At 69.7% G+C, this 53694-nt stretch carries 60 protein-coding genes (1 of these 60 cut by a window edge); 33 read left to right on the top strand and 27 right to left on the bottom strand.

From position 1 onward, the window contains the following. On the bottom strand, positions 1–232 hold the 5' end (the start) of the coding sequence (locus ASG48_RS02525) for an NAD-dependent epimerase (protein ID WP_055844658.1). Its footprint begins 791 nt before the window's first position; only the first 232 of its 1023 coding nucleotides appear in the window; the start codon lies at positions 230–232; its stop codon lies beyond the left edge, outside the window. A gap of 30 nt (positions 233–262) precedes the next feature. After that, positions 263–1543: a nucleotide sugar dehydrogenase gene (locus tag ASG48_RS02520; RefSeq protein ID WP_055844655.1), complete on the bottom strand. Its 1281-nt coding sequence runs from the start codon at positions 1541–1543 to the stop codon at positions 263–265. A 154-nt stretch (positions 1544–1697) separates the two neighbouring features. On the opposite strand from ASG48_RS02520, the gene ASG48_RS02515 reads away from it, so the two are divergent. The 3 genes from ASG48_RS02515 to ASG48_RS02505 all read left to right on the top strand — a co-directional run bounded on the left by ASG48_RS02515 (position 1698) and on the right by ASG48_RS02505 (position 4588). Next, entirely contained in the window at positions 1698–2822 is a 1125-nt protein-coding gene (locus tag ASG48_RS02515; protein ID WP_055844653.1) for an FAD-dependent oxidoreductase, read from the top strand. Between the two features lie 118 nt (positions 2823–2940). Further along, complete coding sequence (locus ASG48_RS02510) at positions 2941–3801, top strand: phosphatase PAP2 family protein (RefSeq protein ID WP_082529177.1); 861 nt, start codon at positions 2941–2943, stop codon at positions 3799–3801. 133 nt (positions 3802–3934) lie between these two features. After that, entirely contained in the window at positions 3935–4588 is a 654-nt protein-coding gene (locus tag ASG48_RS02505; RefSeq protein WP_055844650.1) for a response regulator transcription factor, read from the top strand. A gap of 21 nt (positions 4589–4609) precedes the next feature. Here the strand turns inward: ASG48_RS02505 and ASG48_RS02500 are convergent, their stop codons facing one another. Beyond that, positions 4610–6010, bottom strand: coding sequence for a hybrid sensor histidine kinase/response regulator (locus ASG48_RS02500; protein ID WP_055844648.1), 1401 nt, complete (start codon positions 6008–6010; stop codon positions 4610–4612). Then, on the bottom strand, positions 6007–7203 hold the full coding sequence (locus tag ASG48_RS02495; protein WP_162243891.1) for an FIST N-terminal domain-containing protein: 1197 nt from the start codon (positions 7201–7203) through the stop codon (positions 6007–6009). The genes ASG48_RS02500 and ASG48_RS02495 overlap by 4 nt, the downstream gene beginning before the upstream one ends. A 285-nt stretch (positions 7204–7488) precedes the next feature. Between ASG48_RS02495 and ASG48_RS02490 the strand changes: the two genes are divergently transcribed. The 6 genes from ASG48_RS02490 (at position 7489) to ASG48_RS02465 (ending at position 13200) form a co-directional block, all read left to right on the top strand. Next, positions 7489–8409 carry a branched-chain amino acid ABC transporter permease gene (locus tag ASG48_RS02490; protein WP_055844645.1) on the top strand — a complete coding sequence of 307 codons (921 nt, stop codon included), beginning with the start codon at positions 7489–7491 and terminating at the stop codon, positions 8407–8409. Positions 8410–8411: 2 nt separating this feature from the next. Further along, entirely contained in the window at positions 8412–9866 is a 1455-nt protein-coding gene (gene livM / locus ASG48_RS02485) for a high-affinity branched-chain amino acid ABC transporter permease LivM (protein ID WP_055844642.1), read from the top strand. After that, the gene (locus ASG48_RS02480; RefSeq protein WP_055844639.1) at positions 9866–10849 is read left to right on the top strand and encodes an ABC transporter ATP-binding protein; all 984 of its coding nucleotides are present in this window, start codon (positions 9866–9868) and stop codon (positions 10847–10849) included. Before livM ends, ASG48_RS02480 begins: the two co-directional genes overlap by 1 nt. Further along, complete coding sequence (locus ASG48_RS02475; protein WP_055844636.1) at positions 10846–11598, top strand: ABC transporter ATP-binding protein; 753 nt, start codon at positions 10846–10848, stop codon at positions 11596–11598. The genes ASG48_RS02480 and ASG48_RS02475 overlap by 4 nt, the downstream gene beginning before the upstream one ends. Further along, complete coding sequence (locus ASG48_RS02470; RefSeq protein WP_055844631.1) at positions 11598–11948, top strand: DUF6867 family protein; 351 nt, start codon at positions 11598–11600, stop codon at positions 11946–11948. Before ASG48_RS02475 ends, ASG48_RS02470 begins: the two co-directional genes overlap by 1 nt. A 148-nt stretch (positions 11949–12096) precedes the next feature. Continuing rightward, positions 12097–13200, top strand: coding sequence for a branched-chain amino acid ABC transporter substrate-binding protein (locus tag ASG48_RS02465; protein ID WP_055844628.1), 1104 nt, complete (start codon positions 12097–12099; stop codon positions 13198–13200). A 183-nt stretch (positions 13201–13383) separates the two neighbouring features. Here ASG48_RS02465 and ASG48_RS02460 read toward each other — a convergent pair whose 3' ends face one another. Continuing rightward, a complete protein-coding gene (locus ASG48_RS02460) occupies positions 13384–14160 on the bottom strand; it encodes an enoyl-CoA hydratase (RefSeq protein ID WP_055844625.1) in 777 nt (258 codons plus the stop codon). A 93-nt stretch (positions 14161–14253) separates the two neighbouring features. Between ASG48_RS02460 and ASG48_RS02455 the strand changes: the two genes are divergently transcribed. The 9 genes from ASG48_RS02455 (at position 14254) to ASG48_RS02410 (ending at position 21350) form a co-directional block, all read left to right on the top strand. Next, positions 14254–15111, top strand: coding sequence for a D-amino-acid transaminase (locus tag ASG48_RS02455; protein ID WP_055844622.1), 858 nt, complete (start codon positions 14254–14256; stop codon positions 15109–15111). Between the two features lie 113 nt (positions 15112–15224). Then, the gene (locus ASG48_RS02450) at positions 15225–15782 is read left to right on the top strand and encodes a biotin transporter BioY (RefSeq protein ID WP_055844620.1); all 558 of its coding nucleotides are present in this window, start codon (positions 15225–15227) and stop codon (positions 15780–15782) included. Next, positions 15779–16456: an ABC transporter ATP-binding protein gene (locus ASG48_RS02445; RefSeq protein WP_055844617.1), complete on the top strand. Its 678-nt coding sequence runs from the start codon at positions 15779–15781 to the stop codon at positions 16454–16456. The genes ASG48_RS02450 and ASG48_RS02445 overlap by 4 nt, the downstream gene beginning before the upstream one ends. Next, on the top strand, positions 16453–17043 hold the full coding sequence (locus ASG48_RS02440; protein ID WP_055844612.1) for an energy-coupling factor transporter transmembrane protein EcfT: 591 nt from the start codon (positions 16453–16455) through the stop codon (positions 17041–17043). Before ASG48_RS02445 ends, ASG48_RS02440 begins: the two co-directional genes overlap by 4 nt. A 104-nt stretch (positions 17044–17147) precedes the next feature. Beyond that, a complete protein-coding gene (locus ASG48_RS02435) occupies positions 17148–18128 on the top strand; it encodes a transporter substrate-binding domain-containing protein (RefSeq protein WP_055844610.1) in 981 nt (326 codons plus the stop codon). Further along, entirely contained in the window at positions 18118–18909 is a 792-nt protein-coding gene (locus ASG48_RS02430; RefSeq protein WP_082529175.1) for an ABC transporter permease, read from the top strand. Before ASG48_RS02435 ends, ASG48_RS02430 begins: the two co-directional genes overlap by 11 nt. Continuing rightward, on the top strand, positions 18857–19615 hold the full coding sequence (locus ASG48_RS02425) for an ATP-binding cassette domain-containing protein (protein ID WP_055844608.1): 759 nt from the start codon (positions 18857–18859) through the stop codon (positions 19613–19615). Before ASG48_RS02430 ends, ASG48_RS02425 begins: the two co-directional genes overlap by 53 nt. A 70-nt stretch (positions 19616–19685) precedes the next feature. Further along, positions 19686–20632, top strand: a protein-coding gene (locus ASG48_RS17785) for an IS630 family transposase (protein ID WP_244486702.1) whose coding sequence is annotated in 2 segments (ribosomal slippage) — positions 19686–20025 and positions 20025–20632 — 948 coding nt in all. Because the reading frame shifts where the segments join, the coding sequence is not laid out codon by codon here. 112 nt (positions 20633–20744) lie between these two features. Continuing rightward, the gene (locus ASG48_RS02410) at positions 20745–21350 is read left to right on the top strand and encodes a TIGR00730 family Rossman fold protein (RefSeq protein WP_055844599.1); all 606 of its coding nucleotides are present in this window, start codon (positions 20745–20747) and stop codon (positions 21348–21350) included. 22 nt (positions 21351–21372) lie between these two features. Here ASG48_RS02410 and rarD read toward each other — a convergent pair whose 3' ends face one another. Next, on the bottom strand, positions 21373–22296 hold the full coding sequence (gene rarD / locus ASG48_RS02405) for an EamA family transporter RarD (RefSeq protein ID WP_055844597.1): 924 nt from the start codon (positions 22294–22296) through the stop codon (positions 21373–21375). Positions 22297–22440: 144 nt separating this feature from the next. Here rarD and pip (ASG48_RS02400) point away from each other — a divergent pair, with 144 nt between their 5' ends. Continuing rightward, positions 22441–23388, top strand: coding sequence for a prolyl aminopeptidase (pip, locus tag ASG48_RS02400; RefSeq protein WP_055844594.1), 948 nt, complete (start codon positions 22441–22443; stop codon positions 23386–23388). Between the two features lie 28 nt (positions 23389–23416). On the opposite strand, the gene ASG48_RS02395 is transcribed toward pip (ASG48_RS02400), so the two are convergent. The 3 genes from ASG48_RS02395 to cysS are packed head-to-tail and all read right to left on the bottom strand — an operon-like array spanning position 23417 to position 26385. Continuing rightward, positions 23417–23875: a GFA family protein gene (locus ASG48_RS02395; protein WP_055844592.1), complete on the bottom strand. Its 459-nt coding sequence runs from the start codon at positions 23873–23875 to the stop codon at positions 23417–23419. Between the two features lie 55 nt (positions 23876–23930). Further along, positions 23931–24914, bottom strand: coding sequence for a prolyl aminopeptidase (pip, locus tag ASG48_RS02390; protein ID WP_055844588.1), 984 nt, complete (start codon positions 24912–24914; stop codon positions 23931–23933). A 43-nt stretch (positions 24915–24957) separates the two neighbouring features. Next, on the bottom strand, positions 24958–26385 hold the full coding sequence (gene cysS, locus ASG48_RS02385; RefSeq protein WP_055844583.1) for a cysteine--tRNA ligase: 1428 nt from the start codon (positions 26383–26385) through the stop codon (positions 24958–24960). 314 nt (positions 26386–26699) lie between these two features. On the opposite strand from cysS, the gene ASG48_RS18115 reads away from it, so the two are divergent. Then, complete coding sequence (locus ASG48_RS18115; protein WP_156381405.1) at positions 26700–26876, top strand: hypothetical protein; 177 nt, start codon at positions 26700–26702, stop codon at positions 26874–26876. 220 nt (positions 26877–27096) lie between these two features. Here the strand turns inward: ASG48_RS18115 and ASG48_RS02380 are convergent, their stop codons facing one another. Then, a complete protein-coding gene (locus tag ASG48_RS02380) occupies positions 27097–27873 on the bottom strand; it encodes an SOS response-associated peptidase (RefSeq protein ID WP_055844581.1) in 777 nt (258 codons plus the stop codon). A gap of 82 nt (positions 27874–27955) precedes the next feature. Here ASG48_RS02380 and ASG48_RS02375 point away from each other — a divergent pair, with 82 nt between their 5' ends. From ASG48_RS02375 to ASG48_RS02340, 8 genes are all read left to right on the top strand, one after another. Further along, on the top strand, positions 27956–28390 hold the full coding sequence (locus tag ASG48_RS02375) for an NUDIX domain-containing protein (protein ID WP_055844578.1): 435 nt from the start codon (positions 27956–27958) through the stop codon (positions 28388–28390). A gap of 140 nt (positions 28391–28530) precedes the next feature. Further along, positions 28531–28974 carry a TIGR02301 family protein gene (locus tag ASG48_RS02370; protein WP_082529174.1) on the top strand — a complete coding sequence of 148 codons (444 nt, stop codon included), beginning with the start codon at positions 28531–28533 and terminating at the stop codon, positions 28972–28974. 105 nt (positions 28975–29079) lie between these two features. Continuing rightward, positions 29080–29340, top strand: a complete 261-nt coding sequence (locus tag ASG48_RS02365) for a hypothetical protein (protein WP_055844575.1) — start codon at positions 29080–29082, stop codon at positions 29338–29340. A gap of 92 nt (positions 29341–29432) precedes the next feature. Next, positions 29433–30275, top strand: a complete 843-nt coding sequence (locus ASG48_RS02360; protein ID WP_055844572.1) for a hypothetical protein — start codon at positions 29433–29435, stop codon at positions 30273–30275. 48 nt (positions 30276–30323) lie between these two features. Next, positions 30324–31166 (top strand): folate-binding protein YgfZ, encoded by an 843-nt coding sequence (locus ASG48_RS02355; RefSeq protein WP_055844569.1) that lies wholly within the window; start codon positions 30324–30326, stop codon positions 31164–31166. Next, entirely contained in the window at positions 31163–31807 is a 645-nt protein-coding gene (locus ASG48_RS02350) for an HD family hydrolase (RefSeq protein ID WP_055844566.1), read from the top strand. The genes ASG48_RS02355 and ASG48_RS02350 overlap by 4 nt, the downstream gene beginning before the upstream one ends. 86 nt (positions 31808–31893) lie before the next feature. Next, the gene (locus ASG48_RS02345) at positions 31894–32412 is read left to right on the top strand and encodes a hypothetical protein (RefSeq protein WP_055844561.1); all 519 of its coding nucleotides are present in this window, start codon (positions 31894–31896) and stop codon (positions 32410–32412) included. A gap of 178 nt (positions 32413–32590) precedes the next feature. Beyond that, complete coding sequence (locus ASG48_RS02340; protein WP_055844560.1) at positions 32591–33823, top strand: MFS transporter; 1233 nt, start codon at positions 32591–32593, stop codon at positions 33821–33823. A 4-nt stretch (positions 33824–33827) separates the two neighbouring features. Here ASG48_RS02340 and recO read toward each other — a convergent pair whose 3' ends face one another. From recO to rpoZ, 9 genes are all read right to left on the bottom strand, one after another. Beyond that, positions 33828–34559, bottom strand: a complete 732-nt coding sequence (gene recO, locus ASG48_RS02335; RefSeq protein ID WP_055844557.1) for a DNA repair protein RecO — start codon at positions 34557–34559, stop codon at positions 33828–33830. A 131-nt stretch (positions 34560–34690) separates the two neighbouring features. After that, positions 34691–35623: a GTPase Era gene (era, locus tag ASG48_RS02330; protein ID WP_055845403.1), complete on the bottom strand. Its 933-nt coding sequence runs from the start codon at positions 35621–35623 to the stop codon at positions 34691–34693. 35 nt (positions 35624–35658) lie between these two features. Next, positions 35659–36366: a ribonuclease III gene (gene rnc / locus ASG48_RS02325; RefSeq protein WP_055844552.1), complete on the bottom strand. Its 708-nt coding sequence runs from the start codon at positions 36364–36366 to the stop codon at positions 35659–35661. Then, positions 36354–37088 (bottom strand): signal peptidase I, encoded by a 735-nt coding sequence (gene lepB / locus ASG48_RS02320; RefSeq protein WP_055844549.1) that lies wholly within the window; start codon positions 37086–37088, stop codon positions 36354–36356. Before lepB ends, rnc begins: the two co-directional genes overlap by 13 nt. A gap of 90 nt (positions 37089–37178) precedes the next feature. Continuing rightward, positions 37179–37595: a holo-ACP synthase gene (acpS, locus tag ASG48_RS02315; RefSeq protein ID WP_055844547.1), complete on the bottom strand. Its 417-nt coding sequence runs from the start codon at positions 37593–37595 to the stop codon at positions 37179–37181. Continuing rightward, positions 37592–38173: a DUF2062 domain-containing protein gene (locus tag ASG48_RS02310; protein ID WP_055844544.1), complete on the bottom strand. Its 582-nt coding sequence runs from the start codon at positions 38171–38173 to the stop codon at positions 37592–37594. Before ASG48_RS02310 ends, acpS begins: the two co-directional genes overlap by 4 nt. 148 nt (positions 38174–38321) lie before the next feature. Beyond that, positions 38322–38900 carry an orotate phosphoribosyltransferase gene (pyrE, locus tag ASG48_RS02305; RefSeq protein WP_055844542.1) on the bottom strand — a complete coding sequence of 193 codons (579 nt, stop codon included), beginning with the start codon at positions 38898–38900 and terminating at the stop codon, positions 38322–38324. 77 nt (positions 38901–38977) lie between these two features. Next, on the bottom strand, positions 38978–41197 hold the full coding sequence (locus tag ASG48_RS02300; protein WP_055844538.1) for a bifunctional (p)ppGpp synthetase/guanosine-3',5'-bis(diphosphate) 3'-pyrophosphohydrolase: 2220 nt from the start codon (positions 41195–41197) through the stop codon (positions 38978–38980). A 122-nt stretch (positions 41198–41319) separates the two neighbouring features. Then, positions 41320–41730, bottom strand: coding sequence for a DNA-directed RNA polymerase subunit omega (gene rpoZ / locus ASG48_RS02295; protein ID WP_055844534.1), 411 nt, complete (start codon positions 41728–41730; stop codon positions 41320–41322). Between the two features lie 273 nt (positions 41731–42003). Between rpoZ and ASG48_RS02290 the strand changes: the two genes are divergently transcribed. Both ASG48_RS02290 and ASG48_RS02285 read left to right on the top strand, forming a co-directional pair. After that, a complete protein-coding gene (locus ASG48_RS02290; protein WP_055844531.1) occupies positions 42004–42594 on the top strand; it encodes an NYN domain-containing protein in 591 nt (196 codons plus the stop codon). Between the two features lie 8 nt (positions 42595–42602). Further along, positions 42603–43301, top strand: coding sequence for a uracil-DNA glycosylase (locus ASG48_RS02285; protein WP_055844528.1), 699 nt, complete (start codon positions 42603–42605; stop codon positions 43299–43301). Here the strand turns inward: ASG48_RS02285 and ASG48_RS02280 are convergent. The 3 genes from ASG48_RS02280 to dapA all read right to left on the bottom strand — a co-directional run bounded on the left by ASG48_RS02280 (position 43283) and on the right by dapA (position 45376). After that, the gene (locus ASG48_RS02280) at positions 43283–43816 is read right to left on the bottom strand and encodes a redoxin family protein (RefSeq protein WP_055844524.1); all 534 of its coding nucleotides are present in this window, start codon (positions 43814–43816) and stop codon (positions 43283–43285) included. The genes ASG48_RS02285 and ASG48_RS02280 overlap by 19 nt on opposite strands. Positions 43817–43829: 13 nt before the next feature. After that, a complete protein-coding gene (gene smpB / locus ASG48_RS02275; RefSeq protein WP_055844521.1) occupies positions 43830–44300 on the bottom strand; it encodes an SsrA-binding protein SmpB in 471 nt (156 codons plus the stop codon). Between the two features lie 194 nt (positions 44301–44494). Then, the gene (dapA, locus tag ASG48_RS02270; protein WP_055845400.1) at positions 44495–45376 is read right to left on the bottom strand and encodes a 4-hydroxy-tetrahydrodipicolinate synthase; all 882 of its coding nucleotides are present in this window, start codon (positions 45374–45376) and stop codon (positions 44495–44497) included. 314 nt (positions 45377–45690) lie between these two features. Between dapA and ASG48_RS02265 the strand changes: the two genes are divergently transcribed. Next, entirely contained in the window at positions 45691–47868 is a 2178-nt protein-coding gene (locus ASG48_RS02265) for a lytic transglycosylase domain-containing protein (RefSeq protein ID WP_082529173.1), read from the top strand. A gap of 288 nt (positions 47869–48156) precedes the next feature. On the opposite strand, the gene ASG48_RS18985 is transcribed toward ASG48_RS02265, so the two are convergent. The 4 genes from ASG48_RS18985 to ASG48_RS18660 all read right to left on the bottom strand — a co-directional run bounded on the left by ASG48_RS18985 (position 48157) and on the right by ASG48_RS18660 (position 50869). Beyond that, a complete protein-coding gene (locus ASG48_RS18985; protein WP_348271112.1) occupies positions 48157–48717 on the bottom strand; it encodes an OmpG porin family protein in 561 nt (186 codons plus the stop codon). Next, positions 48653–49288, bottom strand: a complete 636-nt coding sequence (locus ASG48_RS18980; protein ID WP_348271108.1) for a porin — start codon at positions 49286–49288, stop codon at positions 48653–48655. The genes ASG48_RS18985 and ASG48_RS18980 overlap by 65 nt, the downstream gene beginning before the upstream one ends. A 449-nt stretch (positions 49289–49737) precedes the next feature. After that, positions 49738–50307, bottom strand: coding sequence for a porin (locus ASG48_RS18665; RefSeq protein ID WP_244486699.1), 570 nt, complete (start codon positions 50305–50307; stop codon positions 49738–49740). Positions 50308–50314: 7 nt separating this feature from the next. Next, positions 50315–50869 (bottom strand): porin, encoded by a 555-nt coding sequence (locus ASG48_RS18660; protein WP_244486698.1) that lies wholly within the window; start codon positions 50867–50869, stop codon positions 50315–50317. 719 nt (positions 50870–51588) lie between these two features. Here ASG48_RS18660 and ASG48_RS02250 point away from each other — a divergent pair. Next, positions 51589–52116: a gamma carbonic anhydrase family protein gene (locus tag ASG48_RS02250; RefSeq protein WP_055844518.1), complete on the top strand. Its 528-nt coding sequence runs from the start codon at positions 51589–51591 to the stop codon at positions 52114–52116. Between the two features lie 24 nt (positions 52117–52140). Beyond that, the gene (locus tag ASG48_RS02245) at positions 52141–53247 is read left to right on the top strand and encodes a pyridoxal phosphate-dependent aminotransferase (protein ID WP_055844514.1); all 1107 of its coding nucleotides are present in this window, start codon (positions 52141–52143) and stop codon (positions 53245–53247) included. Positions 53248–53274: 27 nt separating this feature from the next. Here the strand turns inward: ASG48_RS02245 and ASG48_RS02240 are convergent, their stop codons facing one another. Then, positions 53275–53547: a hypothetical protein gene (locus tag ASG48_RS02240; RefSeq protein ID WP_244486696.1), complete on the bottom strand. Its 273-nt coding sequence runs from the start codon at positions 53545–53547 to the stop codon at positions 53275–53277. Positions 53548–53694: the final 147 nt, after the last annotated feature.

Here is a 53694-nt window from a genome sequence, read left to right as displayed (position 1 = left end):
CGAACAGGCCCTCGACGAGGGCGCGGTCGGCGAGGTTCCCCTCGACGCTGCGATAGGGCGTGCCGGTGCGCGCCGCCGTCTCGGCGAGGATGGCGAGCCGCGCGCGCTTGAGCGCGGGGTCGTAATAGTCGTTGACGCTGTCGATCCCGACCAAGGGGTCGCCGCGTTCGAGAAGCCGACGGGCGGTGTGGAAGCCGATGAAGCCGGCATGGCCGGTGAGGAGCGTGTTCATGCCTCGTCCTTCCAAAAGCGGACGCCCCTGTCAAAGCCGTCCGTCGGATTGCGAAAGCGGCAGCATCGCCTTCACGTCGAAGAGAACCCCGCCGGGCTTCAGGAGCGCGCGGATGCCGGCCGCGCCCATCGCGCGGAACTCGTCATGGGCGACGGCGAGGACGACGCCGTCGTAGAGGCCCGCGCCGGCGAGGCTCTCGCGCATCGTGAGGCCGTAGCGGGCGGCGGCGTCCGCGGCGTCGACGCAAGGGTCGAAGACCTCGACGGCCGCATGGAAACCCTCCAGCGCGCGCACCGTGTCGACGACGCGCGAATTGCGCGTGTCGCGGCAGTTCTCCTTGAAGGCGAGGCCGAGGACGAGGACGCGCGCCTCGAAGGCGGCGATGCGACGCTCCAGCATGAGCTTGACGACGCGGTCTGCGACATGGGCGCCGACGCCGTCGTTGATGCGCCGGCCGGACAGGATGACCTCCGGATAGTAGCCGACCTCCTGCGCCTTGTGGGTGAGGTAGTAGGGATCGACCCCGATGCAGTGGCCGCCGACGAGGCCGGGGCGGAAGGGGAGGAAGTTCCATTTCGTGCCGGCCGCCTCCAGCACCTCCACCGTGTCGATGCCGAGCCGGTGGAAGATGAGGGCGAGCTCGTTCATCAGGGCGATGTTGAGATCGCGCTGGGTGTTCTCGATGACCTTGGCGGCCTCGGCGACGCGGATCGAGGCGGCGCGGTGCGTGCCGGCCGGCACGATCGCGGCGTAGAGCCGGTCGATCGCCTCCGCCGCCTGCGGCGTCGAGCCGCTGGTGACCTTGACGATGTCGGGGATGCGGTGGCGCCGGTCGCCCGGATTGACGCGCTCGGGACTGTAGCCGCAGAAGAAGCCCTCGTTGAAGGCAAGGCCCGAGAGGCGCTCCAGGATCGGGACGCAGACCTCCTCGGTGCAGCCGGGATAGACGGTGGATTCGAACACCACCACGGCGCCCTCGCCCATCGCGCGCCCGACCGTCTCGCAGGCCGCGATCAGGGGCCCGAGATCGGGTCGCTTGGCGGCATCGACCGGCGTCGGCACGCAGACGATGAAGATGCCGCAGGCCGCGAGATCGGCGGGATCGTGGGAAAAGCGCAGCGTCTCGTGCAGAGCCGAAAGGTCGCCGGCCTCCACCTCGCCCGTCGCGTCGAAGCCGGCGCGAAGGGCGGCGATGCGGGCGGGATCGCGGTCGAAGCCGAGGACGGGCCGGCGCCGCGCGAACTCGGCCGCCAGCGGCAGGCCGACATAGCCGAGGCCGACGATCCCGATCGTCCTGTCGTCGAGTTCCACGCTGGCGGTCCTTTGCGTCTTTCCGGCCGCGCGCCCGGAAGGGGCGCGGCGCCCGCGCCTCCTCGGGCCGCGCCGCCGGCTTGTCAACTCGGGGCCGGCCCGCCGCATCGCCCCTTGGGCTCGCCGTGGCCGCCGCGCGCGCCAGTTTGGGGCGGTGACAGACGCCCCTCCACCCGCCCCGACCACGACCCGCCTCGTTCTTCTCGGGGCCGGCCACGCGCATCTGGAGGTGCTGAAGGCCTTCGCGGACAGGCCCGAGCCGGGGCTCGCCCTCCATCTCGTCACGCCCGATCCGCGCACGCCCTATTCGGGCCTGCTGCCGGCGCTGGTCGAGGGGCGGATCGGCTTCGAGGCGCTCTCGGTCTGCGTCGCGCCGCTCGCGGCCCGGGCCGGCGCGCGGCTGAGCCTTGCCCGCGCCAGCGCAATCGACGCCGGGGGCCGGCGCGTGACGCTGTCGAACGGCGAGACCATCGCCTACGACCTCCTGTCGATCGACATCGGCGCGGTGCCGGACGTGCCGGAGGGGGCGCGCGGGATCGCCGCCAAGCCCATCGCCCGCTTCGCCGAGCGGGTCAACGCGATGGTCGCGGCCATCGAGGCCTCGCCGCACGCCGTGGAGGTCGCGGTGGTCGGCGCCGGCGCGGCGGGCGTCGAGCTCGTCCTGGCGCTTCGGGCGCGCCTGCGGAGCCGCGAGGCACGGCTGACGCTCGTCGGCCGGAGCGATGGCATCCTGCCCGGCCGGGCGGCCTCGACGCGGCGACGCATCCTCGCCCTTCTCGCCGAGCGCGGCATCCGCCTCGTCCCCGGCTTCGACGTGGCGCAGGAGGCGGAGGGCGCTCTTCTCGCGCGGGACGGGCGGCGGCTCGCGGCCGATCACGTGCTCTACGCCACCGCCAGCGCGCCCCCGCCGCTCCTTCGCGACAGCGGCCTCGCGCTCGACGCGGACGGCTTCGTCGCCGTCGACCGCCGCCTCGTCTCGACGTCGCATCGAGACGTCCTGGCGGCGGGGGACGCGGCGGCGCTGGCCGATCCCAGGCCGAAGGCCGGGGTCTTCGCCGTGCGGGCCGGGCCGGTGCTCGCCGCCAACCTGAGGGCCCTGCATCGCGGCGCCCCCCTTGCCGCCTTCCGCCCGCAGAAGAACTGGCTCGTCATCCTGTCGACGGCGGACGGACGGGCGATCGCGGACAAATGGGGCCTGTCGCTGCGCGGGCGCGCGGTTCTCGCCTGGAAGACCTCACTCGACACGGCCTTTCTCGACCGCTACCGCGCCGCGCCGTGAGGGCGGGCCCTCGCCCGTGCGAAAGCGTCGTTTCAACCGGGCTGTCGCCGCTACTTTCGGCGCGCGCCGCCGCTATATGAAGGCGCCCAGGCTTCCGCCGCCCCGATGGACGACGCGCATGCAGCTTTCCACGATCGCCAGCTTCATCCGGAACCGCGTCGAACTGTGGACGCTGCTCGCCGTCCTCACGGTGATGGCCGCCATATGGGTCTTCGTCTCGATCGCCGGCGAGGTCGTGGAGGGCGACACGCACGGGTTCGACACGGAGATCCTGCTTGCCCTGCGCAATCCCGTCGATCCGAGCGATCCGATCGGGCCGGGCTGGGTGGAGGAGATCGGCCGCGACGCCACCGCCTTCGGGGGCACGGGCGTTCTCATCTTCGTCACGATATCGGTCGCCCTGTTCCTCTGGTTCCGCGGCAACCGGCGCTCCATGCTCCTAGTGCTCGCGGCCATCGGCAGCGGCTTCCTTATGAGCCAGCTCCTGAAATGGGGCTTCGACCGGCCGCGTCCCGACCTCGTGCCGCACGGCTCCATCGTCTACACCCGCTCCTTCCCGAGCGGCCACGCGATGATGTCGGCGGTGACCTATCTGACGCTCGCGACCCTCCTCGCGCGCGTGCAGCGGCGGCGGGCGGTGAAGGCCTATCTCATCGCGATGGCGGCGGTCATCACCGTGCTCGTCGGGGTCAGCCGCGTCTATCTCGGCGTGCACTGGCCGACGGACGTCCTGGCCGGCTGGACGGCGGGCGCGGCCTGGGCCTTCCTGTGGTGGCTCGTCGCCAAATGGCTGGAACGGCGCGGCGCGGTGGACCCGGAGGAGGACGATCCCTCCTTCGACGCCATGCAGGGGCCGAGCGCGGGGACCATGCCGGGGGCCATACCGGGTCCCGCGCTCCGCTCCGCCGCCCCGGGAGAGGTCGCGGCCATGGAGGCGCGCATCGACGCGCCCCACCCGATGCCGAAAGCGCGGTTCTGACGCATCGCCGCCGGCCGGACCGGCCCGGCTCCACGACCAAAGACCACTTGTCCCGCGCGCCGGCCCTGCCGTAAGCCTTGGAGGCTTCGAACGACGCCTTCGTGGGCGGCGTCCGGCGAGACCGAGGCCGCCCGTGAACCGTCTCCTCATCATCGACGACCACCCGCTCTTCCGCGAGGCGCTGCGCATGGCGGTGGACGCGGCGGTGCCGGGGGCGGAGATCGTGGAGGCCGCGTCCATCGAGGAGGCGATTGAGGCGCTGGAAAGCGCGGAGGCCGGTTTCGACGTCGCCCTACTCGACCTCACCATGCCGGGCGTCTCCGGTTTCGAGGGGCTCCTGGAGCTGCGCGGCCGGTTTCCGCGCCTGCCGCTCCTCGTCGTCTCGGCGCTCGACGATCCGAAGATCGTGCGACAGGTCCTCTCCTACGGTGTCGCGGGTTTCGTCTCGAAATCGGCCAAGAAGCTGCATCTGGCCGCCGCCATCACGGAAGTGCTCGCCGGATCGGTCTACGTGCCCGACGGGCTGATGCCGGCCGAGACGGGCGGCGCCGAGAGCGCCCTGCCCGCCCGCGTCGCCTCGCTGACGCCGCAGCAGCTGAAGGTGCTCGGCATGATCCGCCAAGGGCTCCTCAACAAGCAGATCGCCTACGAGCTCGGCGTCGGCGAGACGACCGTCAAGGCGCATGTCTCGGAGATCCTGCGCAAGCTCAACGTTTTCAGCCGCACGCAGGCGGTGATCGAGATCGCCAAGCTGGACTTCGACCAGATCACCCATGGCGGCGCCTGACGCGGCGGCGGGGGCTCGCCCTCAGGCGGCCAGATGGGCGAGCAGAGCACGCAGTTCGGCGGGCTTGACCGGCTTTCGCAGGAGCTCGCAGCCGCTCGCCGCCACGAGCCGGGCCGTCGCCTCCGAATAGTCCGCCGTCAGAACGATCGCCGGGAGAGCCCGTCCGGTCATGGCGCGCACGGCCTCCACCACGTCGAGCCCCACCTGTCCGCCGTCGAGCCGGTGGTCGGCGAGGATCATGTCCGGCCGGAAGCGCTCGCGCGTCATCACCTCCAGCGCCTGGCGCATGTCCTGCGCCGTGCGCACCGTGCAGGACCAGCGCTCGAGCAGCGCCAGCGTCGCCTGCATCACGTCCGGCTCGTTCTCGACGACGAGAACCTTCAGATAGGCGAGGCCGAAGCCCGAGGGGCGGATGGTGGACGGCGGGGGCGGGGCGGCGCGCGGACGGTCGGCCAGACCCCGCAGCGTCAGCGAGAAGACCGTGCCGCGCCCCTCCACGGAGCGGAAGTCGAGACTGTGCCCGAGCGCCTCGGCGAGGCGCCGCACGATGGAGAGCCCGAGCCCGAGCCCGGCCCCGTGCGCGACCTCCGGATTGCCGGCCACGCGCCCGCGGTGGAACTCCTGGAAGATCGGCTCGTACTGGTCGGGCGCGATGCCGATGCCCGTGTCGCACACGTCCAGCCGCACCATCTCGCCGCGCCGGCGCGTGCCGACGAGGACGCCGCCCGACACCGTGTAGCGGATGGCGTTGGAGACGAGATTGGAGACGAGGCGCTTCAGGAGCGCGGGGTCGGAGCGCACGTGGACGCGCGGGCCGGCCGTGCGGATGACGAGACCCTTGCGATGGGCGAGCGGCTCGAACTCGGCCGCCACGCTCTCCAGGAGTTCGTCGAGCGCGACGTCGGAGAATTCGGGCTTCATCGCGCCGGCATCCAGCCGCGCGATGTCGAGGACGCTGGAGATCAGCTCCTCCATCGTGTCGAGCGCCTTGTCGATCGAGGCGGCGAAGCGCCGGCCCTCGGGCGGGATGCCGGAGGCCTCGAGCGCGGAGAGCGAGAGGCGGGCCGCGTTCAGCGGCTGCAGCACGTCGTGGCCGGCGGCGGCCAGGAACTTGGTCTTCGAGCGGTTGGCGAGGTCCGCGGCCTCGCGGGCGGCGACGTTCTCGCGGCTCGTCTGCTCGACGCGCTTCAGCGCCTGGCTGAGTTCGCCGGTGCGCTTTCGCACCTGCGCCTCGAGATGGATCGCGGTCTCGAACAGCGAATAGGCGTTGGCCTGGCGGTCGGTCACCTGCTCGACGCGGCGCATCAGGGCGGTGTTGACGAGTTCCAGCCGGCGCACGGCCTCGCTGTCGCGCTCCGGGCGCGGATCCTCGCCGATGGGCCCGAGCGTGCCCAGAACGATGCCGCCGGCCTCGCCCGTCATTCGGCCGCCTCGCGAAGGGCGGCGCCCGGCCGCCCGAAGGCGACGCCGGTGAAGGTCTGGTTGAGATGCATGGCGCGATACTGTTCGCCGTAGCTCGTGAAGCCGATGACGTTGAACTCGTCGAAGACCTCCGCGAGGCGGCGCCCGAGCTGGCGCTGCTCGGCCTCCACGCGGCGCAGGATGCAGTCGAAGCCGAGGACGAGGGCGATGCCGCCGAGGTCCCGCGACACCGCGCTCAAGGTCTCGCGCAGCGCGCCCACCATGTCGCGCGAGCGCGCCAGCGTCAGCACGATCCCCTCCTCCACGGCGCAGAAGAAGGTGAGTCCCTCGGCCTCCACGCTGCGGATGGAGCGGCAATAGTGCTCGCCGCCGATGCGCACCACGACGGGATAGGCGGCGAAGGAGAAGCGGTCGAGCCCGAGCGGGTCGAGGCCGAGGACGGTGGCGTATTCCTCCGCCGCCGGCGCCCCGTTGAGGCCGGTAACGAGGCGCCGGTCGGGATCGCAGCCGGTGACGACGAGGCGGGTGCGCGTCGGCTCGAAATGGTCGGACTTGAAGATGCGGAACGGCAGGTCGCTCCACAGGAGGCAGAGGATCGCCGCGTTGCGGTGGACGCGGCCGTCGAGAACGAGCGAGGCGGCGCGGAAGGCGGACCTGTCTCCGGCCGAGCCGCCGACCAGCGGGATGTCGGAGAGGACGGCGTCGAAGGCGGCGACGACCGTCTCCTCCTGGTTCGACAGCCCGTCGACGAGACACAAAGCCAGCGGGCCGCCGCCATGGGCCGATCGCCCCGCCGTCTCGCGGTCGAACCGTGCGCGCAGTTCCCGGGCGATCTCGGCGCCGGCCTCCAGCGCCCCGTCCGCGACATGCGGCACGACGGCGCCCATCGCCGCGAAGGCTTCGGCCTCGAAGAGGAGGATCGCCGCGCCGCCCTCGACATAGCCCAGCGGCGAAAGGCCGCCGGCGGTGGAGCAGCAGATCTGCCAGGGCACGTCGAGCTGGAGCTTCAGGCGCGTGCCGAGATCGGCGGCGTCGAACCCCGGATCGAAGAAGACGAGGAGCAGCGCGTGCTCGCCCCCTTCGGCGAGCGCGGCGGCGCAGGCGGCGAGCTCGGCCGCGTCGCCACCGTGATACATGGCCGTGCGCACGCCGTACTGCCCGCGGGAAAGGTCCGTCGCGCCCTTCGCCGTCAATTGCCGCTCCCGAGGTCGTGCGGCCCGGCGCCTCCTCGCGCCCTGCCACAGGGCTCGGAGAGTATCGGCCCCGCGGCCGGGCGGCAAGCCAGTCTGGAATCGGACCAAACTTCGCCGCAGTCGCGTGAACGCGGCGTCTGTGCATTGCGCATTCGCCGTGACGAAGGCCGCTTGCGCGCCCGCCCATGCTATGAAAATGATCGTGCACAAAAGCCGGCCTTCCTGACGCATGACCGGCCCTCCCGCCATGACGGGACCCCAGAAGCACCGAGAAACGGGCACGCGATGGATTACTTCCTGCAACAGCTGATCAACGGCCTGACCCTCGGGTCGATCTACGGTCTGATCGCCATCGGCTATACGATGGTCTACGGCATCATCGGCATGATCAACTTCGCCCATGGCGAGGTCTTCATGCTGGGCTCCTTCGTCGCCCTCACCGCCTTCCTGGCGCTGAGCGCCCTCGGCATCACCTTCCTGCCGCTCGTGCTTCTCATCATCATCGTCGTGGCGATGCTGTGCACCGCGCTCTGGGGCTGGACGATCGAGCGCGTGGCCTACCGGCCGCTGCGCGGCTCCTTCCGCCTCGCGCCGCTCATCACCGCCATCGGCATGTCGATCTTCATCCAGAACTTCGTGCAGGTGACGCAAGGGGCGCGCGTGAAGCCGCTGCCCCCGCAGATCCAGGGCGGCATCAGCCTCGTCAGCCTCGACGGCGGCGGCTCCTCGGTGCAGATCTCCTACATGCAGCTCATCATCATCGGCCTGACGATCGCGCTGATGATCGGCTTCTCCTTCCTGATCTCGAAGACCTCGCTCGGCCGCCAGCAGCGCGCCTGCGAGCAGGACCAGAAGATGGCCTCGCTGCTGGGCGTCGACGTCGACCGCACGATCTCGCTCACCTTCATCATGGGCGCCTCGCTCGCGGCGGTCGCGGGCACGATGTACATGCTCTACTATGGCGTGATCGACTTCTACATCGGCTTCCTCGCCGGCGTGAAGGCCTTCACCGCGGCCGTCCTCGGCGGCATCGGCTCGCTGCCGGGCGCCATGCTGGGCGGTCTTGCGATCGGCCTCATCGAGACCTTCTGGTCGGGCTACTTCTCGGTGGAATACAAGGATGTCGCGGCCTTCTCGATCCTCGCCATCGTCCTGATCTTCCTGCCCTCCGGCCTTCTCGGCCGGCCGGAAGTGGAGAAGGTCTGACGATGAGCGACGTGACCCCGGCCCTCTCCAACAGGCCCGAAGGCGCCGAACGCGCCGCTGAGGCGCGCGGCGACGCCGCGCGCGGCATGACGCCCGCCCGCACCCCCGACAGCCGCCTGGCCGCCTCCCTGAAGGAAGCGGCCATCACGGCCGGCATCGTGGCCATCCTCACCTTCTTCTTCTTCCTGGTGCGCTCCGACATCGCGATCGGCGGCCTCACGCTGACCATGCGCCCCGGGCTCTGGATCACCTGGATCGCGATCGCCTTCGGTGCCCGGTTCCTGGCCTCCTACTTCCTGTTCCACGCCGAGACGCCGCTGACGCAGCGCCTGACGCGCAGGAACACGGGCGTGACGAAGGCGCGGCGCATCACGCCGGGCAAGGTGCTCGGCGTCGTCCTTCTTCTCGTCGCGCTGACGCTGCCTTTCCTGCTGACCAGCCTCGTGCCGGGCCGCAGCCGCTACCTGATCGACCTCTCCATCCTCATCCTCACCTATGTGATGCTGGGATGGGGCCTGAACATCGTCGTCGGCCTCGCCGGTCTCCTCGACCTCGGCTACGTCGCCTTCTACGCGGTCGGCGCCTATTCCTTCGCACTCCTGTCGATCAACTTCGATCTCGGCTTCTGGGTCTGCCTGCCCATGGCCGGCCTCTTCGCGGCCCTCTGGGGCATCATGCTGGGCTTTCCGGTGCTGCGCCTGCGGGGCGACTATCTCGCCATCGTGACGCTCGCCTTCGGCGAGATCATCCGCGTCGTGCTGCTCAACTGGGCCGACTTCACGGGTGGGCCGAACGGGCTCCTCAACATCCCCAAGCCGACGCTGTTCGGCCTCGACTTCGGCCGCGGCGAAGGCTCGTTCTCCGCCTTCTTCGGCATCGAATACTCGCCGGTCCAGCGCTTCATCTTCCTCTACTACATCATCCTGGTGCTGGCGCTCCTCACCAACTTCGTGACGATGCGGCTTCGCAAGCTGCCGGTCGGCCGAGCCTGGGAGGCCCTGCGCGAGGACGAGATCGCCTGCCGCTCGCTCGGCATCAACACGACCAACGTGAAGCTCACCGCGTTCGCCACGGGCGCCATGTTCGGCGGCTTCGCCGGCTCGTTCTTCGCCACGCGCCAGGGCTTCATCAGCCCGGAGAGCTTCACCTTCATCGAATCGGCGATCATCCTCGCCATCGTGGTGCTCGGGGGCCTGGGCTCCCAGCTCGGCGTCGTCATCGCCTCCGTGGTGATGATCGGCGGCATCGAGCTCCTGCGCAATCTCACCATCCTCAAGGAGGTGTTCGGCCAGGACTTCGACCCGACGCAGTATCGCATGCTGATCTTCGGCATCGCCATGATCGTCATCATGGTCTGGAAGCCGAGAGGTCTCGTCTCCTCGCGATCCCCGTCGGCGATCTACAAGGAAAAGAAGAAGATCGGCGCCGATCTCGTCGCCCAGGGCGAGGGCCACTGATGCTGAAGGAAACCGATCGCTGGATGCTCGACCCGGTCCTGTCCGTCGAGAACCTGACCATGCGCTTCGGCGGCCTGACGGCCGTCGACAGCCTCTCCTTCAATGTCGGGCGCGGCGACATCACCGCGCTGATCGGGCCGAACGGCGCGGGCAAGACGACCGTCTTCAACTGCGTCACCGGCTTCTACAAGCCGACCGAGGGCCGCATGGCCCTGCGGCGCGGGCGCGACGTGGCGCGCGACACGATCTCGGCGCTGACCAGGACCGGCAACCAGTACGACCCCAAGGACCGCACCGTGTTCCTCCTGGAGCGCATGGCGGACTTCCGCATCACGGAGGTCGCGGGCGTCGCGCGCACCTTCCAGAACATCCGCCTCTTCGGCGGCATGACGGTGCTGGAGAATCTCCTCGTCGCCCAGCACAACAAGCTGATGCGCGCGTCGGGCATGACGATCGGCGGGCTTCTCGGCCTGCCCGGCTATCGCCGGGCCGCCGCCGCCGCCAAGGATCTGGCCATCGACTGGCTGCGCCGCACCGCGCTTCTCGACCGCGCCGACGACCCGGCGGCCGATCTCTCCTACGGCGCGCAGCGGCGCCTGGAGATCGCGCGCGCCATGTGCACCAATCCGGTGCTCCTGTGCCTCGACGAACCCGCCGCCGGCCTCAACCCGCGCGAATCGGGCGAACTCAACACGCTTCTGCGCTCCATTCGCGATCAGGAGGGCGTCTCGATCCTCCTCATCGAACACGACATGGGCGTCGTCATGGAGATTTCCGACCACGTGATCGTGCTCGACTACGGCAAGAAGATCGCCGACGGCGGCCCGCAGGCCGTGCGCACAGACCCCAAGGTCATCGCGGCCTATCTGGGCGTCGACGACGAGGAGGTGGAGACCGTGGAGGAGAAGCTGGCGACGGGCGATGTCGACGGCGCGATCCGCCACGGGGATAGGGGCACCGGCGGCACGGGAGCGGTCCTATGAGCGCCGTCTCCCCCCTGCCCTCGACCGCCCAGCCGCTGCTGACGATCCGCGGCGTCGAGACCTTCTACGGCAAGATCCAGGCGCTGCGCGGCGTCGATCTCGACGTGAACGAGGGCGAGATCGTCACGATCATCGGCGCCAACGGCGCCGGCAAGTCGACGCTGATGATGACGATCTGCGGCAACCCGCGGGCCCGCAGCGGCCAGATCGTCTATCGCGGCGAGGACATCACGCAGATGCCCACGCATCAGATCATGTCCAAGGAGATCGCCCAGTCGCCCGAGGGGCGGCGCATCTTCGCCCGCATGACGGTGCTGGAGAACCTGCAGATGGGCGCCATCCTGCAGGACGAGGCGAATTTCGAGGACGATCTCGCCCGCGTCTTCACGCTGTTTCCGCGCCTGAAGGAACGGCGCGGGCAGCGCGGCGGCACGCTTTCGGGCGGCGAGCAGCAGATGCTGGCCATCGGAAGGGCGCTGATGAGCCGGCCGAAGCTCCTGCTCCTGGACGAGCCCTCGCTCGGCCTCGCCCCGCTCATCGTCAAGCAGATCTTCGAGGTGATCCGCGAACTGAACCGCAACGAGGGGCTGACCGTGTTCCTCGTCGAGCAGAATGCCTTCCACGCCCTTCGCCTCGCCCATCGCGGCTACGTGATGGTCAACGGCGCGATCACCATGGCGGGCACGGGGCGCGAGCTTCTCGCCCGGCCGGAAGTGCGCGCGGCCTATCTCGAGGGAGGAGCACACTGATGCAGCCCGAAATGGCACTTCTCTGGGAAGTCTCGATCGCCGAGTTCCTCTTCGTCACGGTCATCCTGGGCGGCGGCGGGGCCTGGATGGTCGGCCGCTCGACGGCGCTGACCTGGAGCGGCTGGGGGCTGATGGCCTTCTACATCCTGCTCCTGACGGTCGCCGTGCGGTTCATCCATTTCAGCCTGTTCGGCGGCTCGTTCTTCCTGCCCGTCTCGACGCTCGGCACCGCGCTCCACTACGCGCTCGTCGACTATGTCGTCCTCCTGGCCATCGCGGCGGCCGGGCGCAGCCTCATGCGCAGCCGCCAGATGGCACGCCAATACGGTTTCCTGGAGCGCCGCGCGTAAGGGGCGCGGCACCCCTTGAAAAATGCCCGGCGCGCCCTTCCAAGCCGCCGGGAATCGGTCTTTACTCTCCACGGGGACGTGGAATTCCAGGCTTCTGGCCGCGGCCGTCCTTCAGCCGCCCGAGACCTCTGCAACAGGGAAGATTGACATGAAGAAAGCACTCCTCGCCGGTGCCGCACTGAACCTGCTCTTCGCCGGCGCTGCCTTCGCGGAGATCACGATCGGCGTCGCCGGTCCGATGACGGGCCAGTACGCGAGCTTCGGCCAGCAGCTGAAGATCGGCGCCGAGCAGGCGGTGGCCGACATCAACGCCAAGGGCGGCGTGAACGGCGAGATGCTGAAGCTCTCGGTCGGCGACGATGCGTGCGACCCCAAGCAGGCCGTGGCCGTTGCCAACAACTTCGCCTCGGAAGGCGTATCCTTCGTGGCCGGTCACTTCTGCTCGGGCTCCTCGATCCCGGCCAGCCAGGTCTATGCCGAGGAGGAGATCGTCGAGATCTCGCCGGCCTCGACCAATCCCGACTTCACCGACAAGCGCCCCGGCAACGGCATCTTCCGCGTGTGCGGGCGTGACGACCAGCAGGGCGAGGTCGCCGGCAAGTACATGGCCGACAACTTCCCCGACGCCAAGGTCGCCGTGCTGAACGACAAGTCGGCCTACGGCAAGGGCCTCGCCGACCAGACGCAGAAGTTCTACGAGGCCGCCGGCAAGAAGCCGGTCCTCGTCGAGTCCTACACGGCCGGCGAGAAGGACTATACCGCGCTCGTCACCAAGATGAAGAATGCCGGCGTCTCGCTCGTCTATGTCGGCGGCTACCACACGGAAGCCGGCCTCATCGCGCGCCAGATGAAAGAGCAGGGCATGAACGCCGTCATCATGTCGGGCGACGGCATCGTGACCGACGAGTACTGGGCCATCACCGGCGATGCCGGCGAAGGCACGCTGATGACCTTCTCGCCCGATCCGCGCAAGAACGCGGTGGCGCAGCCGGTCGTCGCCGAGCTCGAGAAGAAGGGCCAGACGGCCGAGGGCTACGTGCTCTACTCCTACGCCGCGATCCAGGCCTGGGCCGAGGCCGCCAACAAGGCGAAGTCCACCGATTTCGCCCCCGTGGTCGAGCAGCTCTCCTCGGGCACGTTCCCGACCGTGATCGGCGACCTCAAGTTCGACGACAAGGGCGACGTCACGCTGCCCGGCTACGTCGTCTACGAGTGGAAGGCCGGCAAGTACGACTACGTCGCCGCCAAGTAAGGCGCCTCTCGCGGCGCGGCCCGGCCGCGCCGCACGGGCCATCGCAGAACGGAAGGCCCCGGCGTCTCGCGCGCCGGGGCCTTTCGCGTCTGTGAGGGTCGTCCCGGGCTTCTGCCGCGATGCGACGGCTGCGCGCCGGCCGGCGGCCCCGTGAAGGGACGCCCGCCGGGCTTGAGCGCGCGATCAGCGGTGCCTGAACTCGGCCTTGCGCTTCTCGCGGAAGGCCGCCATGCCCTCCTTGCGGTCCTCGCCCGAGAAGAGCGCCTGGAAGAGGCGCCGCTCGTGCAGGAGGCCTTCGCGAAGGCCCGTCTCGAAGCTGCGATTGGTCGCCTCCTTGGCGAATAGGGCCGCGGGCTTGGAGAAGCCGGCGATCACCTGCGCGGCCTTCATCGCCTCGGTGAACGTCTCGTCGGAGGGAACGACGCGCGAGACGAGCCCGATCCGCTCGGCCTCCGCCGCGTCGATCATGCGGCCGGTGAGGATCATGTCCATCGCCTTGTACTTGCCGACCGACCGCGTCAGGCGCTGCGAGCCGCCCATGCCGGGAATGACGCCGAGCCGGATCTCGGGCTGGCCGAACCTCGCATCCTCGCCGGCGATGATGAGGTCGCACATCATGGCGAGTTCGCAGCCGCCGCCGAGCGCGAAGCCCGAGACGGCGGCGACCATGGGCGTGCGCACCCGCTCCAGCGCCTCCCAGCCGGCGAACCAGTCGCCCAGGATGAGGTCCATGGCGGCCGCGTTCTCCATCTCCTTGATGTCCGCCCCGGCGGCGAAGGCCTTCTGCGACCCGGTGAGGAGGATGGCGCCGATCTCGGGATCGGCGTCGAGCCGCGCCGTCCGGGCGACGATCTCCGCCATGACGGCCGCGTTCAGCGCGTTCAGCGCCTCGGGCCGGTTGAGGCGCAGCACCGCGACGCGGCCCTCGCGTTCCTCGATGACGATCGGGGTCTCGGTCATGCGTCCTGTCCTTCCCTGTCGCGGCGGCTCTTCCAAGGCCGCCCTGCCCGTCGTATTCAGCCGGGATCCGTCTCCCACGCAAGCGAGCACCGCATGTCCCGCACCGTCTACGTCAACGGCGCCTACCGGCCCGAGGAAGAGGCCACGGTCTCCGTGTTCGACCGCGGCTTCCTGTTCGCCGACGGCGTCTACGAGGTGACGAGCGTGCTCGCCGGCCGGCTGATCGACTTCCATGCCCATATGGCGCGGCTGAGACGGTCGCTGGCGGCGCTCTCGATGGAGGCGCCGGCGGACGAGGAGGAGATCCTCGCCATCCATCGCGAACTGGTGACCCGCAACGGCGTCGAGGAGGGCATGGTCTACCTGCAGGTGACGCGCGGGGCGGCCGACCGCGACTTCGCCTATCCCGCCGCGGGCACGAAACCCTCGCTCGTCCTCTTCACGCAGAAGGCGGCCCTGCGCGAGCGGCCGATGGCCGCGACCGGCATGAAGGTCGTCTCCCTGCCGGACCTTCGCTGGGCGCGGCGCGACATCAAGACCGTGCAGCTCCTCTATCCGTCCATGGCCAAGATGGAGGCCAAGGCGCGCGGCGCGGACGACGCGTGGATGGTGGAGGACGGCTTCGTGACCGAAGGCTCCTCCAACAACGCCTATATCGTCACGCAGGACGCCACGCTGGTGACGCGCCCGCTCTCTTCCGCCATCCTGCCCGGCATCACGCGCGTCAGCGTGCTGCGCCTTGCGGCCGAGGACGGGCTGACGGTGGAGGAGCGCCCCTTCACGATCGAGGAGGCCAAGGCCGCGCGCGAGGCCTTCATCACCTCCGCCTCCACCTTCGTGATGCCCGTCGTCTCCATCGACGGCGCGGCGATCGGCGACGGCGCGCCCGGCCCGCATGCCAAGCGCCTGCGTGAGATCTACATCGCCGAGGCCGAGGCGGCGGCGATCTGAGAAGCTCGGCCGGACCGCGCCGGAGCGATTGACCTCCGGCGGACGATCCGGTTTGAGAAGCGCCATCCTCGCGCGAGCGCCTTCGCGCGGGCGACTTCAGGGATCCGACGACCATGGCCACGCGCGACCTCGTGCTCATCGCCCTCTTCGCCGCCGTCATCGCGGTGCTCGGCGCCTTCCCGCCGCTGACGCTGCCCGCGATCGGCGTGCCCATCACGGCGCAGTCCATGGGCGTGATGCTGGCCGGCGGGCTGCTCGGCGCGAGGCGCGGCACGCTGGCGGTTCTGCTGCTGATCGTCCTCGTCCTCGCCGGCCTGCCGCTCCTCTCCGGCGGTCGCGGCGGGCTCGCCGTGCTCGCCGGCCCGACCGTCGGCTTCTTCCTCGGCTGGCTGCCGGCCGCCTTCGTGACCGGCGCCCTCACCGAGCGCTTCCTGCCGCAGCTGACCTTCGTGCCCGCCTTTCTCGCGGCGGTCGCGGGCGGCGTGGTCGTGCTCTATGCCTGCGGCATCCCCGGCATCACGCTCGTCGCCGGCGTGCCGCTCGACAAGGCCGCGATGGGCTCGCTCGCCTTCATCCCCGGCGATCTCGTCAAGGCCGGCGTCGCGGCCGCGATCGCCGTCGCGGTGGCGCGGTCCTATCCGCTCGCGGGCGCCGACGCCCGCCGGGCGTGAGGCTCCGCCTCTCGGGCGTCGGCCTCGACCGGGGCGGGCGGACCGTCCTCTCGGACCTTACGCTCGACATTTCAGAGCGGCGCGTCGGCGTGGTGGGCGCCAACGGGTCCGGCAAGTCGAGCTTCGCCCGACTTCTCAACGCCCTCCTCCTGCCGACGCGCGGCACGGTGGGCGTCGGTGCGCTCGACACGCGCCGCGACACGCGCGCCGTGCGCCGGCGCGTCGGCTTCCTTTTCCAGAACCCGGACCACCAGATCGTCTATCCGAGCGTCGCCGAGGACCTCGCCTTCGGGCTGAAGAATCGCGGCGTGCCGAAACCCGAGATCGGCCCGCGCGTGGAGGCGGCGCTGGCGCGCTTCGGCTTGGCCGGTTTCGGCGAGCGGCTCGTGCACGAGCTTTCGGGGGGCGAACGCCAGCTCGTGGCGCTTGCCGGCATCATGGTGCTGGAGCCCGACCTCCTCGTCCTCGACGAGCCGACGACGCTTCTCGACCTTCGCAACACGCGCCGCGTGATGGAGGCGGTGGAGGGGGCGGGCCCGGCCGTCGTGCTCGTCACGCACGACCTGCCGCTTCTGGAGACGTTCGAGCGCGTCCTCGTCTTCGACGAGGGGCGCCTCGTGGAGGACGCCGCGCCGCACCGGGCGATCGCGCGCTACCGGGCGCTGGCGGGATGATCGCGAGCCTCTACAGACCCGGCCGCAGCGTCCTCCACCGAATGCACGCGGGATGGAAGCTCGCCGCCCTGCCCGTCCTCGGCACGCTCCTCTTCCTGGTGCCGAGCCTTGCGCTGCAGCTTCTCGCGCTCGGCGTCGTGCTCTGCCTCTTCCCCGTGGGCGGCCAGACGCCGCGGAGCCTCGCCGGGGCGCTGCGCTCCTTCGCGCCCATCCTCCTCCTCGTCGCCCTCGCGCAGGTCTGGTTCGGCGGCTGGCACGCGGCGGCGCTCTTCACGGCCCGGCTCGCGGCCCTCCTCCTCGCCGCGACGCTCGTGACGGCGACGACGCGCACCGCCGACATCGTGGAGGCGATCGAGGCCGGTCTCGGCCCGCTGCGCCGCTTCGGCGTCGATCCCGGCCGCGTGGGACTTGCGATCGCGCTCGCCATCCGCTTCGTGCCGCTCCTCGGGGCCATCGCCGCCGAGATCCGGGAGGCGCAGGCCGCGCGCGGCCTCGACCGGTCGCTCCTCGCGCTCGGCGTGCCCTTGATCGTGCGGGCGCTGAAGATGAGCGACGAGATCGCCGACGCGATCGACGCGCGCTCCTGACGCCCGAGACCAGCCTATGCGAGGGCCGGCGTGACCTGATGCCGGGCCTCGTATAGGCTGGCCCCGGGTGGCACCACGAAGGTTGATTTGGGAGGATCGCCGGAATGAGGCTCTTTCGCACGGCGCTCTGCGTCGCGACGATGGTCGTCGCGCTCGGCGCGGCCTCGGCCGCCGAGACGATCCGCGTCGGCGTACTGAAATACGGCACCGTGAACTGGGAACTCGACGCGATGACGCGCGAGGGGCTGGACGCGAAGGCCGGCGTCGAGGTCGAGATCGTGCCCTTCGCCGGCGAGGACGCGTCCAACGTCGCGCTCCAGGCCGGCAGCGTCGACATGATCGTTTCCGACTGGCTCTGGGTCTCGCGCGAGCGCGAGGCCGGGACCGACTACACGTTCATGCCCTATTCCACCTCCGTCGGCTCGCTGATGGTCGCCGCCGACAGTCCGGTGCGCGCGCTCGGCGACCTCAAGGGCAAGAAGATCGGCGTCGCGGGCGGGCCGCTCGACAAGAACTGGCTGCTCGTGCAGGCCCATGCGAAGGACCGGGCGGGGATCGATCTCGCGAGCGAGGCCGAGATCGTCTACGGCGCGCCGCCGCTCCTCATGGAGAAGGCCCGCAGCGGCGAGCTCGACGCCGTCCTCAACTACTGGCACTACGCCGCGCGGCTCGAGGCGGCGGGCTTCCGCAGCCTCGTCTCGGGCACCGAGGCCGCGCTCGCCATGGGCGCCAAGGCGCCGGTCGCGGCCATCGGCTGGGTGTTCCGCGAGAGCTTCGCGCGCGAGCATCCCGGCGCCATCGAGGGCTTCCGGGAGGCCGACCGCGCCACCAAGGCGCTGCTGAAGACCTCGGACGCCGCCTTCGAGGCGCTGAAGCCGCTGATGAAGGCGGAGGACGAGAAGACCTTCCAGACGCTGCGCGCGCGCTATCGCGACGGCATCCCGACGCGCGACGCCGCTGCCGAAGAGGCCGATGCCGCAGCCCTCTACGAGGTCCTGGCGCGGATCGGCGGCGAGCGGCTCGTGGGGCCCGGCCGAACGATGGCCGAGGGCACCTACTGGATGGGCGCGGCGAATGGCGGCTGAGGCGGCGGACGGACGGCGCGCGCCCTCGCGCGGCGGCGCGCCGGCCGCCACGCTCGTCTCGCTCCTCGTCCTCCTCGCGCTCTGGTGGATCGCGGCGGTGGTCGCGCAGAGCCGGACGCTGCCGGCGCCGCCCGCCGTCGCCGAAGCGTTCCTGCGCGACGCGGCGACGGGAGAGCTCTTCTTCCATCTGGGCATGACGCTCCTGCGCGTCGCCGCTGCCTTCGTGCTCGCCATGGCGATCGGCTCCGCCCTCGGCATCTGGCTCGGTTCCAACCGGCGCGCGGACCGGATCTTCGACCCCTGGCTGATCCTCTTCCTCAACGTGCCGGCGCTGGTGGTGATCGTGCTCGCCTATATCTGGTTCGGGCTGAACGAGGCGGCCGCCATCGGGGCGATCGCGGTGAACAAGATCCCGAACGTGGTGGTGACGCTGCGCGAGGGCGCCCGGGCGCTCGATCCGGGCCTTGCGGAGATGGCGAAGGTCTACCGCTTCGGCTTTTCCCGCACGCTGCGCCACGTCACGCTGCCGCAGCTGCAGCCCTATTTCGCCGCCGCCTCGCGCTCCGGCCTGTCGCTCATCTGGAAGATCGCCCTCGTCGTGGAGCTTCTCGGCCGCTCCAACGGTGTCGGCTTCCAGATCCATCTCTATTTCCAGCTCTTCGACGTCGCCGCCATCCTCGCCTACACGCTGGCCTTCGTCGCCGTGATGCTCCTGATCGAGTTCGTCCTTGTCCAACCGTTCGAAGCCCGTTCCACCCGCTGGCGCCGAAGGGCCGCTTGAGATCGACATCACCGCCAAGGTCTATCGCGCCGCCGACGGAACGCTCGTGCCGGCCGTGGAGGGCCTCAGCTTCGCCTCGCCGGCGCGCAGCTTCACCGCGCTCATCGGCCCGTCGGGCTGCGGCAAGACGACGACGCTGCGCATCGTGCTCGGGCTGGAACCGGACTTCACGGGCCATGTGAGACTGCCGGTCGCGGACGGGCGCGTCGCCGCCGTGTTCCAGGAGCCCCGGCTCCTGCCCTGGCGCACGGTGGAGGAGAACGTGCGCCTGGCGCTTCCCGCCGACCTCTCCGGCCTCGACCTCAAGCCGCTCTTCCAGACGCTCGGTCTATCGGAAATGGCGGCGCGCTATCCCGGCGAACTGTCGCTCGGCCTTGCGCGCCGCGCCGCGCTGGCGCGGGCCTTCGCCATCCAGCCCTCGCTCCTCCTTCTCGACGAGCCCTTCGTCTCGCTCGACGAGGAGACGGCGGGGCGGCTGCGCGGCCTTCTCGTCACCGTCTGGTCCGCCCGTCCGACGACGGCGCTGATGGTGACGCACAACCTGCGCGAGGCGGTCGATCTCGCCGACCGCATCGTCTTCCTCACGAAGCGTCCGGCGCGCGTGCGCGGCGTCTACGAGATCCGCACCCCGCGCTCGGAGCGCGGCGCGCGCTGGCGCGAACAGACGCTCGCGGCGATCGACCGGGAGTTTCCGGGCGTCCTCTAGAGCGTTTTCCGGCCGGGTAGAGTCTAGGCGTCATTCGTGATTCCCTTCGGCGATCGGAAGGGAGGCAGGAATGGCCAGAGCATTGTCGATCGATCTTCGGCACCGGGTTTTGCAGGCGATGCGTGATGGTGCCTCGACGCATGCGGCGGCAGGGCGGTTTGGGATCGCGATTGCAACGGCGGTGCGCTGGCGCGCGCAGGACCGGGCGGGCCGAAGCGATCCGCTGCCGCTGGGCGGTGATCGGCGCTCGGGCCGCATCGAGGCGGAGGCGGAGTTCCTTCAGAGTTTGGTGGATGGCAAGGACGACATCACGCTGCACGAGATGCAGCGTCGCCTGGCCGAGGAGCGCGGGCTGAAGGTCGGCATCGGCACGCTCTGGCGCTTCTTCGACCGGCACGGGCTGACGTGGAAAAAAAGACCGCGCATGCAAGCGAGCAGGAGCGCCCGGACCTTTTGAAGCGGCGGCAGGCCTGGTTCGAAGCACAACTCGATCTCGATCCTGCCAAGCTCGTTTTCATCGATGAGACCAGCCTGTCGACGAAGATGGCACGGCGCTACGGCCGGGCACCGCGAGGGGAGCGGTGCCGGTCGAGCGTGCCACACGGCCATTGGAAGACGACAACGTTCACCGGCGCTCTGCGCCTGACGGGCATGAGCGCGCCCATGGTGCTCGATGGTCCGATGAACGGCGTCGCGTTCCGGGCCTATGTCGAGCAGGTCCTGGTGCCTACGCTCTCGCCCGGCGACATCGTCGTGATGGACAACCTTCCGGCCCACAAGGCCGAGAGCGTGCGGGCGGCCATTGAAGCGGCGGGTGCGTCCTTGCGCTTCCTGCCGCCCTACAGCCCCGACTTCAATCCGATCGAGATGGCCTTCTCCAAGCTGAAAGCCCTCGTGCGGGCCAAGGCCGAGCGAACGGTTGAGGCGCTCTGGCAAGCCGTCGGCACCCTCGTCCCGCTCTTCCAGCCCGCCGAATGCGCCAACTACTTCAAAGCCGCAGGCTATGACGCAGACTGATCGGAAAACGCTCTAGCCGGCGCGACGCCCCTCTCGCCGGTCCCGGCGCAAGAGCGCCGCGGGCATGCGGCATGCCTTGACCTCGCCGCCGCGACGTCGGACCTTGGCATCCATGAGTTCGATTCGTTCCGTCTGCGTCTATTGCGGCTCGTCCGCCGGCCGCGATCCCGTCTATGTCGAAAGCGGCCGCACGCTCGGCCACGCGCTCGCCGCCGGCGGCATGCGCCTCATCTATGGGGGCGGCACGCGCGGCATCATGGGCGCGGTGTCCGACGGCGTCATCGAGGGCGGCGGCGCCGTCACCGGCATCATCCCGCGCTTCCTCATCGACATGGAGGCGACCGAGAGCGAGCTGAAGCGGCTCGACGAACTCGTCGTCACCGAGGACATGCACCAGCGCAAGCATCTGATGTTCGAGCGGGCCGACGCCTTCGTGGCGCTGCCCGGCGGCATCGGCACGCTGGAGGAACTCGTCGAGATCCTGACCTGGAGCCAGCTCGGCCGCCACGCCAAGCCCGTCGTCATCGCCAGCATCGGCGGCTTCTGGGAGCCGCTCTCGGCGCTCTTCGAGCACATGACGGCCGAAGGCTTCCTGCACACCGCCCATCAGGTGCGCCCGATCGTCGTCGATCGCGTGGAGGACATCGTGCCGAGCCTGCAGCGCAGCTTCGTCGAGAGCGCCGACGCCGGCCGCGCCGAGATCATCGAACGCCTCTGACGGAGAGGGCCGCCGACGCCCTTCAGGCGAGCGGGGCCGCTTCGTCCAGCCGGCGCGCCCGCGTGGCGGCCCGGTCGGCCCGCACGAGCGCGACCGTGTAGAGCGCAAGGGCCGCGAGGATGAAGGCGAAGGCGACGGCCTGCGCGCCCGTCAGCGGCTGTCCGAAGACGAAGATCGCCGTCGCCGCGATGCCCGTCGGCACGATATATTGCATGATCCCGATGGTCGAATAGCGCAGGAGACGCGCTCCGGCGGCGAAGAGGATCAGCGGCACCGCCGTCAGCGGCCCCGAGCCGACCAGGAGCCATGTCTCGCCGGGATCGGCGAGGAAGGCGCCGGTGCCCGGCACGAAGGCGAGGCAGGCGGCGGCGGGCAGCGCCAGGATCGCCACTTCCATGAAGAAGCCCTGCGTCGCCCCGAGCGGCACGAGCTTGCGCAGCAGGCCATAGGTGCCGAAGCTCAGCGGCAGCACCAGCGAGATCCATGGCAGGCCGCCGGTCTGCAGGGTGAGCGCGAGGACGCCGAGAAGGGCGAGCCCGATCGCCGCCCATTGCAGCGCGTTCGGACGCTCGCGCAGGACGATGGCGCCGAGCGCGATGTTGACGAGCGGGTTGATGTAGTAGCCGAGCGCCGATTCCAGCGCCTGGCCGGAGACGATCGCATAGACGTAGACGCCCCAGTTCACGGTGATGAGCGTGGCGGCGAGCGTGGCGAGACCCAGCGTGCGCGGGTCGGCGAAATGGCGCGCCATGCCGGCGAGAAGCCCCTGCCACCACAGGATCGCCATGGCCACCGGAATGGCCCACAGAACGCGGTGGGCGACGATCTCCATGGGCGAGACATGGTCGAGCGTCTTCATGTAGATCGGAAAGACGATGCCCCAGATCAGAAAGGCGACGAGGGCATAGGCGAAGCCCCGGCGCGCGTCGGATTCGGCGATGGGCATCGGGATCGGCTCGGCTGAAGGTCGGATCGGGCCCGTCTACCGCATCGCGGCAACCGGCGAAACCGTCGTGCCGCCATTCTTCGCCTTGCCCCGAGCCGGCGGCGCGAGAACGCGTCGGCTCTTCGAGACCCGGAAGGACCCGCCATGACGCTTCGCACGCTCTATCCGCCGATCGCCCCCTACGAGAGCGGGATGCTGGAGGTCGGCGACGGGCACAGACTCTACTACGAGCGCTCCGGCACGCCGGGCGGAAAGCCGGCGGTGTTCCTGCATGGCGGACCCGGCGGCGGCTTCTCGGACGATCACCGCCGGCTCTTCGATCCCGCCGTCTACGACGTGACGCTCTTCGACCAGCGCGGCTGCGGGCGCTCCACCCCGCATGCCGGGCTCGAGGCCAACACGACCTGGCATCTCGTCGCCGACATCGAGCGGCTGCGCGAGAGGGCGGGCGCGAAGACCTGGCTCGTCTTCGGCGGCTCCTGGGGCTCGACGCTGGCGCTGGCCTACGCGCAGACCCATCCCGAACGCGTCTCGGCGCTGATCCTGCGCGGCGTCTACACGCTGAGCCGCGCGGAACTCGACTGGTACTATCAGTTCGGCGTGTCGCAGATGTTCCCGGAGAAATGGGAGCGCTTCCAGGCGCCGATCCCGCCGGAAGAACGCGGCGACATGATCGCGGCCTATCGCCGTCGCCTGACGGGCGAGGACGAGGCGGTGCGCATCGAGGCGGCGCGCGCCTGGAGCGTCTGGGAGGGAGAGACGATCACGCTCCTGCCGAGCGCCGAACTCTCCACGAGCTTTGCCGAGGACCGCTTCGCGCTCGCCTTCGCGCGGATCGAGAACCACTATTTCAGCCATGGCGGCTGGCTGGAGGAGGGCCAGCTCCTGCGCGACGCCGGCCGGCTGGCGGGCATTCCCGGCGCCATCGTGCACGGGCGCTACGACATGCCCTGCCCCGCCCACTACGCCTGGCAGCTGCACAAGGCCTGGCCGGACGCCGCCTTCCACCTCGTGGAAGGGGCCGGCCACGCCTATTCGGAGCCGGGCATCCTCGATCGCCTCATCGCCGAGACGGACCGGTTCCGGCCGTGAGACCCGCGGTGCCGGGGCGCAGGGCGGCTCAGGCCTCGTCCGGCCCCGGCGCATCGCCGTGCTGGCAGGAGACGATGTCGGCGAGATAGCGAACCTCGGGCACGTCGGCAGCGGTGGAACGCGTCGGCAGGGCCGCCAGCGCATCGACGAAAGGCAGCTTGCCCTCGATGCCGTACTGGATGGCGGGCGCCAGGCGCGACGGGTCGTCGAAGGCGCCGATGGCCAGCGCGATCCCGTCCGGCGCCTCGTAGGTGAGCGGCGTGCCGCACATCTCGCAGAACCCGCGCAGGACGTGGTTGGAGGATCGGAAGCGGCTCGGCTCGCGCTTCGTCCAGACGAGGCCGGACGTCACGCCGACGAGCGGGGCGTAGAAGGCGCCGAAGGCCTTCTGGCACATGCGGCAATGGCAGATGGACGGAGCGCCCGTCTCGCCCTCGACGCGAAAGCGCACCGCGCCGCATTGGCATCCGCCGGTGAGGTCTGCCATCGTCGTCCTCCTTCGAACGGCTGGAACGGGATCGCCACGAAGATGGCGCGGCGCGTCAGTCGCGCCAGCCCGCGCCGAAGCGGTCGGTCGCCTCCAGAAGCTCGTGCAGGATGCCGGGTTCGGCGAAGGCATGGCCGGCCGCCTCCACGATCCTCAGGTCCGCGCGCGGCCAGCGCGCGGCGATGGCATAGGCGGTGGCGGCGGGCGTGACCACGTCGTAGCGGCCCTGCACGATGATGGCGGGGATGTCCGAGAGGCGCGGCACGGCGTCGACGAGCTGCCCCTCCTCCAGCCAGAGCGAATGCGAGAAATAGTGGTTCTCGATCCGGGCGAAGGCGATGATCGCGTCGCTCGCCTGCGCGTCCGCATAGGCGTTCTCCTCGCGGGCCTGGGCGGGCGTGCGCAGCGTCACGGTCGCCGCCTCCCAGTCGGTCCAGGCGCGCGCCGCGCGCGCGCGCACCGCCCGGTCCGGATCGGTCAGGCGGCGGTGGAAGGCGGCCACGACGTCGCCGCGCTCGTGCGACTCCAGCACGGAGACGAAGCGCTCCCAGCGGTCGGGGAAGAGGCGGTTGGCGCCGTCGCGGTAGAACCAGTCGAGCTCTTGGCGCCGGCCGCTGAAGATGCCGCGCAGGACCATGCCGTCGACGCGCGAGGGATGCGCCTGCCCGTAGGCCAGCGCGAGCGTGGCGCCCCAGGAGCCGCCGAAGAGCAGCCAGGACGGGAAGCCGAGATGAAGTCGCAGGCGTTCCAGGTCGGCGACGAGGTGCCAGGTCGTGTTGGCCTCCAGACTGCCGAGCGGCGTGGAGCGCCCGCAGCCGCGCTGGTCGAACAGGCAGACGTTCCAGATCGCGGGATCGAAGAGCCGGCGATGGTGGATGCCCGCCCCGCTTCCCGGCCCGCCATGCAGGAAGACCGCGGGACGCCCCTGCGGATTGCCGCAGAGCTCGTAGAAGAGCTCGTGACCCTCCCCCACCGCGAGGCGCCCGGTGGCGTAGGGCGCCAGGGCCGGATAGGGGCGGCGATAGGCGCTCTCGCTCACGACCGGCCGCCCGCCGACGCGCGTCCGGCGGCCGGCCGGCCCATCACGCGCGCTCCCAGGTCGTCACGCGCTCGCCGGTCGCCGGGTCGCGCCCGTCCTTGAGCCGCACGCCCTTGGCGAGGAGTTCGGCCCGCAGGCCGTCCGCGGCGGAAAAGTCCTTCTCGCGCAGGAGCGCGAGGCGGCGCGCGATGGCCGCCTCCACCTCGGCGACGTCGATGCCCTCGTCGCGGTCGCGCGCAGGCTCGAGATCGAGGCCGATCAGTCTGGCGCAGGCGAAGAGCGAACCGGGATCGGAGCGGCGCAGCGCATGCATCTCGGCGAAGGCGGCCGAGCCGTTGAGATCGTCGCACCAGGCGTCCACGAAGGCCTGGCTCGGCCGGGTGGGGGTCGCGCCCACCACGGCGCGACGCAGACTCGCCAGCATGTCCGCCGCCTCCTCGAGGCGCTTGGAAGTGAAATCGATCGGCTCGCGATAATGCGTCATCAGCATCGCGAGGCGCAGCACCTCGCCCGGCCAGCGGCGGCCGTGGAAGGTCTCGGTCTGCAGGAGATCGTGGATGGTGACGAAGTTGCCCTCCGACTTCGACATCTTGCGCCCCTCGACCTGCACGAAGCCGTTGTGCAGCCAGACCTCGGCCATGACCTGCGTGCCGTGGGCGCAGCGCGACTGGGCGATCTCGTTCTCGTGATGGGGGAAGATGAGGTCGAGCCCGCCGCCATGGATGTCGAAGGTCGGCCCCAGGAGCGCGCCGCTCATGGCCGAGCACTCGATGTGCCAGCCGGGGCGCCCGCGGCCCCAGGGGCTGTCCCAGCCCGGCTCGTTCTCGGCCGACAGCTTCCACAGCACGAAGTCGGCGGGGTCGCGCTTGTGCGCCTCCACCGCCACGCGCGCGCCGGCCTGCTGCTCCTCCAGCCGGCGCCTGGAGAGCTGGCCGTAATCGGGCATCGAGGAGACGGAGAACAGCACCTCGCCGCCCGCGACATAGGCGTTGCCGCGCGCGATCAGCGTCTCGATCATCGAGACCATGTCCTGCCCCGGCCGGCCGGTCACGTAGTCGGTGGCGCGCGGCTCGTGGGTGGGCGGCAGGCAGCCGAGTTCGGCCGCGTCCTGGAAGAACTGGCGCGCGGTCTCGGCCGTGACCTTGGCGATGGCCTCGTTCAGCGGCAGGCCGGGATGGTCGCGGGCGGCGCGGGCGTTGATCTTGTCGTCGACGTCGGTGACGTTGCGCACGTAGGTCACGCGCTCCGAGCCGTAGAGATGGCGCAGGAGCCGGAACAGGACGTCGAAGACGATGACGGGCCGCGCGTTGCCGATATGGGCGAAGTCGTAGACGGTCGGCCCGCAGACATACATGCGCACGCGCTTGTCGTCCTCGGCGACCGCGCCGTCGCGCCAGTCGCGCGGCCGGAACGGCTCCTTCGCCCGGCTGAGCGTGTTCATGAGCGTCAGCCCGCGAAACCCGTCGTCCATGATCCAAAGCTCTCCCGAAGCGTCGCCGACCTGCGGATGCACCTAGCGTCGCGGCGGGACGAAGACAAACGAAACCCTTCCTTCACCATGGCGCGAGCCCCGGCGCCGCGCGCCACCTTTTCGCCGCAGGCGCCCTCTTTTTCGGCGGAGATGCCTTCGCGGCCCGGGCCGGGTTGCAGTGTGACTCGCATGCAACGCACACGAAGTGATCGAAAGTGAAAGATTTCGTGTTTAACAAGCGGTTAGGTGTTGCCGCTAATCTGACGTAATCAGGCGCCCAGATAGGCCGCCAACAGTCTTATGGATGACATACGATGCACAGTGAAACGCCGGCGTTCCGCTCGAAGCGCGAGCGCGAAAAGGAAGTGATGCTGGTCAAGAACTACCGCGACATCGGTATTTCGGCGATCGCAGCTGCGAGCAATGCTTGCCGCAGCGCACGCAAGGACAAGATGATCCACACCGAGCAGACGCTCGTCGCAGCGGAGTAGTCCGCGAGGACGACAGGGACGCGCCCGCAGCCTTCCGCCGGTCCGGCGGGAGACGTGGCGCGCGAGACCGTGCCGGAACCGGGAGGCCGATCCGAGGCCTTCCCAGGCGGGGACTGCCGAGACGAACGGGCGACCGGGGCTGACCCTTTTCGCCTCCATCATGCCGCGAGGCTCGACCGTCGCGGACCGGCGGACCGTCTCGCCGCGAGACGTCCGAGCCTCAGTCGTCGAACAGGCTGCCCTGCGCCGATGGTGCACGGGCGACGGTCCCGGGGCGGCGCGCGCCGGGGGACGACGCTTCGCCGGCCGGTCGCGACGGCGCCTGCAGGTCGGGTGCGGTATAGGCGGCCTTGTTGACGCGATCGTCGATCTCCACCGCCTCGAAGAAGCCGGCGCGCCGGGGCGACAGGAGGTCGCCGACCTCCCGCGGCTCGAAGGTCCGGCAGTCCAGCCAGCGCTCGTAGTCGCCCTCCTCGACGACGAGGGGCATGCGCTCGTGGATCGCGGCCAGATCCGCGCTGGCCGCCGTCGTCAGGATGGTCGCCGTGTCCACCTCGCCGCCATCGGCGCCGTGGGCCGTCTCCATCAGCCCGGCGAAGGCGAAGGGACGGCCGGAGACGGGCTTCACCAAATAGGGACGGCTCTTCCTCCCCTCCTTGCACCATTCGTAGAAGCCGCTGGCGGGCACGAGGCAGCGCCGGTGCCGCAGGGCGGCGCGGAAGGCGTTCTTCGTGGCGACCGTCTCGGAACGGGCGTTGAACAGAAGCGGGAAACCGCGCGTGTCGCGCAGCCAGGACGGAATGAGGCCCCAGCGGGCGAGCATCGCGTGGCGGCCGTCCACCGCCGTCTCCGGCCGCGCCTCGCGGCCGCCGAGGACAAGAAGGATCGGCTGCGTCGGCGCGATATTGTAGCGCGGCGGAAAGCTCTCGATACTGGCGAGATCAAAGAGCCGGGCGATGTCCTCCGGAGAGGCGGCAAGGGTGAAGCGTCCGCACATGCCCCCTGCTTCAGGCCATGGCGCGCCGTCCTGTCAAGCGCGGCCCCGGCGCGCGGGACAAAGGTGACAGGAGGAACGCCGCGTGACGACCGACCGCAGGCCGCTTCTCGGCGTCTCCATCGCCCTGTTCCGGGACGACACGGTTCTCCTCGTCGAACGCGGCCGCGCGCCCTTCGCCGGCCTTCTCAGCCTGCCGGGCGGGCGGGTGGAGTTCGGCGAGAGCCTCGCGGGTGGCGTGGCGCGCGAGGTGCTGGAGGAAACGGGGCTCGACGTCGCGGCGCCCTGCTTCGTGCGGTTCCACGAGGCGATCGACGCGGCGCAGGGCCTGCATGTCGTCATCGCGGTCTTCGCCGCCCGACTCGCGGCGCAGGCCGACCCCGTCGCGGGCGACGATGCGGCGTCCCTCCGCTTTGCCGGCCTGGCGCAGCTTGCCGCCCTCGACCGCGCGGGCCGCACGACGCAGGGGCTCTCCGACACCGTCCGCGCGGCAGCCGCCTGCCTCGCGGCGATGGGCTGACGGGCCGTCGGGCGCGAGCCTTCGTGCCGGACGGCCTGTCTGACGCGGGGATGTTGCGATAAGAGCGCAACGCAGCGAGAACGGCCGCTGCGGCGCAAGAGACCCTTGCAAATGTATTAACGAGGGCGGACCTTCGGCTCATGTCATCGAAACGGTTTCTCCTCGCCTTGTGCCTCGTGGCCGGCGCGCTCGGCGCAGGACCGGGTGCGAGCGCGCAGGACAAGGCCAAGGAGGCCCCGGCGCAGGAGAGCGTGGAGCCGGCCGTCGAGACGCCGACCGTCGCCCCGCCCTATCTCGGGCCGCTCGGGCGCCTCTCGTCGATCCTGGGCTCGGTGCATTTCCTGCGCAAGCTCTGCGGCGATCCGCAGGCCGACCTCTGGCGCGACAGGATGAGCGCGCTTCTCGAGGCGCAGAAGCCGAACGATACGGACCGGCGGCGACTGGTGGCGAGTTTCAACGGCGGCTACCGCGCCTTCGAGTCGACCTACCGCAAATGCACACCCTCCGCGCGCCTGGCGGTGAACCGCTACCAGAGCGAAGGCGCTACACTGGCGCGGGAAATCGCCGGGCGATACGGAAATTAACCATCCGTTAACGGTTCGCGAAACGACGGCCCCGAAGCGCCCTCGTTCGTGATAGGACCTTAACGGCGCGTGAAGCCGCAAGGCGCAGTTTGAAAGGATGTCGGAATGGTCGATTTGCAGGGCGCCGAACTGGACGAGATGATCCAGGCCGAGAAGAAGCAGGTCGCCTTCGAATACCATAGCGAAGCCTGGGCGGACGGGATCTCGGACGGCATCGAGGCGGAGATCCTCGCCGAGACGGCGATCTCGACGGCGCTGACCGAACTGATCCGCCTGCAGGGCGAGGCCGACGTCATCGCCATGGTGGAAGGCCTTCGCAGGCGCATCGAGTTCGGCGAGTTCTGCTCGGACCGCTCGCTTCAATAGGCGCTCGCCGCCTTTCGCAACGCCCAGGCCCAACCGCTCCGCGCGCCGGAGGAACGGGTCCGCGTCCGCGCTTCGCAACGGAGGATCCGTCCGTGCCGACGCTTCGCTCGACTGCCCGCGTCACACTCCTGTCCGCGCTGATCCTGTCGTCATGGGCCGGCGGCGCGCATGCCTTCTCGCAGTTCGGCGGCAAGGACAACGAGACCGTGCCCCGCGAGGGCATCCTGCAGGTGCCGCTGCCCCCGCTCACCGGCTCCGGCGCCGCACCGACGAGTGAGGCCGAGGAGACCCCCGCCGCCGATCCCGCGGCGCCCGCCGGCACCCTGCCGCCGGTGCCGGCCGAGGCTGCGCCGGCTCAGGGGCCCGACCAGCCGCAACGGACGCCGCCCGCCTCCATCCGCGACCTGACGGGCGCGGCGCCCGAGCCCGAACAGGCCGAGGACGAAGCCGCCGCTCAGGCTAGCGCGCCGGCCGAGATCTTCTACGGCTCGGACGGCCTGCCCGGCCCCGTCGTCGCCCTGCGCGACAAGCTGATGGAGATCGCGCGCACCGGCGAGATCGAGGCGCTGAAGCCCTATCTGCGCACCGGCGAGGAGGGCACGGTGCTCAGCTTCGGCGAGACGCCGGAGGACCCGATCGCCTTCCTGAAGTCGATCTCGGGCGACGGCGAGGGCGTCGAGACGCTCGCGATCCTCCTCGAAGTTCTGGAGGCCGGCCATACGGTGGCCGAGAAGGGCACGCCGGACGAGATCTTCGTCTGGCCCTATTTCACGCAAGTTTCCCTGGAGACGCTGACAAACCGCCAGAAGGTCGAGCTCTTCAAGATCGTGACGGCCGGCGACTACGAGGCGATGAAGGAATTCGGCGCCTACAATTTCTACCGCGTCGGCCTCTCGCCGGACGGCAAGCTGGAATTCTTCGTCGCCGGCGACTGACGGGCCGTCCGGTTCCGGGACCGAGTTCCACGACAAGCGAGTGCGACCATGCCCTATGCCCGCCTGCCGGCGCGCGCCCTCCTGCGAGTGACGGGCGCGGATGCCGAGACCTTCCTGCAGACACTCGTCACGGCCGATCTCGACCGGTTGCAGCAAGGCGAGGCGCGCCCGGCGGCGCTTCTCAGCCCGCAGGGCAAGATCCTCTTCGACTTCCTTCTCAGCCGCTGCGAGGACGGGTTTCGGGTGGACGTGGCCCGCGAGGCCCGCGCCGACCTCCAGAAGCGTCTGACGCTCTACAAGCTGCGCGCCAAGGTGACGATCGCCCCCGACGAGGAGGCCGTCTTCGCGGTCTGGGACGAGGACGGGCCATGGCTCGCCGACCGGCGATTCGTCGGCGAACGCGTCGGGCGGCAATATGGCGACGCGCCCGCCGGGGGCGAGGAGGCCGGTGCCGAGGCCTTCGAAGCGCGCCGGGTGCGGGCCGGCATCGCCGAGGCGGTCAGCGACTTCCCGCCCGCCGAGATGTTCCCGCACGACGTGCTGCTCGACCAGAATGGCGGCGTCTCCTTCCGCAAGGGCTGCTTCGTCGGGCAGGAAGTGGTCTCGCGCATGCAGCATCGCGGCACGGCGCGCCGGCGCCTCGTGCTCGTCTCGGCCGAGCGGCACCTGACGCCCGGCGCCGTGGTGAGCGCGGGGGCGCGCACGCTCGGCACCCTCCTCGCCGCGACGGGCGCGGACGGGTTCGCGCTGGTGCGCATCGACCGTCTCGCCGAGGCGCTGTCCGCCGGCGAGACCATCGCGGCGGACGGCGTGCCGCTGACGGCGACGATTCCGCCCTGGGCGGGCTACGCGCTGCCGACCGAGGCCGAAGGCTCGGACGCGCTCGCATGAGCCGCGCGCCCGAGAAGCCGCCGCGCGTCTGGCAGCGCATGCTGTCCGGCCGGCGGCTCGACCTCCTCGACCCTTCCCCGCTCGACATCGAGATCGAGGACATCGCCCACGGGCTCGCGCGCGTGGCGCGCTGGAACGGCCAGACGCGCGGCGACCACGCTTTCTCCGTCGCGCAGCATTCGCTGATCGTGGAGCGCATCGTCGCGGCGAGCGAGCCCGATCCGCGCTGGCGCCTCGCCGCGCTGCTCCACGACGGGCCGGAATACGTGATCGGCGACATGATCTCGCCCTTCAAGAGCGTGATGGGCGGCGACTACAAGCGTGTCGAGAAGCGGCTCCAGGCCGCGATCCACATGCGATTCGGCCTGCCGGGCGCGCTGGCGCCGGCGGTGGAGAAGCTCCTGAAGGCGGCCGACCGCGTCTCGGCCCATCACGAGGCCGTGCTCCTGGCGGGTTTCTCGTCCGCCGAGGCGACGGCGCTCTTCGGCAAGGCCCCGGACGGCCTCGTCGATTCGCAGGCCTTCGCGCCGATGGCGACCGCCGAGGTCGGCCGCGCCTTCCTCGCGCGGTTCCGGGATCTCGACGCGGCGGTCGGCGCCCGTGCACCCGTCGCGACGGCGCTTCGCGCCGCACGGTCCTGACCACCGCGCGAAGGCCGCGAAAATTGCGATGCCGATCGGCATGCGGACGACTGCCCTTCGCATGGCCGCCGCCCTAGAATGACGCCATGACCTATCTCGTCGTCTCCTCCCTCGCCGACCTTCCCGCCACCGTCGAGACCCATGGCGCGCTCGACATCGTCACGCTCATCAACGCCGACACGGTGGTGAACCGTCCGGCGAGCGTCGCCGCCGAACGCCATCTCTTCATCGGTGTCAACGACATTGCCGAACCGATGGAGGGCATGACCGCGCCGGGTGTCGAGCATCTCGACCGCCTCCTCGCCTTCGGCGAACGCTGGGATCGGGAGAGACCGCTCGTCGTCCATTGCTGGGCGGGAATCAGCCGTTCGACGGCGGCGGCCTATATCCTGGCGCTGGCGATCAATCCCGAGTTGGACGAGATGGCGCTGGCGCAGGAGCTGCGCCAGCGCAGCCCCTCGGCGACGCCGAATCCGCGGCTCGTCTCCCTCGCCGACGAGAAGCTCGGGCGCGAGGGCCGGATGGTCGCGGCGATCCGCTCGATCGGGCGCGGCGCCGACGCCTTTTCCGGCACGCCCTTCGTGCTGCCGCTCGTCCTGGACTGAAGCATCAGGCGATTCGCGTGCCGGACGAGGCTTCGGCCATATCCGCAGGGCGCGACGCCCCCCCGGACCCGCCGGAGGCCGTCCGGCATTCGCGAACGCGATCTCTGCGATCAACAAAAGTCGTTTGGACACCGCAGCCCCGCCTGTACTGTGCAATGCGCAGAGGAAGGGAACGGGCATGGATACGACAAGGCAGGCCGGGACCGGCGCCGGATCGATCGCGTGGGGCGCGATCGTGGCGGGGTGCCTCATCGCGCTCCTCACCTTCGGCCCGCGTTCGGCGATCGGCTTCTTCCAGCTGCCGATGCTCGCCGACAAGGACTGGAGCCGGCAGGACTTCGCCCTCGCCATCGCCTTGCAGAATCTCTTCTGGGGCGCGGGGCAACCGATCTTCGGCGCCATCGCCGACCGGTTCGGCACGGCCAAGGTCCTGGTTCTCTCCGGTCTGATCTACGCCGCGGGCCTTGCCCTCACCGCCGTGGCGCCGACGCCCTTCTTCCTGTCGATGGGCGCGGGCGTCCTCGTCGGCCTCGGCGTGGCGGCGGGCTCGTTCGGCATCGTGCTCGCCGCCTTCGCGCGGCGCGTGACGGCGGAGAAGCGCTCCTTCGTCTTCGGGCTCGGCACGGCGGCGGGCTCGGCCGGCATGTTCGTCTTCGCGCCGCTCAGCCAGGCGCTGATCGAGCGCCACGGCTGGTCGGACTCGCTCCTGATTCTCTCCGGGCTGATGCTCCTCGTACCGCTCCTCGCCTATGCGCTGCGCAGCGAGGCGACGCCCCGGCGCGATCTGACGAGCGAGATCCAGCAGACGATGGGCGCCGCGCTCTCGCAGGCCTTCGCCACGAAGAGCTATCTCCTCCTCACCTCCGGCTTCTTCGTCTGCGGCTTCCAGGTGGCGTTCATCACGGCGCATTTCCCGGCCTATCTCGCCGACAAGGGGCTCGCGCCCGCCTATGCGGTGATCGCGCTGGCGCTGATCGGCTTCTTCAACATCATCGGCTCGCTCGGCTCGGGCATTCTCGGCCAGCGCCATTCCAAGCCGCACATGCTCGCCTTCATCTATCTCGGCCGCTCGCTCGCCGTGACGCTCTTCCTGCTGACGCCGATCTCGCCGACGAGCGTCGTCCTCTTCTCGGCGGTGATGGGCATCCTCTGGCTCTCCACCGTGCCGCCGACGAACGCGCTCGTCGCCATCATGTTCGGCACGCGCTATCTCGGCCTCCTCGGCGGCCTCGTCTTCTTCTCCCACCAGATCGGCTCGTTCCTCGGCGTCTGGCTGGGCGGGGTGCTCTACCAGACGACGGGCTCCTACGACGTCGTGTGGTGGCTGGGCGTGGCGATGGGCGTGTTCGCGGCCGTCGTGAACTGGCCCATCCGCGAGGCGCCGGCCGCGCCCCTCGCCCAGCCGGCCTGACGGCTCAGATCTCGGCGCCGGCGCGCTCCACCGCATGAAGGAGCCCAGCCCGCGAGACCGGCGCCGTCAGCCCGCGCGGCTCGTAGACATGGCGGAAGAGGAAGAAGCCGGTCATGGCGAAGGCGGAACCGAGTTCGCCGGCGTCCGGCCGGTGCGTCTCGTCGAGGAGAAAGGGCGGCAGGGCGAAGAGCTTGTCGCGCCACGGCTCTCCGGGCCCGCGGCCGACGGCCCGGCCGGTCTTCGGGGAGACGTAGGCGAGATCCTTCGCCGTGCCCGTCGCCGCGCAGCGCGTGAGATCGAGGCCGACGCCGAGCTCCTCCAGAAGCGCCAGCTCGAAACGCAGCACGAGTTCGCCCGCCGTCAGCGGATCGCCGAGATGATCGGCCATGGCCTCCAGCGCGTCGTAGAGCCTTGGATGGGGATCGCGCTCGGGCAGGAGACGCAGATGGCTGGCGACGGCCTGGATGGCGTTCAGTCCCGCCGCCGTCTCCATCAGCCGGGCGGCGCGCATGGCGAGCGGCTCGACGGTGAAGGTGCCCATCTGCTCGTCGAGCCGGGCGCGCCAGTTCACCTCAACGCCGTTGCCGGGCTGGAGAACCGGCTGCTGCTTGCGCGAGCGCCCGCCGCGCACGATGCCGAGATGGCGGCCGCGCTCGCGCGTCATCACCTCGGCGATGACGCTCGTCTCGCCGTGGCGGCGAAAGCCGAGGACGATGGCGGCCTCACGCCATTCCATGGCGCATCCCGTGACGTCGCGAAAGAGATCGGCTCATGGAACGGGCGTCCGGATGACGGGCGGCGATGGAGTCGCGCCCGGTCGTTCCATCGAGATGGCGCAGGCGCGCCGGCCCGCCAGTGCGAGACGCGTCAGCGCGAGAAGTCGAGACCCATCTCGCGATAGCGCTCGGGATCGTCGCCCCAATTGTCGCGCACCTTCACGAAGAGGAAGAGATGGACGTTGGTCTCGGCCGCCTCGATGATCTCCTGGCGCGCGGCTTGGCCGATGGCCTTGATGGTCGCACCCTTGTGGCCGAGGACGATCGCCTTCTGGCTGTCGCGCTCGACATAGATCGTCTGCTCGATGCGCACCGAGCCGTCGGGCCGCGCCTGCCAGAGCTCGGTCTCGACATGGCTCGAATAGGGCAGTTCCTCGTGGAGCCGCAGATAGAGCTTCTCGCGGGTGATCTCGGCGGCGAGCTGGCGCAGCGGGAGATCGGAGATCTGGTCTTCCGGGTAGTACCAGGGGTTCTCCGGCAGGGCGCCGGCGAGATAGTCCATCAGGTCGTCGCAGCCCGAGCCCGTCAGCGCCGAGATCATGAAGACGCGCTCGAAGGGCAGGCGCTCGGTGATCTCCTTGGTGAGGCCGAGCAGCGTGTCGCGCTTGATGCGGTCCACCTTGTTGAGGAGGAGGACGCGCGGCTGGCGCATGTCGGCGAGCCGGGTCAGGATCGTGTCGACGTCGGGCCCGAGACCGCGCTCGGCATCGACGATGGCGAGCACGATGTCGGCGTCGCGCGCGCCGGACCAGGCGGTCTTGACCATGGCGCGGTCGAGCCGGCGCCTGGGTTCGAAGACGCCGGGCGTGTCGACGAAGACGATCTGCGTGCGGTCGCGGATGGCGATGCCGCGCACCAGCGCCCGGGTCGTCTGCACCTTGTGCGTGACGATCGAGACCTTGGTGCCGACGAGCTGGTTGACGAGCGTCGACTTGCCCGCGTTCGGCGCGCCCAGAAGCGCGGCGAAGCCCGCCCGGGTGCCCTCGCCCGCAGCGGCGCCCGCCGTCTCATCGCGCGGCGCCAGGTCGTGTCCGGTCTCGTCGCGGGGGGTCTCGTCGCTCAATCCTCGTCCTTCCAAACTTTCTCGCGCCGAAGCACTTCGGTCGCCGCTTCCTGCTCGGCGAGCCGGCGCGAGCGCCCTCGCCCTTCGCCGGCCTCGCGCTCGGGGATCGTCACCCGCACGGTGAAGGTCGGGTCGTGATCGGGGCCCTCGCGGCCGACGATCTCGTAGCGCGGTGTCGCGGTGCCCAGCGTATGGGCCCATTCCTGCAGCGCGGTCTTGGGATCGCGCCGGGCGGAGGCGGCGGTGGCGAGCCGGCCCGCCCAGTATTTCAGAACGAAACCGCGCGCCGCGTCCAGTCCGCCTTCGAGGTAGATGGCCGCGATCAGCGATTCCACGACATCGGCGCGGATGTTGCGCGTGCGCTCGCCCTTCAGCCGCTTGAGGTCGCCGCCGTGGCGGATGAACTCGTGCAGCGCCAGTTCGTCGGCGATCTCGGCGCAGGTGTCGGCGCTGACCAGCGCGTTGAAGCGCAGCGAGAGGTCGCCCTCGTCGGCCTTGGGAAACATCTCGAAGAGCTTCTCGGCGACGACGAGGCCGAGCACGCGGTCGCCCAGGAACTCCAGCCGCTCGTAGCTCGACGCCCCGCCCGAGGCCCGGAGGCTCGCATGGGTCATCGCCCGTTCGAAACGCGTCCTGTCGCGGAACGTCAGGCCGAGGCGGCGCTCGAGTTCCTCGAGGGACCTGTCGGCCTTCAACCGAGCCACGTGAGGAGACGGCTCGGGCGCAGTTCCGTCGGCCAGTTCCAGATCTCCAGCGGCGAGGAATCGTTCTCGATGGAGAAGAAGATCACCTGCGCCTTGCCGACGAGATTCTCGAAGGGCACGAAGCCGACGTCGAAACGGCTGTCGAGCGAATTGTCGCGATTGTCGCCCATCATGAAATAGTGGCCGGGCGGCACCACGAACTCGCGGGTATTGTCGCCGGCGGAATCGGTGGCGAGATCCAGCGTCAGGTAGGAGACGCCGTTGGGCAGGGTCTCGCGGAACTGCGGCACCTGCGTGCCGTCCTCGGCCTCGAACGTCCCCGCCGCCTCGCGCGGCACGGCGACGCCGTTGATGGAGAGGACGCCGCCGCGCATCTGCACCCGGTCGCCCGGCAGCCCGACGAGGCGCTTGATATAGTCGACCTCGACCTCGTTGGGCTTGCGGAAGACGACGATGTCGCCGCGCGTCGGATCGGAGGCGAGGATGCGGCCGTCGAAGATCGGCGGCGAGAAGGGAATGGAATACTTGGAGAAGCCGTAGCTCCACTTGGACACGAAGAGATAGTCGCCGACGAGCAGCGTCGGCATCATCGAGCCCGACGGGATCGAGAACGGCTGGAAGAGGACGGTGCGGATGACCAGCGCCAGGAGCAATGCCTGGACGACGACCTTGATCGTCTCGCCGATCCCGCCCTTTTCCTCGCGCTCGGCCCGGTCAACCATTCTGTGCCCTTGACGGTCTCGCGGCTCCCCGGGAGCCGTCTTGCGCGCGTTCTAACGGCTTCCCCGAAACGGGGCAATGCTGCGCCGCGATCAAACTGGCGGGGCCGTCGCGAGCGGCACGGCCTCGATGATGACGAAGGCCTGCGCCAGCGGATCGTCGTCGGTGATCGTCAGATGGATGCGCGCCTCGTGGCCGGGCGGCAGGATCGCCTGCAGGCGCAGCGCCGCCCCGCCCGTCAGGCGCATCGTCGGCGCCCCGCTCGGCAGGTTCACGACGCCCATGTCGCGCCAGAACACGCCTTGGCTGAGCCCGGTGCCGAGCGCCTTGGCGCAGGCCTCCTTGGCGGCGAAGCGCTTGGCGTAGGAGGCCGCGCGCTGGGCGCGCCGGTCGGACTTGCGACGCTCGATCTCGGTATAGACGCGGGTCGTGAAGCGCTCGCCGTGGCGTTCCAGCGTGCGGGCGACGCGGCGGATGTCGATGAGGTCGCTGCCGATGCCGACGATCACGAGGCGCCTCCCGCCGGCAGCGGAGCGGACGGGCCCTGGCGCGCGGCAACCTGCCTCACGCGGCGCGCCTGGAAGCTGCGCGCGGCGAGGAAGATGCCGGCATAGGCGAGGGCTGCGACGCCGAGGCCGAGCGGGATGGAGCCGACGAGCATGGGTTCGAGCACCGGCTTCCAGATCGCCGCGAAGTCCCGGTGCTCCAGCGCGTGCGCGAGCCCCTCGGGCGGATTGCCATCGATCGCGTTGGCGTTGAGGAGATAGTCGCCGACCTCGTAGGTCGCGCCCCAGATCAGCGGCAGCGTCAGCGGGTTGCCGAGCATGGTGCCGAGCGCGGCGGAGGCCATGTTGCCGGCCACGCAATAGGCGATGGCGAAGGCGAGGAGGAAGTGGAAGCCGATGAGCGGGGTGAAGGCCGCGAAGGCGCCCGCCGCGAATCCGGCGGCGATGGCGTGCGGCGAGGCGCGCAGGCGCAGCACGCGCTTGGCGAAATAGCGCAGCGAGCGCGCGAAGGAGCGCCGCGGCCAAAGCGCGGTGCGCAGCTTCTGGGAGAGCGTCGGCTTCAGGCGCCGGGCAAACAGCATTCGGGTCCTCGGGTCTCTCGCGCCGCCGCAGCGCCGCGCTCCCGTTTCGCGCCGCGCGGGAGATTGTGCAAGCCCTTCCCCAAGATAGGCAAGCGGTCCCCGGCCCGGCAAGCGCGCCGCCGCGATCTTGCGGCGTCGCCCAGCGCGGTCAGAGCGAGCGGCTGCCCGGCTTGACGGGCGGGATCGCGGCCAGTTCCGGCGGAAGGTCGGCCGGGTCGTAGGAGGCCACCTCGTATTGCGCGAGCGCGATGAGCGGCACGCCGACATCCACCTTGCCGGCCGAGCGGTCGACGATGCAGGCGGCGGCGAGAACGCGCGCCCCGAGCGCCTCCATGCAGGTGATGGTCTCGCGGATGGAAAGGCCGGTGGTGACGATGTCCTCGACGATGACGACGCGCGCGCCCGGCTCGATCTCGAAGCGGCGCAGGCGGAACGTGCCGTTCTCGCGCTCCACCCAGATGGCCGGCACCTTGAGGTGCCGCGAGGTCTCGTAGGCGGGGATGAGGCCGCCGACGGCCGGACCGACGACGTAGTCGACGGGGCCATCGACCTCCTGCCGGATGCGCTCGGCGAGCGCGCGGCAGAGCGTCTCGGTCGCGTCGGCATGCATGAAGACGCGGGCCTTCTGCAGGAAGACCTTGGAGCGCCGGCCGGAGGTGAGGATGAAATGCCCTTCCAGATAGGCGCCCGCCTTGCGGAAGATGTCCAGCACGTCCTCGGTCGTCATCGCGCGTCCCCTCGCCTGTCGCCGCCCGGGCCCGGGAAGCGCCCCTCGTTAAAGCGCGGCGCGCGATGCCGCAACTCTCAGCCGTTGACGCGGCTGACTTCCGAGACGCAGGCCTTGCCGCGCAGCTGCTTCAGGGTCTGGTTCAGGTGCTGCAGGTCCCAGACCTCCAGCTCCAGCACCATCTTCGTCACGTCCGGGGCGGTGGCGACCATGGAGAGGTTGTGGATATTGGCGTCGTTGGCCGCGATCGTCTCGGCGATCTCGGCCAGCGAGCCCGGCTGGTTCACCGCGGCGATGGCGATCTTGGCGGGAAAGCGCTCGCTCATGGCCGCGTCGATATCCCAGCGCACGTCGACCCAGCGGTCGGGATGCTCGTCGAAGTCGTTCAGCGCCGGCGACTGGATGGGATAGATGGTGATGCCCTTGCCCGGCTCCACGATGCCGACGATCCGGTCTCCGGGCACGGCGCCGTCCGGGCCGAACTGCACGGCCATGTCGTCGCCGACGCCGCGGATGGGGATGGCGTTGGCGCTCGGCTCCCCGCTCGGACGGGCAAGGCCGGGCACGCGGAAGATCATGCCGGCGGCGGTGCCCAGATTGAACCAGCCGTCCTGTTCCTGGCGCGGGTCGGCCTTGGTGACGCGGCTGTCCTGATAGTCGGGATAGGCGGCCTTCAGGACGTCGGACGGCATCAGCTCGCCGCGGCCAACGGCGGCGAGCGCGTCCTCGATCTCCTTCTGGCCGAGCTTGGCGAGCAGCGCCTTCAGCGCCTCGCGCGAGAAGGTCTTGCCAGAGCGCTGGAAGGTGCGCTCCAGGATCTGCTGGCCGAGGCCGGAATATTGACGCCGGATGGAGGCGCGGGCGGCGCGGCGGATGGCCGAGCGCGCCTTGCCGGTGACGGCGATCGATTCCCAGGCCTGCGGCGGCGTCGAGCCCTTGGCGCGCACGATCTCCACCTCGTCGCCGTTCGACAGTTCGGTGACGACGGGCATGACGCGGCCGTCGATCTTGCAGCCGATGCAGGTGTCGCCGACATCGGTGTGGACGGCATAGGCGAAGTCGATGGGCGTCGCGCCGCGCGGCAGGGCGATCAGCCGGCCCTTCGGGGTGAAGCAGAAGACCTGATCCTGGAAGAGCTCGAGCTTGGTATGTTCCAGGAACTCTTCCGGGTTGTCGCCTTCCGCCAGGAGCTCGATCGTGCGCCGCAGCCAGCCGTAGGCGTTGGAATCCTTGGAGAGATAGGCCTTGGCGCCGGCATCGCGCGAGGCGTCCTTGTAGACGGCGTGGACGGCGACGCCGTATTCGGCGATCTCGTGCATGGCCTGCGTGCGGATCTGCATCTCCACGCGCTGGCGCGAGGGGCCGACGACGGTCGTGTGGAGCGAGCGGTAGTCGTTCTGCTTCGGGGTGGAGATGTAGTCCTTGAAGCGGCCTGGCACCATCGGCCAGGTCCGGTGGACGATCCCGAGCGTGGCGTAGCACTTCTCCTCGGTCGGCACGATCACGCGGAAGCCGAAGATGTCGGAGAGCTGCTCCAGCGAGAGCGCCTTGCGCTGCATCTTGGAGAAGACCGAATAGGGCTTCTTCTGCCGGCCAGAGACTTTGGCCTCGATGCCGGCCTCGCGCAGGCGCTCGGTGAGGTCGGTCTCGATGCGCAGGATGTTGCCGGCCTGGCGGTCGCCGAGTTCCTTCAGGCGCGAGACGATCGTCTCGTAGGCTTCGAGATTGGTGTGGCGGAAGGCGAGGTCTTCCAGCTCCTCGCGCATGTCCTGCATGCCCATGCGCCCGGCGAGCGGCGCATAGATGTCCATCGTCTCCTGCGCGATGCGCGCCCGCTTCTCGGGCGCCATGGGGCCGAGCGTGCGCATGTTGTGGAGGCGGTCGGCGAGCTTGACGAGAAGGACGCGGATGTCGTCGGCGATGGCCAGGAGCAGCTTGCGCAGGTTCTCGGCCTGCGCGGCCTTTCTCGACACGAGGTCGAGGCGCTTCAGCTTGGTCAGGCCCTCGACGAGCTGACCGATCTTCTGGCCGAAGAGCTGGTCGATCTCCTTGCGCGTGGCGTCCGTGTCCTCGATCGTATCGTGCAGGAGCGCGACGGCGATCGTGGCCTCGTCCAGATGCATGCCCGTCAGGATCGCGGCGACCTCGAGCGGGTGGGAGAAGTACGGATCGCCCGAGGCACGCTTCTGCGCGCCGTGCTTCTGCATGGCGTAGACATAGGCGCGGTTGAGGAGCGCTTCGTCGAGATCGGGCTTGTAGGCCGCGACCTTCTCGACGAGTTCGTATTGTCGCATCATCGACGGTCGACCGTCACGGGGGCATCGATCATTCAAGGAAAAGGGCGTCCCGCGATCGCGGAACGCCCTTCCATATAGGTCCTAAACCGCCGGCACCGAAAGGGTTGGCCGGCGCGAAGGGATCAATAATCTTCCGTCTTCTCGGGCGCCACGAGGCCCTCGATGCCGGCCAGGAGTTCCTCCTCCGACATGCGGTCGAACGAGACCGGCTGGTCGTCGTCCTCGTCGGCGGCGACGAGGGCGCCGGGGGCGGCGGCGGTCTGCGGGATGCTCGGCGCGGAGGCGGGCGCCTCGGGCTCGTCGACCTCGACATGCTTCTGCAGCGAGTGGATCAGGTCTTCCTTGAGGTCGCCGGGAGACAGGGTCTCGTCGGCGATCTCGCGCAGCGCGACGACCGGGTTCTTGTCGTTGTCGCGATCGACGGTGATGGCCTGGCCCTGGCTGATCTGGCGGGCCCGATGGCTCGCCAGAAGCACGAGCTCGAAGCGGTTTTCGACCTTATCGACGCAGTCTTCGACGGTGACGCGGGCCATTGCCTGTCTCCTGTAATGCCGTTCCGGAGGGGATCAAGTGCTGCTGATAGCGCGTCGGGCCGGCTGGCACAAGTGAAAGCGCCGCGCAAGGGCCACATCGCCGCCCGGCCCCGCCGCCTCCGCGCGGGGCCCCGAGGCAAATAGCGATTGGCTTCGGTCCGGCGACTGACTAGGGTCGCGCTTCACGGACGGAGCGCTGTTTGGACCGGCCGCATCTTTGTTCTATTGTCCATTTATCGACAGGCATACAATTTTTAAGAGAAAGCGCGCATCATGTTCGACCAACGCGAGAAGATTGCCCTGTTCATCGATGGGGCAAATCTTTACGCCACCTCCCGCAGCCTCGGCTTCGACATCGACTACAAGCGCCTTCTGACGCATTTCCAAAGCCGGGCTTATCTCCTGCGCGCCTATTACTACACGGCCCTGATCGAGGATCAGGAATATTCCTCCATCCGTCCGCTCATCGACTGGCTGGACTATAACGGCTACCGCGTGGTGACGAAGCCGGCGCGCGAGTTCACCGACCCGACCGGCCGGCGCAAGATCAAGGGCAACATGGACATCGAGCTCGCGGTGGACGCCATGGAGCTGACCGAGACCGTCGACCACTATGTCCTGTTCTCCGGCGACGGCGACTTCCGCTCGCTGGTGGAGGCGCTGCAGCGGCGCGGGCGCAAGGTCTCGGTCGTCTCCACGCTGACGACCCAGCCGCCGATGATCTCCGACGATCTGCGCCGCCAGGCCGACCATTTCATCGAACTCGCCACGCTGAAGACCGAGATCGGCCGCAGCCCGGCCGAGCGCGAGGCGCGCCTCGCGCGGCGGGTGGAGGCCGTGGCCGAAGGCGACGAGGACCTCTGAGCGCCGCCATGCCGACCCCAGCCGCAGCCCGGACGCCCGAAGCGCCGCGCGACTGCCCGCTCTGCCCGCGCCTCGTCGCCTTCCGCGAGGAGTGGCGCGCGCGGGAGCCGGACTGGCACAACGCGCCGGTGGAGACGTTCCTGCCGGAGGGAGGACGCGAGGCCGTGCGCCTTCTCGTGGTGGGCCTGGCGCCCGGGGTGCGCGGCGCCAACCGCACCGGGCGCCCCTTCACCGGCGACTTCGCCGGCGACCTTCTCTATGCGACGCTCGACGAATTCGGCTTCTCCCGCGGCACGTTCGCCGCGCGGCCCGACGACGGGCTGACGCTGACCGGGGCGGCCGTGACCAACGCGGTGCGCTGCGTGCCGCCCCAGAACAAGCCGGTCGGCGCCGAGATCAACACCTGCCGGACCTATCTCGCGGCGACGCTGGCGAGCCTGCCGGAGCTTCAGGCCGTGGTCACGCTCGGGCGCATCGCCCACGATTCCACCGTGCGCGCGCTCGGGGCGAAGCTTTCGAGCGTGCCCTTCTCGCATGGCGGGGCGCACGACGTCGGGGCCCTGCGCCTGTTCTCGAGCTATCATTGCTCGCGCTACAACACGAACACGGGCGTGCTGACGCCCGAGATGTTCCGCGACGTCTTCCGGGCCGCCGCGGCGCACCTGCGCTCGCGGGATGGGACGGGCCCTCAGGCCTCGCGCAGATAGGCGAGGATCTCCTCGACATTCCCGGCGGGCGCGAGGACCGGGTAGAAGACCTTGGAGATACGGCCCGCCTCGAAGATCAGGCTGATCCGGCGAAGATGCAGCGCCCCGTCCCTCTCGAATTGCGGCAGGTCGAGCGCCGCCTGCAGGGCGCCGTCCTCGTCGGAGAGAAGGGCGAAGGGCAGGTGAAGGCGGCGGGCGGTTTCGACAAGGTCCGGCAGGGGACTGGAGGAGAGACCGTAGACCTGCGAGATCGCAAGCCCCCGCAACTCGGCATAGGCATCGCGGAAGCCGCCGGTCTGCGAAACGGGCGCGGCCGCGATCGCATCGCCGAGCCCCTGCGAAGCGGCGTCGCCAGGCGAGGGAAAGACGAAGAGCACCGTGCGGCCGGCGAGCGAGGGGAGATCGACGCGGCCGCCATGCGTGCTGGCCAGCGCCGTGGTCGGGATGGCGCGCCCGGGCAGATGATCGCTGGCGCCGTCGTCGCCTGCCTCGGGTGGGCAAGGAAAGTCGCTCATCCGCCAAGGCCTCCTACCCGTTCTTCAGAAGTCTCTGCTTCTGACGGTTCCAGTCCCGCTCCTTCGCCGCCTCGCGCTTGTCGGGCGCGTTCTTGCCGCGGGCGAGCGCGAGGAGCAGCTTGGCAACGCCCTTGTCGTTGAAATAGATGCGCAGCGGCACGAGGGTCATGCCGTCGCGCTGGATGGCGCCCGCCAGCTTGTTCAGCTGCGAGCGGTGCACGAGGAGCTTGCGACGCCGCTTGGGCTCGTGGTTCTGGCGGTTCGCCTGCAGATATTCCGGCAGGTTGGAGTTGATCAGCCAGAGTTCGTCGCCTTCGGCGCTCGCATAGGCCTCGGCGATAGAGGCCTTGCCCTGGCGCAGCGACTTGACCTCAGTGCCGGTCAGGACGAGACCCGTCTCCAGCGTGTCGACGATCTCGAAATGGAACCGCGCCTTGCGGTTCTCGGCCGCGACGTTCGATCCGGGACTGGGCTTCTTGGCCATTGCGGCGCTTTCCTTCGGAGCCGGGGCGACGCGGTGCCCCTCCCCTTCGTCCTGTTTACGGCACTTGCGCGGCGGTCCCCGTCGTCGCGCCGGGGCATGGCGGCCCGCCGGGTCGGGCGGGGGAGGCCGACCTCTCCGCCGCTCTCATATGGGATGGAGCCCGCGCGGCGCCCAGCGCCCCCGGCCGTCTTCGTTCAGTTCAGGAGGCCGGCGGCGCGCAGCGCGTCGTCGAGGATCTCCTCGGTCGAGGGATCGATCGCCACGAGCGGGCGGCGCAGGCGGTTGGCCACCAGCCCGAGGCGCGAGAGCGCGTATTTCACGCCCGTCGGGTTCGGCTCGATGAACAGCGCCTTGTGCAGGGGCATCAGCCGGTCCTGGATCGTCAGGGCCCTGGCGAAGTCGCCGGCCGCGCAGGCCGCCTGCAGCTCGGCGCACAGGCGCGGAGCGACATTGGCGGTGACGGAGATGCAGCCGTGGCCGCCATGGGCGTTGAAGCCGAGGGCGGTGGAATCCTCGCCCGACAGCTGGACGAAGTCCGGGCCGCAGGTGATGCGCTGCTCGCTGACGCGATCGACCTTGGCGGTCGCGTCCTTCACGCCCACGATGTTGGAGAAATCCTGCGCGAGGCGCCCCATCGTCTCGGGCATCATGTCGATCACCGAACGGCCGGGGATGTTGTAGATGAGGATCGGCAGCGAGACGGCCTGCGCGATCGCCGCGTAATGGGCGTAGAGCCCCTTCTGGTTGGGCTTGTTGTAGTAGGGCGTGACGACGAGAAGACCGTCGGCGCCCGCCCCTTGCGCGAAGAGCGCGAGGTCGATCGCCTCGACCGTGTTGTTCGAGCCCGCGCCCGCGATGACGGGAACGCGGCCGCCGGCGGCCTCGATGGTGATCTCGACGACACGCTTGTGCTCGGCATGGGTAAGGGTCGGACTCTCGCCGGTGGTGCCGACGGGCACGAGGCCGTCCGACCCTTCCGCGATCTGCCACTCGACGAAGGCGCGAAGCGCCGCCTCGTCCAGCGAACCGTCCTCGGCGAACGGGGTGACGAGCGCCGGAATCGAACCCTTGAACATGATCGTGATCACTCCGTTATGCCGCCTCGCGCCGGCGCCGGGCGCCTCTCGCCCGGCCGCACGGACGAGCCGCAGACCTCTTCGTGAGAGGCCGCGCCGCGCCGGTTCGCGCGATGCCGCAATACGGCCCTCGAAGCGGCGCACCATAGGCAAGGGCCGAAACCGAAACAAGGCGCGCCGGGGTGCGGGAAGGGCTACTCGGACGATGTAACCGGGGCTTAATCTTAACCGTCGATGATCGGCGCATCCGTCCGTCCTCGCGCTGCGGCCCCAAGGCCGACCTGCCGCGATCCCAGACATTGAAAAGGCCCGCCATGAACCTGCCAGCCGGTGCGCGCCGGACCCTTCTCGGCACCCTCGCGCTCACGCTCGCCGCCACGTCCGTCCAAGGCCAGGATTTCGCCCTTCCTGTGACCGGCCCGACGCCGGCGGCCCGCCCGTTCCTGGAAGATGCCGGCGTCGCCATCGACCCCGGCCGATTCGGCGCGCCTGCGGCGGCGCCCAATCCCGTGCTGCGCCCGGCGGCCGCGGCGACGACGCCCGCGAGCGCCACGGCCTTCACCGCCTCGATCGCCGCGATGTCGGCCCGGTCCTCCTCGGTCAAGCCGATGCGCGGCGAGCTGAAGGACGGGCTGCAGGCGCTTTCGGAGGGCAATGTCATCAAGGCCCGCGCGATCCGCGAGGGCATGATGCCGGGCTCGCTCGACCGGCAGATCCTGACCTATGCCGTCGCCCAGCAGGGTGGACGGGACGTCCCGGCGGGCGAGATCGCCGGGGCGGCCAGCGAGCTGCGCGGCTGGCCGGGCCTGAAGACGCTGCGTGCCAACAGCGAGAAGGCGATCTGGCGCGAACAGCGGCCGGCGCGCGAGGTTCTGCAGCTCTTCGCGGGCGGTGCGCCCGCGAGCCCGGAAGGGGCGATGGCGCTCGCCCGCGCCCATATCGAGACCGGCGACGCGCGCCGGGCGCGCGCCGTCATCGCGCGGGTCTGGCGCGAGGAGCGGCTCGACAAGGATCTGGAGGAGCGCATCCTCTCGCAGTTCCAGACGCTGCTGACGCAGGCCGACCACCGCGCCCGCATGGACAAGCTCCTTTACGGCGAGCGCATCACCGATGCCGGGCGCATGGCCGGGCGGGCGGGCGCCAAGCAGGTCTATGCCGCCGTCGCCGCCGCCATAAGGGGCGACGCCATCGCGCCCAAGCTCCTCGCGGCCGTGCCGGCCGCCCAGCGCAACGACCCGATCGTGGTGCTCGCCCGCGTCGAGATCCTGCGCAAGAAGGGCGATATCGACGGGGCCGCGCAACTCCTCATCGCCTCGCCGCGCGATCCCGCCGTGCTGATCGACCCGGACGCCTGGTGGAACGAGCGCCGGATCGTGGCGCGCGATCTCCTGGACGCCGGCAAGGCGCGCCTGGCCTATCGCGTCGCCGCCAACCATTCGGCGGAGAACTCGCCGGAGGCGGCGGAAGCCGAGTTCCACGCCGGCTGGTTCGCGCTGCGCTTCCTGAACGAACCGCGCGCGGCCGCCCAGCATTTCGCCAAGATCGCCCAGATGTCCAACAAGCCGCTGTCGCTCTCGCGCAGCTACTACTGGCAGGGCCGCGCGGCGGAAGCGGGCGCCGGCGGCAATGCCGCAGCCTTCTACGCCAAGGCCGCGTCCTACTCGGCGACCTTCTACGGACAGGTGGCCGCGGCCCGCCTCGGCCGCCGGCCGGAGCCGATCGTCTTCCCGAAGGCGAGCGCGGCCGAGCGCGACCGCTTCGCCCAGCGCGAGCCGGTGCGCGCGATCCAGCGCCTGCAGCAGGTGGGCTCGCAGTGGCGCGCCGACGCGCTGATGAAGGCGATGGCCGACGAGCTCGACAGCCCGGGCGAACTCGGCCTCCTCTCCGCGCTCGCCGAGCGCAACGGCGACCATCCGCTGGTGCTGCAGATCGGCAAGCAGGCCTATTGGCGCGGCATCGACGCGCCCGCCCTCGCCTTTCCGACCGGCGTGATTCCCGCCAACGCCAATATCTCGGCGGCCGGCAAGGCGCTCGCCTACGCGATCGCGCGCCAGGAAAGCGCGTTCAACCCGAAGGCCCGCTCGCCCGTCGGCGCGCTCGGCCTGCTGCAGCTCATGCCCGGCACGGCCAAGAGCATGGCGGCGAAGGCCGGCCTGCCCTACTCCCCGGCGCGCCTGACGAGCGACACGGCCTATAACGCCACGCTCGGCTCGCACTTCCTCGGGGAGCAGATCGACAATTTCGACGGCTCCTACGTCCTGACCTTCGCCGCCTACAATGCCGGCCCGCGCCGGGCGCGCGAATGGATCCAGCGCTTCGGCGATCCGCGCGGCAAGTCGATGGAAGAGGTGGTGGACTGGGTGGAGCGCATCCCCTTCACCGAGACGCGCAACTACGTGCAGCGCGTGATGGAGAACTACGAGGTCTACAAGAACCGCCTCGGCGCCCCGGTCAACGTGGAGCAGGACCTGCGCTTCGGCCGCCGCGGCTGACCGCAAACCCATCGTCGGACCGGACAAGGGGCTCGCGCATGGCGCGGGCCCTTTTTCGTTGGGCCGTGCTCGCGCAAGGCTCCCGCCCGACGGCACCGCCTCGGCCGCCGACCGCCGTCACCGCCCTCCCCCGGCCCTGCCTCAGCGGCGAGAAGGGGGCTGCGCGCGGAGCATCGAATGCGGCACGCTCCATGCCCGCGGATCGAGCGGCCGGCGCCGGGCGGGTCGGAACGCAGAAAGGGCCCGGCGCTTGCGCGCCGAGCCCTTCGGTTCGATCCGGATGAGGGATTAGAACGAGCGGACGAACTGGATGAAGCCGCCGGTCTGGTCGATCTCGGCGTCGTCGAAGTCGACGTTCGAGTAGGAGATTTCGCCGAGAACGTCGAAGTTGTCGGTGATCTCGTAGCCGACGTTGCCGACGAGCTTGTAGTACTCGCCCGAACCGAAGTTCGTGGAGACGCCGTTGGAGATGCCGAAATAGTCGAAGGTCTCGCCGTAGACGCCGGACACGGCGACGCCGAGCTTTCCGAAGGTCTGGGCGTAGCCCGCGCCGGCCTGCCACTCGACCGGCAGGGTGCCGGTGACGTTGGTCAGGTCGATGCCGTTGAACTCCGGCGCGACGACGCCGCGATAGAGGCCGAGCGTCGAGTACTGCGAGGGATCGAAGGCGTAGGAACCCTCGACCTTCAGCTTGGCGCCGTCGAACGGCTTGATGAGGACGCCGCCCTTGACCGCGACGGCCGTGTCGGTCTGGTCGCCTTCGTCGAGGAAGAAGTCACCGAAGTCACGGCCGTAGATCGAGTCGTCCGTGTTGGAGTCGATCGAGCCGGCGAGATAGGCGCCGAACAGGTCGGACTCGTAGCCGACGCGAGCGACGAAGTTCGGGGTGAAGTCGCCCGAATTGTCGTCCTCGAGCGAACCGGCCAGCGAGAAGGCACCGGCCTCCGACCGGGAGGTCGGTGTCGGTCAGGAGGCCGTCGCCCTCGGTCCAGAGCGTGTCGAGGTAGCCCATGGTGAGGCCGCCCAGCTGGATGTAGCCGAGATCCATCGAATAGGGCTGGTCGGTGAACGAGCCGCCGTTGGTGGCCTGGACGCGGGCGAAGGCGCGCAGCGTGCCGAGCTCGGTCTCTTCGCGGACGTCGAAGTTCAGACGGACGCGGGTCTCGGTGGTCGAACGGTAGTCGTCACCCTCGGAGTTCGAGGAATTGTCGGCGGCGTAGACCTTGAAGCGGACGTAGCCGCTGATCTGCAGGCAGGTCTCGGTGCCGGGAATGTAGTAGAAGCCGGTGCCGTAGACGTCGCAAACCTTGACGTATTCCGCCGGTTCGGCGGCGGCAGGCACGATGACGTCCGCAGCGCGGGCGCCGGTGACTGCGACGAGGGCCGCAGCCGAGCCAAGGAGAAGGCTCTTGATGGTCATGAATGGTCCCCACTCGATTTGAATGCCGGGTTGGGCCCTGTCTTCAGGAACACCTTCCCTACCCCTGGATGTCTGAAAGGCCGCGTTCCCTCACTCGGCTGTCTTTCAGGACGGGACATTATCCAAGCCCGGACGGGACGCAATCACGGAAACGCCACAGTGCGGACACGACCCGCTCACAGGTGCAGAAAGGAAACATTCGATAAGGTTACCTTGGTTTTAGCCTTTCGACCAAACCGCCGGTATCTCGTTCTTTTTCAATGCCTTAGGCCTGCACGTCGCCGCCGAGGCGGAACAATGATCCCGTGGCCTTATTATCACAAGCCTCTCGGCGACCGAGGCCGGGAAGCCGTCCGGCCGCCCCCGACCGCATCGCTCGAGGCTCCTTCGAAACGCCGAAGGGCCCGGCGCTTGCGCGCCGGGCCCTTCGGTTCAATCCGGATGAGGGATTAGAACGAGCGGACGAACTGGATGAAGCCAGCCGTCTGGTCGAACGAAGCGTCGTCGAGGTCGACGTTCGTGTAGGAGACTTCGCCGAGGACGTCGAAGTTGTTGGTGATCTCGTAGCCGACGTTGCCGACGAACTTGTAGTACTCGCCCGAACCGAAGTTCTGGAAGCCGGTGCCGTTGAAGCCGAAGTAGTCGAAGGTCTCACCGTAGACGCCGGCAACCGCGACGCCGAGCTTGCCGAAGGTCTGGGCGTAGCCCGCGCCAGCCTGCCACTCGACCGGCAGAGCGCCGCCCGTGTTGACGACGAAGTCCGTGCCACCGAAGCGGAAGGTCGTGTCGCCCGGGTTGTTGAAGAGCTCGATCGTCGAGTAGACCGACGGGTCGAAGGCGTAGGAACCCTCGATCTTCAGCTCGCCGTTCTCGATCGGCTTGAGCGAAACGCCGCCCTTGATGGCGAAGGCGGTGTCCGTCTCGCCGTCCGGGTTCAGGCCGAACGTGTCGAAGAAGGTGTCGTCGACCAGGACGTCGTTGTTGGAGTCGATCGAGCCGGCGAGGTAGGCGCCGAACATGCCGCCGTCATAGGCGACGCGAGCGACGAAGTTCGGGGAGAAGTCGCCCGAGTTGTCGTCTTCGACCGAACCGGCCAGCGAGAAGGCCGACCGGGAGGTCGGTGTCGGTCAGGAGGCCGTCGCCCTCGGTCCAGAGCGTGTCGAGGTAGCCCATGGTGAGGCCGCCCAGCTGGATGTAGCCGAGGTCCATGGCGTAGGGAGCGTCGCCGAACGAGCCGCCGTTGGTGGCCTGGACGCGGGCGAAGGCGCGGAGCATGCCGAGCTCGGTCTCTTCGCGGACGTCGAAGTTCAGGCGGACGCGGGTCTCGCTCGTGGAGCTGTAGTCGTCGCCTTCGCTGTTGAACGAGTTGTCCTGAGCGTAGACCTTGAAGCGGACGTAACCGCTGATCTGCAGGCAGGTCTCGGTGCCGGGGATGTAGTAGAAGCCGGTGCCGTAGACGTCGCAAACCTTGACGTATTCCGCCGGCTCAGCAGCCGCCGGCACGATGACGTCCGCAGCGCGGGCGCCGGTGACTGCGACGAGAGCCGCAGCCGAGCCGAGAAGAAGGCTCTTGATGTTCATGTCCTGACCTCCAGTCAAATTATAGGTTAGGGTTGGGCCTTGTTTGAAGGAACACCTTCCCTGCCCCATCCCCTGTGCGAAAGTCCGAAGCACTTGCCCCTGCGAGCTTTCTGATCGGACATTATCCGGGGAGGGTCGGGATGCAATCGCCTAAATGCCACAAAGCCGGCGCCGGGACGCTTTGAGCACACCCCTGTTGCGGCGAAGACACTTCGCCGTTCACGCCCTGTCAACGCATCCTAACAACCTGTTAAAAAGCGCCTCGCGACGGCGCTCATCTTCACGGATTGCCTGAATTTCGGCCGATCCGCGCAAGTTGCAGCCGCCGCTTGCTGCCATGGTCGCCGAAGGCCTGAGCCTTATTTCGAAAGGCGCTCGCGCGACTTTCCGGCAAAAGGCGGTCCTCGAAGCTTGCGCGAGGCAGGAGTCGGCCGGTCGCCCCGCAAGGCCGTCCTCACCCCGATCCGTCGCCTCGGAAGATCTGCGAAGGCTGTCCGAGCCGCGCTTCGCGCCAGAGCATGTCGAGGGAGACGCGAAGGCGAGTGCGTCGCCCCCCCGATGCCACCGCGCGGGGATGCGGTGCGGGGACGGACGGGCCGTTCTCGATCGCTCAGGCGCGACGATGCCGAAGGCCGTCGCCGGAGACGAGCCGCCGGGCGGCGGCTTGACCGGCCGGCATCGCTCGGCCAAGGCTCGTTCCGCCCTGGACGGAGGATCGCATGGCCATCTACGCGCTCGACGGCGAAAGCCCGGACCTTGGAAAGGACGTGTTCGTCGCGCCCGGCGCCCATGTCATCGGGCGCGTGCGTCTGGCGAGCCGGGTCGGCATCTGGTTCGGGGCCGTGCTGCGCGGCGACAACGAATGGATGGAGATCGGCGCCGATACGAACATCCAGGACAATGCCTGCCTGCACAGCGATGCCGGCCTGCCGCTGACCATCGGCGCGGGCTGCACCATCGGCCACGCGGCCATCGTCCACGGCTGCACGATCGGCGACAACGTGCTCGTCGGCATGGGGGCGACGATCCTCAACGGCGCCCGGATCGGCCGGAACTCCATCGTCGGCGCCAACGCGCTCGTCACCGAGAACAAGGTCTTCCCCGACAATTCGCTGATCGTGGGCGCCCCCGCCAAGGCGGTGCGCGCGCTCGACGAGGCGGCGGCCGAGGCGCTGCGGGCCTCGGCCCGTCACTATGTCGCCAACCAGCGGCGCTTCGCCGCCGGCCTCGTGCGCCTCGACGCCTGATCCAGACCCGCCGGACGAGGCTTCATGTCAGACCATTTCACGCCGCTCGCCCGCTCGCTGCCCGCCAGCATTCCCTTCGTCGGGCCGGAGGCGCTGGAACGCCGGCTCGGGCGCCCGTTCCAGGCCCGCCTCGGGGCGAACGAGAGCGTCTTCGGCCCCTCGCCGCTCGCCATCGAGGCCATGCGCGAGTCCGCCGGGCGGAGCTGGATGTATGGCGATCCGGAGCATTTCGAGCTGCGCGAGGCGCTCGCCGCCCATCTCGGCACCCCCGTCCCGACGATCGCCGTCGGCGAGGGAATCGACGGCCTGCTCGGCCATCTCGTGCGGCTCGCCTGCGCGCCCGGCGATCTCGTCGTCACCTCGCTCGGCGCCTATCCGACCTTCAACTACCATGTGGCCGGCCATGGCGGGCGGCTGGACTTCGTGCCCTACCGGGACGACCGCGAGGATATCGACGCGCTGATCGAGCGCGCCAGGGCGGTGAGGCCGAAGCTCCTCTACTTCGCCAATCCCGACAACCCGACCGGATCGGTTCACGACGCGCGGGCGGTCGAACGGCTGATCGAGAGCGTTCCCGGCGAGACGATCCTCGTCCTCGACGAGGCCTATGGCGACATGGCGCCGGCGGCGCTGCCCGCGATCGGGCTCGTGCGGCCCAATCTCCTGCGCTTTCGCACCTTTTCGAAGGCCTACGGCCTTGCCGGCGCCCGCGTCGGCTTCGCGGTCGGCCATCCCGATCTCGTCGCCGGCTTCGACCGGGTGCGCAATCATTTCGGCCTGTCGCGCGTGAGCCAGGCGGGCGCGCTGGCGGCGCTGAAGGACCCCGGCCATCTCGACGCGGTGCTCGGCCGGATCGCCGCGGCGCGCGAGAGGATCGCGGCCATCGCGGAGAAGGCCGGGCTGAGGCCCCTGCCCTCGGCGACGAATTTCGTCGCGATCGACTGCGGCGGCGACGGCGCGCGGGCCCGGGCGATCCTCGAGGGCGTCATCGCGCGCGGCGTCTTCATCCGCATGCCGGGCGTCGCGCCGCTCGACCGGATGATCCGCGTCACGGCCGGAATGCCGGGCGATCTCGATCTCTTCGAGGCCGCGCTTCACGGCGCGCTTCGAGAGGTGGGCGCGGCGACCTGACAGGCGGAGCGCCGGGCGCCCGCGTCGTCAGTGCCGGGCGAGCGCGGCGCGGGCGGCGCGAAGGGCGGCGGCGATCTCGGCCTTCGTCATCTGCGAGGCGACGTCCTGGCGGTGGAAGGGCGCATCCTCCCAGCCCTTGGCGGCGGCGAGGTTGAAGAAGACATGCGCCTCCACGAGATTGGCCACGCCGTTCGAGCCGGCGGCGGCGCGCAGGCCCATCTCGAAGAGAAGTTCGGCCTCCACGAAGGCGACGCCGTTGAGAAGAGGACCGTCGAAGGTCTGGATGTCGATGCGGGCCATGGCGTGTCTCCGGTCTAGCTGGTGAAGCTCTTCGCTCCTTACCGTCAGAATGGCGCAGCGCCTTGAAAACCCTCTTAAAACTTGAGCTTAATTGCAGTTGAACGGATCCGGCCCGCAAGACGGCGGCCTTCGCGCAACACATTGATT

The organism is Aurantimonas sp. Leaf443 (genome assembly GCF_001425575.1).
Classification (GTDB): domain Bacteria; phylum Pseudomonadota; class Alphaproteobacteria; order Rhizobiales; family Rhizobiaceae; genus Leaf443.
The sequence above is the reverse complement of the archived record's forward strand: the minus strand, read 5'-3'. Positions and strand labels throughout refer to the sequence as shown.

Bases quoted from the DNA above. Each gene is read 5' to 3' on its own strand.
- ASG48_RS18660 (WP_244486698.1), bottom strand. From the start codon at position 50,869: ATGAACATCAAGAGCCTTCTTCTCGGCTCGGCTGCGGCTCTCGTCGCA.
- ASG48_RS02340 (WP_055844560.1), top strand. From the start codon at position 32,591: ATGGATACGACAAGGCAGGCCGGGACCGGCGCCGGATCGATCGCGTGG.
- ASG48_RS02480 (WP_055844639.1), top strand. From the start codon at position 9,866: ATGCTGAAGGAAACCGATCGCTGGATGCTCGACCCGGTCCTGTCCGTC.
- ASG48_RS18115 (WP_156381405.1), top strand. From the start codon at position 26,700: ATGCACAGTGAAACGCCGGCGTTCCGCTCGAAGCGCGAGCGCGAAAAG.
- ASG48_RS18980 (WP_348271108.1), bottom strand. From the start codon at position 49,288: ATGACCATCAAGAGCCTTCTCCTTGGCTCGGCTGCGGCCCTCGTCGCA.
- ASG48_RS02250 (WP_055844518.1), top strand. From the start codon at position 51,589: ATGGCCATCTACGCGCTCGACGGCGAAAGCCCGGACCTTGGAAAGGAC.
- dapA (WP_055845400.1), bottom strand. From the start codon at position 45,376: ATGTTCAAGGGTTCGATTCCGGCGCTCGTCACCCCGTTCGCCGAGGAC.
- rarD (WP_055844597.1), bottom strand. From the start codon at position 22,296: ATGCCCATCGCCGAATCCGACGCGCGCCGGGGCTTCGCCTATGCCCTC.
- recO (WP_055844557.1), bottom strand. From the start codon at position 34,559: ATGGAATGGCGTGAGGCCGCCATCGTCCTCGGCTTTCGCCGCCACGGC.
- ASG48_RS02355 (WP_055844569.1), top strand. From the start codon at position 30,324: ATGCCCTATGCCCGCCTGCCGGCGCGCGCCCTCCTGCGAGTGACGGGC.
- rpoZ (WP_055844534.1), bottom strand. From the start codon at position 41,730: ATGGCCCGCGTCACCGTCGAAGACTGCGTCGATAAGGTCGAAAACCGC.
- ASG48_RS02465 (WP_055844628.1), top strand. From the start codon at position 12,097: ATGAAGAAAGCACTCCTCGCCGGTGCCGCACTGAACCTGCTCTTCGCC.
- ASG48_RS02510 (WP_082529177.1), top strand. From the start codon at position 2,941: ATGCAGCTTTCCACGATCGCCAGCTTCATCCGGAACCGCGTCGAACTG.
- ASG48_RS02500 (WP_055844648.1), bottom strand. From the start codon at position 6,010: ATGACGGGCGAGGCCGGCGGCATCGTTCTGGGCACGCTCGGGCCCATC.
- ASG48_RS02245 (WP_055844514.1), top strand. From the start codon at position 52,141: ATGTCAGACCATTTCACGCCGCTCGCCCGCTCGCTGCCCGCCAGCATT.
- ASG48_RS02285 (WP_055844528.1), top strand. From the start codon at position 42,603: ATGCCGACCCCAGCCGCAGCCCGGACGCCCGAAGCGCCGCGCGACTGC.
- ASG48_RS02365 (WP_055844575.1), top strand. From the start codon at position 29,080: ATGGTCGATTTGCAGGGCGCCGAACTGGACGAGATGATCCAGGCCGAG.
- ASG48_RS02280 (WP_055844524.1), bottom strand. From the start codon at position 43,816: ATGAGCGACTTTCCTTGCCCACCCGAGGCAGGCGACGACGGCGCCAGC.
- ASG48_RS02370 (WP_082529174.1), top strand. From the start codon at position 28,531: ATGTCATCGAAACGGTTTCTCCTCGCCTTGTGCCTCGTGGCCGGCGCG.
- ASG48_RS02435 (WP_055844610.1), top strand. From the start codon at position 17,148: ATGAGGCTCTTTCGCACGGCGCTCTGCGTCGCGACGATGGTCGTCGCG.
- ASG48_RS02395 (WP_055844592.1), bottom strand. From the start codon at position 23,875: ATGGCAGACCTCACCGGCGGATGCCAATGCGGCGCGGTGCGCTTTCGC.
- pip (WP_055844594.1), top strand. From the start codon at position 22,441: ATGACGCTTCGCACGCTCTATCCGCCGATCGCCCCCTACGAGAGCGGG.
- ASG48_RS02430 (WP_082529175.1), top strand. From the start codon at position 18,118: ATGGCGGCTGAGGCGGCGGACGGACGGCGCGCGCCCTCGCGCGGCGGC.
- ASG48_RS02265 (WP_082529173.1), top strand. From the start codon at position 45,691: ATGAACCTGCCAGCCGGTGCGCGCCGGACCCTTCTCGGCACCCTCGCG.
- ASG48_RS18665 (WP_244486699.1), bottom strand. From the start codon at position 50,307: ATGTTCGGCGCCTACCTCGCCGGCTCGATCGACTCCAACAACGACGTC.
- ASG48_RS02470 (WP_055844631.1), top strand. From the start codon at position 11,598: ATGCAGCCCGAAATGGCACTTCTCTGGGAAGTCTCGATCGCCGAGTTC.
- ASG48_RS02440 (WP_055844612.1), top strand. From the start codon at position 16,453: ATGATCGCGAGCCTCTACAGACCCGGCCGCAGCGTCCTCCACCGAATG.
- lepB (WP_055844549.1), bottom strand. From the start codon at position 37,088: ATGGTTGACCGGGCCGAGCGCGAGGAAAAGGGCGGGATCGGCGAGACG.
- ASG48_RS02410 (WP_055844599.1), top strand. From the start codon at position 20,745: ATGAGTTCGATTCGTTCCGTCTGCGTCTATTGCGGCTCGTCCGCCGGC.
- ASG48_RS02345 (WP_055844561.1), top strand. From the start codon at position 31,894: ATGACCTATCTCGTCGTCTCCTCCCTCGCCGACCTTCCCGCCACCGTC.
- livM (WP_055844642.1), top strand. From the start codon at position 8,412: ATGAGCGACGTGACCCCGGCCCTCTCCAACAGGCCCGAAGGCGCCGAA.
- ASG48_RS02450 (WP_055844620.1), top strand. From the start codon at position 15,225: ATGGCCACGCGCGACCTCGTGCTCATCGCCCTCTTCGCCGCCGTCATC.
- ASG48_RS02455 (WP_055844622.1), top strand. From the start codon at position 14,254: ATGTCCCGCACCGTCTACGTCAACGGCGCCTACCGGCCCGAGGAAGAG.
- ASG48_RS02380 (WP_055844581.1), bottom strand. From the start codon at position 27,873: ATGTGCGGACGCTTCACCCTTGCCGCCTCTCCGGAGGACATCGCCCGG.
- ASG48_RS02350 (WP_055844566.1), top strand. From the start codon at position 31,163: ATGAGCCGCGCGCCCGAGAAGCCGCCGCGCGTCTGGCAGCGCATGCTG.
- ASG48_RS02310 (WP_055844544.1), bottom strand. From the start codon at position 38,173: ATGCTGTTTGCCCGGCGCCTGAAGCCGACGCTCTCCCAGAAGCTGCGC.
- ASG48_RS02460 (WP_055844625.1), bottom strand. From the start codon at position 14,160: ATGACCGAGACCCCGATCGTCATCGAGGAACGCGAGGGCCGCGTCGCG.
- ASG48_RS02300 (WP_055844538.1), bottom strand. From the start codon at position 41,197: ATGATGCGACAATACGAACTCGTCGAGAAGGTCGCGGCCTACAAGCCC.
- ASG48_RS02490 (WP_055844645.1), top strand. From the start codon at position 7,489: ATGGATTACTTCCTGCAACAGCTGATCAACGGCCTGACCCTCGGGTCG.
- ASG48_RS02475 (WP_055844636.1), top strand. From the start codon at position 10,846: ATGAGCGCCGTCTCCCCCCTGCCCTCGACCGCCCAGCCGCTGCTGACG.
- smpB (WP_055844521.1), bottom strand. From the start codon at position 44,300: ATGGCCAAGAAGCCCAGTCCCGGATCGAACGTCGCGGCCGAGAACCGC.
- pyrE (WP_055844542.1), bottom strand. From the start codon at position 38,900: ATGACGACCGAGGACGTGCTGGACATCTTCCGCAAGGCGGGCGCCTAT.
- ASG48_RS02240 (WP_244486696.1), bottom strand. From the start codon at position 53,547: ATGGCCCGCATCGACATCCAGACCTTCGACGGTCCTCTTCTCAACGGC.
- ASG48_RS02290 (WP_055844531.1), top strand. From the start codon at position 42,004: ATGTTCGACCAACGCGAGAAGATTGCCCTGTTCATCGATGGGGCAAAT.
- cysS (WP_055844583.1), bottom strand. From the start codon at position 26,385: ATGGACGACGGGTTTCGCGGGCTGACGCTCATGAACACGCTCAGCCGG.